Source organism: Candidatus Nitrosocosmicus sp. T, from assembly GCF_054408485.1.
Window position 1 is genome coordinate 1,326,444 of the sequence record NZ_CP166992.1, and the last position, 57,671, is coordinate 1,384,114.

General features: G+C 33.0%; 59 protein-coding genes (2 of these 59 cut by a window edge). 23 read left to right on the forward strand and 36 right to left on the reverse strand.

What is annotated here, in order from left to right; genetic code table 11:
• Positions 1 to 836 carry the 5' portion of an alcohol dehydrogenase gene (locus AB0A59_RS06930; RefSeq protein ID WP_458747345.1) on the reverse strand. 220 nt of this gene lie to the left of the window's left edge, so only the first 836 of its 1,056 coding nucleotides appear in the window; it begins with the start codon at positions 834 to 836; the stop codon falls past the left edge of the window.
• A 196-nt stretch (positions 837 to 1,032) separates the two neighbouring features.
• Here AB0A59_RS06930 and AB0A59_RS06935 point away from each other — a divergent pair, with 196 nt between their 5' ends.
• Positions 1,033 to 1,497: a hypothetical protein gene (locus AB0A59_RS06935; protein WP_458747346.1), complete on the forward strand. Its 465-nt coding sequence runs from the start codon at positions 1,033 to 1,035 to the stop codon at positions 1,495 to 1,497.
• 339 nt (positions 1,498 to 1,836) lie between these two features.
• Here the strand turns inward: AB0A59_RS06935 and AB0A59_RS06940 are convergent, their stop codons facing one another.
• Positions 1,837 to 2,235 carry a rhodanese-like domain-containing protein gene (locus AB0A59_RS06940; RefSeq protein ID WP_458747347.1) on the reverse strand — a complete coding sequence of 133 codons (399 nt, stop codon included), beginning with the start codon at positions 2,233 to 2,235 and terminating at the stop codon, positions 1,837 to 1,839.
• A gap of 367 nt (positions 2,236 to 2,602) precedes the next feature.
• On the opposite strand from AB0A59_RS06940, the gene AB0A59_RS06945 reads away from it, so the two are divergent.
• The 4 genes from AB0A59_RS06945 to AB0A59_RS06960 all read left to right on the forward strand — a co-directional run bounded on the left by AB0A59_RS06945 (position 2,603) and on the right by AB0A59_RS06960 (position 4,536).
• The gene (locus tag AB0A59_RS06945; protein WP_458747348.1) at positions 2,603 to 2,956 is read left to right on the forward strand and encodes a hypothetical protein; all 354 of its coding nucleotides are present in this window, start codon (positions 2,603 to 2,605) and stop codon (positions 2,954 to 2,956) included.
• On the forward strand, positions 2,934 to 3,806 hold the full coding sequence (locus tag AB0A59_RS06950) for an NAD(P)-dependent malic enzyme (protein ID WP_458747349.1): 873 nt from the start codon (positions 2,934 to 2,936) through the stop codon (positions 3,804 to 3,806). The genes AB0A59_RS06945 and AB0A59_RS06950 overlap by 23 nt, the downstream gene beginning before the upstream one ends.
• 181 nt (positions 3,807 to 3,987) lie before the next feature.
• Positions 3,988 to 4,206, forward strand: coding sequence for a hypothetical protein (locus AB0A59_RS06955; RefSeq protein WP_458747350.1), 219 nt, complete (start codon positions 3,988 to 3,990; stop codon positions 4,204 to 4,206).
• A 174-nt stretch (positions 4,207 to 4,380) separates the two neighbouring features.
• Positions 4,381 to 4,536: a hypothetical protein gene (locus AB0A59_RS06960; RefSeq protein ID WP_458747351.1), complete on the forward strand. Its 156-nt coding sequence runs from the start codon at positions 4,381 to 4,383 to the stop codon at positions 4,534 to 4,536.
• A 640-nt stretch (positions 4,537 to 5,176) separates the two neighbouring features.
• Here the strand turns inward: AB0A59_RS06960 and AB0A59_RS06965 are convergent.
• The 7 genes from AB0A59_RS06965 to AB0A59_RS06995 form a co-directional block, all read right to left on the reverse strand.
• Positions 5,177 to 5,599, reverse strand: coding sequence for a hypothetical protein (locus AB0A59_RS06965; RefSeq protein ID WP_458747352.1), 423 nt, complete (start codon positions 5,597 to 5,599; stop codon positions 5,177 to 5,179).
• Positions 5,600 to 6,572: 973 nt separating this feature from the next.
• A complete protein-coding gene (locus AB0A59_RS06970; protein ID WP_458747353.1) occupies positions 6,573 to 6,725 on the reverse strand; it encodes a hypothetical protein in 153 nt (50 codons plus the stop codon).
• 193 nt (positions 6,726 to 6,918) lie between these two features.
• The gene (locus tag AB0A59_RS06975; RefSeq protein ID WP_458747354.1) at positions 6,919 to 7,380 is read right to left on the reverse strand and encodes a hemerythrin domain-containing protein; all 462 of its coding nucleotides are present in this window, start codon (positions 7,378 to 7,380) and stop codon (positions 6,919 to 6,921) included.
• Positions 7,381 to 7,535: 155 nt separating this feature from the next.
• Positions 7,536 to 7,709 carry a CDGSH iron-sulfur domain-containing protein gene (locus AB0A59_RS06980; RefSeq protein WP_458747355.1) on the reverse strand — a complete coding sequence of 58 codons (174 nt, stop codon included), beginning with the start codon at positions 7,707 to 7,709 and terminating at the stop codon, positions 7,536 to 7,538.
• 344 nt (positions 7,710 to 8,053) lie between these two features.
• Entirely contained in the window at positions 8,054 to 9,835 is a 1,782-nt protein-coding gene (locus AB0A59_RS06985; protein WP_458747356.1) for a thiamine pyrophosphate-dependent enzyme, read from the reverse strand.
• Between the two features lie 134 nt (positions 9,836 to 9,969).
• The gene (locus AB0A59_RS06990) at positions 9,970 to 11,610 is read right to left on the reverse strand and encodes an FAD-binding protein (RefSeq protein ID WP_458747357.1); all 1,641 of its coding nucleotides are present in this window, start codon (positions 11,608 to 11,610) and stop codon (positions 9,970 to 9,972) included.
• On the reverse strand, positions 11,600 to 11,818 hold the full coding sequence (locus AB0A59_RS06995; protein ID WP_458747358.1) for an FAD-binding protein: 219 nt from the start codon (positions 11,816 to 11,818) through the stop codon (positions 11,600 to 11,602). The genes AB0A59_RS06990 and AB0A59_RS06995 overlap by 11 nt, the downstream gene beginning before the upstream one ends.
• Before the next feature lie 338 nt (positions 11,819 to 12,156).
• Here AB0A59_RS06995 and fumC point away from each other — a divergent pair, with 338 nt between their 5' ends.
• The 8 genes from fumC to AB0A59_RS07035 all read left to right on the forward strand — a co-directional run bounded on the left by fumC (position 12,157) and on the right by AB0A59_RS07035 (position 20,127).
• On the forward strand, positions 12,157 to 13,662 hold the full coding sequence (gene fumC / locus AB0A59_RS07000; protein ID WP_458747577.1) for a class II fumarate hydratase: 1,506 nt from the start codon (positions 12,157 to 12,159) through the stop codon (positions 13,660 to 13,662).
• A 292-nt stretch (positions 13,663 to 13,954) separates the two neighbouring features.
• Positions 13,955 to 14,455 carry a CBS domain-containing protein gene (locus AB0A59_RS07005; protein WP_458747359.1) on the forward strand — a complete coding sequence of 167 codons (501 nt, stop codon included), beginning with the start codon at positions 13,955 to 13,957 and terminating at the stop codon, positions 14,453 to 14,455.
• A gap of 397 nt (positions 14,456 to 14,852) precedes the next feature.
• Positions 14,853 to 15,347: a UbiA family prenyltransferase gene (locus AB0A59_RS07010; protein WP_458747578.1), complete on the forward strand. Its 495-nt coding sequence runs from the start codon at positions 14,853 to 14,855 to the stop codon at positions 15,345 to 15,347.
• A gap of 248 nt (positions 15,348 to 15,595) precedes the next feature.
• A complete protein-coding gene (locus tag AB0A59_RS07015) occupies positions 15,596 to 15,961 on the forward strand; it encodes a DUF488 domain-containing protein (RefSeq protein WP_458747360.1) in 366 nt (121 codons plus the stop codon).
• 216 nt (positions 15,962 to 16,177) lie between these two features.
• On the forward strand, positions 16,178 to 16,696 hold the full coding sequence (locus tag AB0A59_RS07020; protein WP_458747361.1) for a 4Fe-4S dicluster domain-containing protein: 519 nt from the start codon (positions 16,178 to 16,180) through the stop codon (positions 16,694 to 16,696).
• Between the two features lie 70 nt (positions 16,697 to 16,766).
• Positions 16,767 to 17,126, forward strand: a complete 360-nt coding sequence (locus AB0A59_RS07025; protein ID WP_458747362.1) for a hypothetical protein — start codon at positions 16,767 to 16,769, stop codon at positions 17,124 to 17,126.
• Positions 17,127 to 17,376: 250 nt separating this feature from the next.
• Positions 17,377 to 18,210: an adenylate/guanylate cyclase domain-containing protein gene (locus AB0A59_RS07030; protein WP_458747363.1), complete on the forward strand. Its 834-nt coding sequence runs from the start codon at positions 17,377 to 17,379 to the stop codon at positions 18,208 to 18,210.
• A gap of 1,416 nt (positions 18,211 to 19,626) precedes the next feature.
• Positions 19,627 to 20,127, forward strand: coding sequence for a universal stress protein (locus AB0A59_RS07035; RefSeq protein ID WP_458747364.1), 501 nt, complete (start codon positions 19,627 to 19,629; stop codon positions 20,125 to 20,127).
• A 281-nt stretch (positions 20,128 to 20,408) separates the two neighbouring features.
• Here the strand turns inward: AB0A59_RS07035 and AB0A59_RS07040 are convergent, their stop codons facing one another.
• A complete protein-coding gene (locus AB0A59_RS07040) occupies positions 20,409 to 21,371 on the reverse strand; it encodes a bile acid:sodium symporter family protein (RefSeq protein ID WP_458747365.1) in 963 nt (320 codons plus the stop codon).
• A gap of 303 nt (positions 21,372 to 21,674) precedes the next feature.
• Between AB0A59_RS07040 and AB0A59_RS07045 the strand changes: the two genes are divergently transcribed.
• The 3 genes from AB0A59_RS07045 to AB0A59_RS07055 all read left to right on the forward strand — a co-directional run bounded on the left by AB0A59_RS07045 (position 21,675) and on the right by AB0A59_RS07055 (position 23,740).
• A complete protein-coding gene (locus tag AB0A59_RS07045) occupies positions 21,675 to 22,142 on the forward strand; it encodes a universal stress protein (protein WP_458747366.1) in 468 nt (155 codons plus the stop codon).
• A 197-nt stretch (positions 22,143 to 22,339) separates the two neighbouring features.
• Positions 22,340 to 23,071, forward strand: coding sequence for a cysteine hydrolase family protein (locus AB0A59_RS07050; RefSeq protein WP_458747367.1), 732 nt, complete (start codon positions 22,340 to 22,342; stop codon positions 23,069 to 23,071).
• Between the two features lie 78 nt (positions 23,072 to 23,149).
• On the forward strand, positions 23,150 to 23,740 hold the full coding sequence (locus AB0A59_RS07055; RefSeq protein ID WP_458747368.1) for a nitroreductase family protein: 591 nt from the start codon (positions 23,150 to 23,152) through the stop codon (positions 23,738 to 23,740).
• 332 nt (positions 23,741 to 24,072) lie between these two features.
• On the opposite strand, the gene AB0A59_RS07060 is transcribed toward AB0A59_RS07055, so the two are convergent.
• From AB0A59_RS07060 to AB0A59_RS07070, 3 genes are all read right to left on the reverse strand, one after another.
• A complete protein-coding gene (locus AB0A59_RS07060; RefSeq protein WP_458747369.1) occupies positions 24,073 to 24,645 on the reverse strand; it encodes an NADPH-dependent FMN reductase in 573 nt (190 codons plus the stop codon).
• 493 nt (positions 24,646 to 25,138) lie between these two features.
• The gene (locus tag AB0A59_RS07065) at positions 25,139 to 26,278 is read right to left on the reverse strand and encodes an adenylate/guanylate cyclase domain-containing protein (RefSeq protein ID WP_458747370.1); all 1,140 of its coding nucleotides are present in this window, start codon (positions 26,276 to 26,278) and stop codon (positions 25,139 to 25,141) included.
• Positions 26,279 to 26,471: 193 nt separating this feature from the next.
• A complete protein-coding gene (locus AB0A59_RS07070; RefSeq protein ID WP_458747371.1) occupies positions 26,472 to 27,068 on the reverse strand; it encodes a hemerythrin domain-containing protein in 597 nt (198 codons plus the stop codon).
• A gap of 167 nt (positions 27,069 to 27,235) precedes the next feature.
• Between AB0A59_RS07070 and AB0A59_RS07075 the strand changes: the two genes are divergently transcribed.
• A complete protein-coding gene (locus AB0A59_RS07075) occupies positions 27,236 to 27,802 on the forward strand; it encodes a hypothetical protein (protein WP_458747372.1) in 567 nt (188 codons plus the stop codon).
• A 76-nt stretch (positions 27,803 to 27,878) separates the two neighbouring features.
• Here AB0A59_RS07075 and AB0A59_RS07080 read toward each other — a convergent pair whose 3' ends face one another.
• The 5 genes from AB0A59_RS07080 to AB0A59_RS07100 all read right to left on the reverse strand — a co-directional run bounded on the left by AB0A59_RS07080 (position 27,879) and on the right by AB0A59_RS07100 (position 32,167).
• A complete protein-coding gene (locus AB0A59_RS07080) occupies positions 27,879 to 28,013 on the reverse strand; it encodes a hypothetical protein (protein ID WP_458747373.1) in 135 nt (44 codons plus the stop codon).
• 8 nt (positions 28,014 to 28,021) lie between these two features.
• Entirely contained in the window at positions 28,022 to 28,969 is a 948-nt protein-coding gene (locus AB0A59_RS07085; RefSeq protein WP_458747374.1) for a hypothetical protein, read from the reverse strand.
• A gap of 236 nt (positions 28,970 to 29,205) precedes the next feature.
• Positions 29,206 to 29,379: a universal stress protein gene (locus tag AB0A59_RS07090; protein ID WP_458747375.1), complete on the reverse strand. Its 174-nt coding sequence runs from the start codon at positions 29,377 to 29,379 to the stop codon at positions 29,206 to 29,208.
• 1,169 nt (positions 29,380 to 30,548) lie between these two features.
• The gene (locus AB0A59_RS07095) at positions 30,549 to 31,781 is read right to left on the reverse strand and encodes a glucose/sorbosone family PQQ-dependent dehydrogenase (protein WP_458747376.1); all 1,233 of its coding nucleotides are present in this window, start codon (positions 31,779 to 31,781) and stop codon (positions 30,549 to 30,551) included.
• 29 nt (positions 31,782 to 31,810) lie between these two features.
• The gene (locus AB0A59_RS07100) at positions 31,811 to 32,167 is read right to left on the reverse strand and encodes a hypothetical protein (protein WP_458747377.1); all 357 of its coding nucleotides are present in this window, start codon (positions 32,165 to 32,167) and stop codon (positions 31,811 to 31,813) included.
• Between the two features lie 483 nt (positions 32,168 to 32,650).
• On the opposite strand from AB0A59_RS07100, the gene AB0A59_RS07105 reads away from it, so the two are divergent.
• Both AB0A59_RS07105 and hsp20 read left to right on the forward strand, forming a co-directional pair.
• On the forward strand, positions 32,651 to 34,207 hold the full coding sequence (locus tag AB0A59_RS07105; RefSeq protein ID WP_458747378.1) for an SLC13 family permease: 1,557 nt from the start codon (positions 32,651 to 32,653) through the stop codon (positions 34,205 to 34,207).
• A 402-nt stretch (positions 34,208 to 34,609) separates the two neighbouring features.
• Positions 34,610 to 35,269 carry an archaeal heat shock protein Hsp20 gene (gene hsp20, locus AB0A59_RS07110; protein WP_458747379.1) on the forward strand — a complete coding sequence of 220 codons (660 nt, stop codon included), beginning with the start codon at positions 34,610 to 34,612 and terminating at the stop codon, positions 35,267 to 35,269.
• 49 nt (positions 35,270 to 35,318) lie between these two features.
• Here the strand turns inward: hsp20 and AB0A59_RS07115 are convergent, their stop codons facing one another.
• Positions 35,319 to 35,711: a rhodanese-like domain-containing protein gene (locus AB0A59_RS07115; protein WP_458747380.1), complete on the reverse strand. Its 393-nt coding sequence runs from the start codon at positions 35,709 to 35,711 to the stop codon at positions 35,319 to 35,321.
• A 506-nt stretch (positions 35,712 to 36,217) separates the two neighbouring features.
• Between AB0A59_RS07115 and AB0A59_RS07120 the strand changes: the two genes are divergently transcribed.
• On the forward strand, positions 36,218 to 36,625 hold the full coding sequence (locus AB0A59_RS07120) for a response regulator (protein WP_458747381.1): 408 nt from the start codon (positions 36,218 to 36,220) through the stop codon (positions 36,623 to 36,625).
• Positions 36,626 to 36,731: 106 nt separating this feature from the next.
• On the opposite strand, the gene AB0A59_RS07125 is transcribed toward AB0A59_RS07120, so the two are convergent.
• The 9 genes from AB0A59_RS07125 to AB0A59_RS07165 all read right to left on the reverse strand — a co-directional run bounded on the left by AB0A59_RS07125 (position 36,732) and on the right by AB0A59_RS07165 (position 46,780).
• Positions 36,732 to 37,256 (reverse strand): hypothetical protein, encoded by a 525-nt coding sequence (locus AB0A59_RS07125; RefSeq protein ID WP_458747382.1) that lies wholly within the window; start codon positions 37,254 to 37,256, stop codon positions 36,732 to 36,734.
• 525 nt (positions 37,257 to 37,781) lie between these two features.
• The gene (locus tag AB0A59_RS07130) at positions 37,782 to 38,480 is read right to left on the reverse strand and encodes a hypothetical protein (protein WP_458747383.1); all 699 of its coding nucleotides are present in this window, start codon (positions 38,478 to 38,480) and stop codon (positions 37,782 to 37,784) included.
• A 464-nt stretch (positions 38,481 to 38,944) separates the two neighbouring features.
• Positions 38,945 to 39,484: a 4Fe-4S dicluster domain-containing protein gene (locus AB0A59_RS07135; protein WP_458747384.1), complete on the reverse strand. Its 540-nt coding sequence runs from the start codon at positions 39,482 to 39,484 to the stop codon at positions 38,945 to 38,947.
• A 276-nt stretch (positions 39,485 to 39,760) separates the two neighbouring features.
• On the reverse strand, positions 39,761 to 40,162 hold the full coding sequence (locus AB0A59_RS07140; RefSeq protein ID WP_458747385.1) for a hypothetical protein: 402 nt from the start codon (positions 40,160 to 40,162) through the stop codon (positions 39,761 to 39,763).
• Positions 40,163 to 40,471: 309 nt separating this feature from the next.
• Entirely contained in the window at positions 40,472 to 40,657 is a 186-nt protein-coding gene (locus AB0A59_RS07145) for a Rieske (2Fe-2S) protein (RefSeq protein ID WP_458747386.1), read from the reverse strand.
• Between the two features lie 249 nt (positions 40,658 to 40,906).
• Positions 40,907 to 41,404, reverse strand: coding sequence for a 4Fe-4S dicluster domain-containing protein (locus AB0A59_RS07150; RefSeq protein ID WP_458747387.1), 498 nt, complete (start codon positions 41,402 to 41,404; stop codon positions 40,907 to 40,909).
• Between the two features lie 396 nt (positions 41,405 to 41,800).
• A complete protein-coding gene (locus tag AB0A59_RS07155) occupies positions 41,801 to 42,400 on the reverse strand; it encodes a hypothetical protein (RefSeq protein ID WP_458747388.1) in 600 nt (199 codons plus the stop codon).
• Between the two features lie 533 nt (positions 42,401 to 42,933).
• Positions 42,934 to 45,735 carry a multicopper oxidase domain-containing protein gene (locus AB0A59_RS07160; RefSeq protein ID WP_458747389.1) on the reverse strand — a complete coding sequence of 934 codons (2,802 nt, stop codon included), beginning with the start codon at positions 45,733 to 45,735 and terminating at the stop codon, positions 42,934 to 42,936.
• Between the two features lies 1 nt (position 45,736).
• Positions 45,737 to 46,780, reverse strand: coding sequence for a multicopper oxidase domain-containing protein (locus AB0A59_RS07165; protein WP_458747390.1), 1,044 nt, complete (start codon positions 46,778 to 46,780; stop codon positions 45,737 to 45,739).
• 782 nt (positions 46,781 to 47,562) lie between these two features.
• Between AB0A59_RS07165 and AB0A59_RS07170 the strand changes: the two genes are divergently transcribed.
• Both AB0A59_RS07170 and AB0A59_RS07175 read left to right on the forward strand, forming a co-directional pair.
• Positions 47,563 to 47,859, forward strand: a complete 297-nt coding sequence (locus AB0A59_RS07170; RefSeq protein WP_458747391.1) for a hypothetical protein — start codon at positions 47,563 to 47,565, stop codon at positions 47,857 to 47,859.
• Between the two features lie 16 nt (positions 47,860 to 47,875).
• Complete coding sequence (locus AB0A59_RS07175; protein ID WP_458747392.1) at positions 47,876 to 48,169, forward strand: antibiotic biosynthesis monooxygenase family protein; 294 nt, start codon at positions 47,876 to 47,878, stop codon at positions 48,167 to 48,169.
• A gap of 891 nt (positions 48,170 to 49,060) precedes the next feature.
• Here the strand turns inward: AB0A59_RS07175 and AB0A59_RS07180 are convergent.
• The 5 genes from AB0A59_RS07180 to AB0A59_RS07200 form a co-directional block, all read right to left on the reverse strand.
• Positions 49,061 to 49,612, reverse strand: coding sequence for a toxin-antitoxin system HicB family antitoxin (locus AB0A59_RS07180; protein WP_458747393.1), 552 nt, complete (start codon positions 49,610 to 49,612; stop codon positions 49,061 to 49,063).
• A gap of 55 nt (positions 49,613 to 49,667) precedes the next feature.
• A complete protein-coding gene (locus AB0A59_RS07185; RefSeq protein WP_458747394.1) occupies positions 49,668 to 49,787 on the reverse strand; it encodes a hypothetical protein in 120 nt (39 codons plus the stop codon).
• 472 nt (positions 49,788 to 50,259) lie between these two features.
• A complete protein-coding gene (locus AB0A59_RS07190; protein ID WP_458747395.1) occupies positions 50,260 to 50,814 on the reverse strand; it encodes a hypothetical protein in 555 nt (184 codons plus the stop codon).
• A gap of 664 nt (positions 50,815 to 51,478) precedes the next feature.
• Positions 51,479 to 52,687, reverse strand: a complete 1,209-nt coding sequence (locus AB0A59_RS07195; protein WP_458747396.1) for a Rieske 2Fe-2S domain-containing protein — start codon at positions 52,685 to 52,687, stop codon at positions 51,479 to 51,481.
• A 219-nt stretch (positions 52,688 to 52,906) separates the two neighbouring features.
• On the reverse strand, positions 52,907 to 53,503 hold the full coding sequence (locus AB0A59_RS07200; protein WP_458747397.1) for an Hsp20/alpha crystallin family protein: 597 nt from the start codon (positions 53,501 to 53,503) through the stop codon (positions 52,907 to 52,909).
• A 186-nt stretch (positions 53,504 to 53,689) separates the two neighbouring features.
• Here AB0A59_RS07200 and AB0A59_RS07205 point away from each other — a divergent pair, with 186 nt between their 5' ends.
• Positions 53,690 to 53,923 (forward strand): hypothetical protein, encoded by a 234-nt coding sequence (locus tag AB0A59_RS07205; protein ID WP_458747398.1) that lies wholly within the window; start codon positions 53,690 to 53,692, stop codon positions 53,921 to 53,923.
• A 262-nt stretch (positions 53,924 to 54,185) separates the two neighbouring features.
• Here the strand turns inward: AB0A59_RS07205 and AB0A59_RS07210 are convergent, their stop codons facing one another.
• From AB0A59_RS07210 to AB0A59_RS07220, 3 genes are all read right to left on the reverse strand, one after another.
• Entirely contained in the window at positions 54,186 to 54,494 is a 309-nt protein-coding gene (locus tag AB0A59_RS07210) for a hypothetical protein (protein ID WP_458747399.1), read from the reverse strand.
• A 736-nt stretch (positions 54,495 to 55,230) separates the two neighbouring features.
• Positions 55,231 to 56,490 (reverse strand): cation:proton antiporter domain-containing protein, encoded by a 1,260-nt coding sequence (locus tag AB0A59_RS07215; protein WP_458747400.1) that lies wholly within the window; start codon positions 56,488 to 56,490, stop codon positions 55,231 to 55,233.
• A gap of 808 nt (positions 56,491 to 57,298) precedes the next feature.
• Positions 57,299 to 57,671 carry the 3' portion of an NADPH-dependent FMN reductase gene (locus tag AB0A59_RS07220; protein ID WP_458747401.1) on the reverse strand. Its footprint extends 215 nt past the window's final position, so 373 of the gene's 588 nt are visible here — the last part of the coding sequence; its start codon lies beyond the right edge, outside the window — the gene reads right to left on this strand; the stop codon is at positions 57,299 to 57,301.

Genomic DNA, 57,671 nt, shown 5'->3' on the forward strand with positions numbered 1-57,671 from the left:
CCACCAAATAGTCCTACCAAAACTACTCTTGCTCTTCTTCTAAGAAATTGCATATCAATCTCTACTGTTTTTGATGTATTGACAAAATCAATTACCGCATCAGCACCAAGATTGTTGGTTAATTCCATTATTGTCTTTACAGAATCTTGTTTTTTTGAATTGATTATATCATTGGCACCACTATCTTTTGCATTTTTTAATTTGTTGTCGTCTATATCCAATGCAATTATCCTAGAACCAGTAACAGCTCTTGCTAGCTGTATGGCCATCAAGCCTAATCCTCCTGTACCTACAATCACTACATTGTCATTTGGTTTTAGTTTCGCATTCTTTACTGCTCCATATGCAGTAAGCGCAGAACATGACAGCGTTGCAGCTGCATCCATATCCAAATCATCATTTATTTTTACTAGATATTTGTAATTGGGTACCAAAACAAACTGTGAATAGCCTCCATCTAGATAGATTCCTAGCGATCTCGGTTTATCGCAAAGGTTTTCCTCCCCACTTCTACAAGCAGGACATAAGCCTTCACCTATCCATGGATATACAATAACTTTTTCATTTTTAATGAATCCTTCAGCTTGATCTCCTAGACTTTCTATTGTGCCGGCTATTTCATGACCTGGAGTCAACGGATATTTTACTCCCCTTTCTGTGGTTTTTAAGATTTGTCCATCAATGCCTTCATATCCTCCCTCCCACAGATGGATATCGCTATGACAGACTCCGGAAGAATGAACCTTAACAAGAACCTGTGGCCCCATAGGTGCGGGAATATCAAGTTGTTGTACCTCCAGAGGTTCATGTGGTTTAACAATTCTTGCAGATTTCATATTGATGTTAGGAAGTTACTGCATATAAATAATGATAAACAAAAATAATGGAAATTCAAGGATATGGCTGGATTTATTTTTTTGTGAATGTTGACCATTTAATCTTGGTGATAGTTGGTTTATGTTTTCAATATTCAAGTTTATGTTAAAAAATAATATACTTTATTTTATTATCATGATATAAATGGATTCATTTTTGACGTATGTGCCCTTAATTTCTCTTATGATAGTCGCTGGACTTTTTGTTGTGGCGATAGTAAATTTTTCAATTTTAAGAAAAAATATGCAAAAGCAAAGTGAACAGTGGATAAAAAATTTGAAAATGCAAAGTGAACAGCAGATTTATTCTAGAATAATGGAGGCAAGGCTTAAACTTGAAAACACCGAAACATTTACCAAGATGGCTAAGGAAAGTCCTGTTTTTGTAGAACGATTTTCTTTAGTTGATAATCCTGACGAATATTATATCATAGTGGCATTTCTGGACTTATTTGAATTCTTGTTCTCGCTTAACAAAAGAGATGTTATTGACACTGACATTTGGTTTCGATGGAAAGGTCTTGCTGAAACCATAATGACTATACCAAAATTTAATAAAGTATGGGATAAAACGAATCAAATTCATTCTGTTGAATTCAGAGATTTCATGAATTCCCTCTGAGTATTTTGATTTAGGATAATCTACTGGCTAGGATGGCAATGATATTTCCCGAAAGTTGTTGATAAACGTACATGAGGTAGACCAAAACACAATAGTTTCCATATGATTAACGACATTAATTTCCAAATAGTCTTTTAATTATGATTCTGTAAACAGGATTTAAAATATCATGAAGTTAATTAATTTCTTTGGCGAATTACTATTTTTAGTATAATTCATATTTCATTAATCTGTATTTTTAACCCTTGTTGTAAAAGTCTAGATAATTTGTGTTACTTTTTATTATTTATTTTGTGCCTCAACCAATCAATCACGGTGCAAGGATTTTCTTTCCATGACCTATTTTTGTTTAACGTTTTCATCATAGATTTCTTTGAAATCTCTAAGTTTAACAACATTTTGTCTTCCTTCTACTTCCTGTTTCCATGCTACAAATCCTCCTTCAATACTAAAGGCGTTAAATCCTTGTTTGTTAAGCTCATCTGCTGCGATGTCTGCTCTTTTACCCACTGTAGAGTAAATATATACTGGAACTTGTCTGAGTCTATCCAAATCACCATTTTTTGAGTCCCTTATTAGCTTTGTAAACGGGATGTTGACAGCTCCGAATATATTGCTATTTCCGCCATCAGCCTCTTGTTCTTCCAACTCCTCTCCATCTCTTACATCAATTATGATATATTTGCCTGGTTCGTCCCTTTTTTTCTGCAAGTCTTTAGGTGCTATTCTATTTGTCATTAACACACAATACCATACTATAACTATATTTAATTTCCATAAGCCTAGATTACTCGAGTAAAAACACTCAAATTGAAAAAATGCATCATAATTGTACGGAAAGTTATCCACTTTAAAGTATTTGCTAACCATTAAAGTCACTTTTGACTTCACCTTATGAAATTCTTTTTTCTAGGAATTTTAATTAATGAAATAGGCGCGATATATAATTCATCAGCCTGATATTTGCATTCCTGTGTCTCATTTCTAAACAATACAGAACTTTGATTAATTTAGCATATGCAAAAAGACGAGTGATCCTAATCTATTATTCTCCTATATAGGAATGTATATACTATAACTCTGATATATTGATTTGATTGTTTAAATGAGCCTAGAAGAAGATGCAATAAATCTCCATCGAACACTAAAGGGAAAAATCGAAATTCACAATACAATTGCCTTAAATGAATCTTTTAAAGGAAAGAACGATGTGCTTGACCTTATTTATACTCCCGGTGTGGCATTTGTAGCCAGAGACATAAGTAAAGATAAAAATTTAGCATTTGATTATACGTCAAAATGGAATAATGTTGCTATTGTTTGTGATGGGACCAGAGTATTGGGACTAGGGGATGTTGGTCCGGAAGCGGCAATCCCAGTCATGGAAGGAAAATCAGGTACTATTCAAAGTTTTAGGCGGTGTAAATGCTTTTCCTTTGTGTATCGACACCAAAGATAAGGAGGAGATAATTAAATTAGTAAAATCCATTCAACCAATTTTTGGTGCGATAAATATAGAGGATATTGAATCACCTAAAGTACTGGAGATTGTAGAAAGACTACAGAAAGAACTTTCAATACCGGTCTTCCATGATGATCAACATGGTACAGCAATAATCGCTTTGGCAGGATTATTAAATGCGATTAAACTAGTAGAAAAAAAGATAGACAAAATAAGAGTGGTAATTGCAGGAGCCGGATCAGCTGGATATGGAATATTCAGAATACTAACAGAAGCAGGATGCAGAGATATTGTCGTAACTGACAGTATTGGAGCATTATATGAAAATCGGACTGATGGCATGAAAAATCCATATAAAAGAGAGATATCAGAGAAATCGAATCCTATGAAATTAAGTGGAAGTCTTATTGAGGTTATAAAAGGGGCAGACGTATTCATAGGGGTGTCTGGAAAAGGTAAATTGATAAATAGAGATATAATACAAACAATGAATCCGGATCCAATTGTTTTTGGATTAAGTAATCCTGATCCTGAAATTCTACCTCCTGATGCTTTAGAAGCAGGCGCTGGAATTGTTGCTACTGGTAGATCAGACTTTGCAAATCAAATTAATAATGCGGTTGTTTTCCCATCAATACTGCGCGCTCTTTTGGATCTTCGAATCAATACTCTAAGTCAAGGTATGCTGGTAGCCGTTGCTACAGCCATAGCAAATATACTCGATGATAAACAGTTAAAATCAGATTATATAATACCGAAAGTTGATGATCCCCGGATTATTCATATTGTTACTGATACATTAAGAAATGCAATACAAAGTCATATAGAAAATAAAACTGAAATATAATACAATCAGTTTACGATCACACAGGTATCGGCTAAAGAATTCCTATCATCTATCTGATTGTATAGTAAACATGAGACGAAAAAACCATCCATCATCTTTCCAAACTTTCTCATTTGTCGATAAATGACAATTCTAATTAGATGGTAACAAGGTTTAAAAAGGAAGACTCTCTTATTAGTAGATGGCAAATTATGAAAATATAAAAAATTGTTTAGACCAAAACGGAGAGGTAATGATAAGATTGGACAATAATGAAAAAATTGAACTGCACAAACATAATGTAAGATTTGATGACAATTCAAAAGAAATAATAATTGATGCTGGAACTGAAACCTTTTGGATTGGTGCTGATAAGGTTTCATACTATTGGATACACAAAGAAGGTTTTAGTAAAGAATAATATCTTTTCTTGCCCTTTCCATTTGTAGAATTTGTAGTCAAAAAATTAATCTGATGTAATTATTTGTGAGTGGTTAGAATATAAATAATAATAGTCAAACAGATGAGGTCATTATATCAATTACTGAATTTTTGATTTCATTATCCTTAATAGACAATAAGTTGAATATATCATATGGTTCAAGTTGATTTTTCAGCAACTGATATAAAGAATTTAAAAGTACTTTTGCAATTCTCTAAAGATGCATGTCCATTGGAAAGTCTTGAAGGAAATATGGATAATGATTATATAGATACTCTAATAGGAAAATTGGAAAATGCGACCAGTTAAAGGATGATACTAAATGAATTTAATCAAGCGAAGTCATTGTAATCATTTTATCTCTATCATTGTTTATTGATAGTAAACAATTCAAAACAGTAAGTGTAAAATATTAAAAAGACAAATTACAGACACATGTAGACCTAGGCTTTGAGGGCTGTGCAGGGTTCTTTGATTTGACATGATTTAACACATTACCTCCCTTTGTAATATTGACATGAAATTTTATTATAACTAAATGCAAACAAATCCAACCATTATTTTACAGGTTTTAATTCAGTTCTCGTACTATAGTCGATAGTAATCGCCAATCTGATATATCTTATCATCGAGATATTGCACGGTTGGCCCTATCACCCTGTCCTTACATCGAGATTGGATGTAATAATTTAGTTTCATGAATCTACAAGGTGCGGGTGATTCCATATTTTACTATCGATTGATACGGATGATCGTTATTAAACTCGGTATAACCTCAAGCGACTCTTTTATACAGTCACATTTCTCTCTTTGGATACGGTACAGATAGTATGAGACGTGCAATATTACAAATTTATCTAAAAATTTGATTACTTAGATTAAGGCTCCATTTACAATGAATGTAAAACTCAAATTGATTTTTGAAATATTTAGTCAAAAAGATACTTTACTATTTAGTTGAAGATGATTTCACTGAATTTTCATTATGCTGTATATTTTGGCTAATTTTAACAATGAGTTCCTGAATTTCTTGATTTTGTTGATTTATGAACTCAGTTATTTTGGCTAAAACTTCCTCAAGCTCCATACCTTTTCTACCGGTACCACTGCCATCTACTAAACCTCCAAATATTGAATTATGCATATCATGTAATTCCTTATCACCATGACTTTCTCCCAGGATATTAGATAAAATACCTATGGTATTATGTTGTTGTCCCATTACAGTTAACATCTTGCCAACACTTACGGTAACAGGACCCGCTAACTGTTTATTAATAAATTGTTTATTGAATCGAGATGCGTTAGAAATTACATCATGTGGAGTTAAGTCATTTTCACCATGATTGTTATTTTGGGTTTGATTATGCATGTTCTAGAATAGAGAATAAAGTATATAATTATATTCATGTTTTGTATGGTATTAATGAAATCCTCTTCAATAATTTAATTAATTTTACAATCTTGTATATATTTTTTAATATCTTCTAATATAATATTTTATTATTTTGGATCTTTTACACCATATGGGCTAGTTATATTTTTTAAAAGCATTCAAATGCTCAGAATATAAAACCCCAAATTATTTGCAATCATACAAATATTGTTTTCTAGAGCGCTATCTGCAGGAGGTACAGTGGCGAAACACTTTCTAATTCAAAACAACAAAAATGCAATGGACCGGTTAAAGTTTTTTCTTTTCCATAGAAAAAATCTGTCGACCAATCAACATATTCGTGATTACGAATTCTATCGGTTGTATAAATAATATCCGGTATTGGTTACAAAAATCTATTTGTCATTGTAATCAATTGCCTTATCTATAAGAATATCTATTGTCAATCAAAAACATATTAATTCTATCATTGCAAACGGGGCATTTTTTTAAATATGCATCGTTTTCATGTGGTAAAACGGACAAAGTCGAGGCCATCCAAAAGCAATTCTGGCAAATCAAGAAATACTTTAATTTTCTAAAATGCAATCTATTGTTATAGATTCGCTCTTGTCGATTATCCTCTAATTTCCTCTTATGTAAGAAAAGAGATGACATCTGTTTTGAGACGCATCCAATGTATTTATAAGTTGTTGACAGGTTTAAGATTGACGTTACTATCTTCAGTAAATAATTTTTAATAAATGATAATGTGTTCGCTACTATAGAATAAATGCGAGCTCCTTAGAGGATACGATTTACTGGATTTGATGGCAAGGATGCGTGTGGCGTTTGAACTTCTAAATCCTAATTATTCATTTATGAGGTGTAGCTAGAATAATTAGTGAATATCTCCATAGTAAAGTTTTCCTTTGACATGTTTTTCACATACTTCATGGTTTGGTCGATGCTACTTTTCTAATTTTTCAGCCGGCGAAGTAATCATTGTATTATGAATACTAAGTTGAATTGCGATTTGCTCTACATTTGATAAAGATATGTTATTCACTAACAAATAGCCTTTCAACGTAACATATGCCATTACATCATTTCTAATAGCCACTGAATCACTATCTCCAATTTGACCTTTCTAATCCTTATCAGTTACGTTCCAGACTCTATCTAAAAGGATACTAATGATCTTCCCATTCTGTGTGGTTTTCACTTTCGTAAGTTTAGGTTTTCTTTTTGAGCCACTTTGTGATTATTGTTATTGTAGTTGTTGATGGGAAGATTCGATTTCAATTTTATTTATTTCATATCTGCATATCTGCTTTTAACGCAAGAGGAAAAACTATCTTTTCTTCTTCAGAAAAATGATTCCTCAGATTTGTAACAAATTCATTAATTTCATTCTGAACTTTTTGGCGATATTGTTTATCCTGTTTACTTTGTTGGTAAAAATTATTTTCTATATCTGGTATTTTATGTTTTATAAAATCTACAACCCAATTATGTTCCTGCATTATTTTAATAGAATCAGTAGATTCTCCTTTTGCATTGTGCATTATAACACGCATTATCCTCGCTTCTTCTTCAACAGCATGTTTGATTACCGAATCGCTCAGATCGTGTATAGTTTCAATTGCTTTTGTAATGTTATTCTCTTCATTATATCTAGCTATATTGTTTAAAGTGAATCCAAATTCTATATGCTCTTGTTTTAGTCTATCAATCATATCGGGAATAGATTCATTAAAATTGATTTTAAAAGCCATATGTATTTTATTTAATAATATATATTAATAAGACTACTTAATTTAAAACTCGTCTCTACATTTATTATCGGTTTATTTCAAATTCGTTAAATACCATGAAATAGTATAAATCTCAAAATAAAAAGATGTCAGTATGATTAAATGATTACATGAGATTATAAAATCTGAATATCTTTAGATTCTGCCTTAAAACCTATCCTTGTATGTGTACCATCACAATATGGTTTATTCTTAGAACCCCCGCATCTGCATAACACTGTAAAGGTTTTATCATCTACCATTACAATGATGGGTCCGTTTTCGGTACATTTAGCTTCGACTCTAGCCATATTCTATTGTATTATGGTATAAATATATAAAGAATATTGTTTCTGCCTTGTATAACAAATAACAATATCATAATGTGCAATTTACTTTAGTTACCACAGATTATTGTAGGCTGTTTTTGTAGTGGAAATAAATTATTTGTTTGATAATGCCCTGATTCTCATTTATCTACAATGGTTGGCTAAACATACCTAGATGTAGATTCAATATTTTCAACTTCAAAGACAAAAGACGGGTTGCTTAACTAATATCAATAATTGTTATTGCTTGCAGGATAAATTGATCGCACTCAATGATTTGCCCAAAAAGAAGTAAAATGATATCAAATCAAAGTCTCGTCATGGTATTACGAATGAGTATGATAATTTTTTAGTACTTCATGTACCTTGTTTCTGAATAAAGTTAATCCAATTCTTTTAGCATAGGGTTGTCCTTTTGCGAATGATTCAGCTAAATTATTTACATACTCCATACCAACATTTGGAGGCATAGGTGGTTCGAAAGGATCAACATACGCTTCAATTATCGTTGGTTTATTCTCCTTCATAGCATTATGTATAATAGATGCTGCTTCAGAGGCTTTTTTTATTGAATACCCCTTACCACCACATGCTTCAGCAAACAATGCAAAATCAATTGGAGTAAACTCTACACCATATTCGGGATTTCCAAGAAAACCCATCTGTTCCCATCTGATCATTCCTAGAGTATTATTTTTTATAACAATTACTTTTATTGGAAGATTGTATTGTACGGCAGTGGCAAATTCACCCATTAACATAGTCAAGCCACCATCGCCAACAAATGCGATAGATTGTCGGTCTGGAAAAGCAATCTGTGCTGCTATTGCATATGGTAAACCATTTCCCATACTTGATAAAGTCCCTGATAGAGAAAATTTCATACCTTTTCGTATATCTATATAACGTGCGGCCCATGAGGTGTTGGTGCCGCAGTCAACAGAGATAATTGCGTTCTCTTCTAACTCCTCAGAGACCATCATTGCAATAGCTTGTGGCTTTATAGGATTATCTGTTCTACTGCTTCGTTCTCTCAATAATCTATTCCAGTTTTTCATTGCTTGCTGTTTTGATTTTAGAAATTCTAGATTTTTCTTTTGAACTAAAAGGGGAAGTAGCTCGCGCAGAATTATCTTTGAATCACCCACCAAACCAACTTCAACAGGATATCGTAGACCAATCTTTTCAGATTTTATATCTATTTGAATTCCTCTTGCTTGACTAGGTTTTGGTAGATAATCCGTATATGGAAATGAGGTTCCAATCATAAGAAGAGTGTCAGCTTCACTCATAGCATCGCTGGAAGGTTCAGTGCCCAGTAGACCAATACCGCCCAGGCTGTAGGCGTTGTCATCAGCTATTACCGCTTTACCTAATAGAGCTTTGACAACAGGTGCACCTAATCTTTCTGCGACAGCAATGACTTCTTCTCCTGATTGAAGAGCTCCTTGTCCAACTAATATAACAACTTTGTTGCCTGAATTGAGAATTCCAGCTGCTTTTTCTATTAACGAATCACTCGGTGAAGTTTCTGTAACATATACATCTGATGTATGATAAGCAACATTATGTTTGGAAAATTTCCCACTTAGTTTTCTTTCTTGGATATCGATTGGAATTGTTAGATGACTCACGCCTCTCTGTGCTAATGCCGTTCTACATGCAATATCGACAGCCATTTCTGCTTGCTCAGGAACGGTTATCATACTATTGTAGACTGTGACATCTGAAAATAACTGTAACAAATTAACATCTTGTTGATAGCTAGAATTGATCAAATCCGAGTAGGTGGTGCCTGTAATAGCAATAACAGGAGTATTATCCGCCTTGGCGTCATATAACCCGTTTAAAAGATGGATTGCTCCAGGGCCCGAGGTAGCTACGCAGACACCTAACCTTCCGGTATATTTGGCATAAGCGCAAGCCATAAACGCTGCAGATTCTTCATGTCTTACGAGAATGAATTTAATTTTATCCTGTCTTACTCTTAGTGCCTCAATAAATCCATTTATTCCATCACCTGGCAACCCAAAAATGACATCTACATTCCAATCAAGTAATGCTTCAGCGATTATATCCGCTGTACGCATGTTCTCGTGTTCAGTCATATTCCTATAATAACACATTATTATATAAGATCAATTTCTTTCCATGATAATTCTCTATTAATGATTATGCACCTGGGTTTGATTCATAATCTACTCGTTTCTATGTAGTTTATAGGACAAAATGATGCTGACGGTTATTCAAATTCACGATGGTGTTCTGATTTGGAATGAGCAGTAAGCAGATCTTTTAATGGTCCTTCGATTACCTTGACACTACCTTTAAACAATACCATTTCTGACTCGCCCTTCTTTCTACAATATATGTTTTGCACCCATCTTTCATTATCTATATTTGGAAAATCGGATCTAAAATGAGCACCTCTAGATTCTTGTCGCATCAATGCGCTCCTTATTATGGCCTCACAAACAATTAATGAAGATTTTACTTCTAAAGTTAATATGATATTTTCAATATTGTATTTAGCATTATCAATTTGAAATTCTCTTAAAATATTGTCTTCAGAGTAAAATGCCTCATTTAATTCCAATAGAATCTTTAATCCTTTTTGTAATCTTCCATTATCTCTTATTATTCCAACATATTGCTCCATCATATCTTGTATTTTATTGCGAAAAACAAGTGGTTCTCTAACCATAAAGATTTCATCTTTGAATTCCTTTAGTGTTTTTTCATTCATGCTTATAGGTGGTGATAAATAATTACTCTTGACTGAAATGTCATCTGTTATCTCTTTTGCTAATCTAGCTGCTTCACTGCCTGCAATTTTGCCAAAAACCATTGTATCAAGTAAACTATTTCCACCTAGTCGATTAGCACCATGTATTTGACTTATTGTTTCTCCGGCTGCAAGTAGACCTTTGATTTTTGTTCTACATTTTGTATCCACTACGATACCGCCCATCGAATAATGTGCAGTTGGGCCAACTTCCATTTTCTCTTTAGAAATGTCTATTCCATCAATAATTTTGAACTGTTCATACATGGTAGGAAGTCGATCTAAAATTTTCTCCTTTGAAAGATGAGTTACATCCAACCACACTCCACCATGTTCTGTACCTCTACCCTCAAGAATTTCATTATAAATAGCACGGGCTACAACATCTCGTGGTCCCAGTTCCATTCTTTCAGGATAGTAATTTTTCATAAATCTTTCATTTGATGAATTTAACAATATGCCTCCTTCACCACGTATCGCCTCAGTAGCTAGAGTCCCTGATGCTTTCTCGGGCCAAACCATTCCCGTCGGATGAAATTGCACCATTTCCATATCTACTAATTCTACACCTAATCGATAAGCCAAGAAAATGCCCTCACCATAGTTTTCAAAAATTCTAGAACTGCTTGTCGAATAAATCCTAGTGTATCCACCAGTGGCAAGAATAATAGATTTGCATTCAAATAATACGATTCTCTTATTTTTTAGATCTGTTCCTATTGCTCCACTGATTTCTTTTGAGATTGGTTTTTCTTTTTCCTCTTCTTTATCTGACTTTAATAGCAATTGTGTGATGTAAATATCATCCATGATTTTGATTCTCCTTTGATCAACTTGATTCATTAATACACGTACAATTTCATCGCCAGTCCAATCTTCATAAAAAACTGTTCTTCTATATGTATGAGCACCAAAAAATCGTTGTGTTAATCTGCCATCGTCTTTCTCCCTATGAAACCTTGCACCCCAGTTAACTAGCTCGTTAATAACATCTGGCGCGCTCTTACAAAGAATTTCGACTCTTTCATGATCTGCAAGGAATTCGCCTTCTTTTAATGTATCGACAGCATGTATCATCCAATTATCTTCAGGGTCCATAGTGCCTAAAGCAGCATTTATACCCCCCTCTTGCCAATACTGTATGAGGATTTCCCCTCTTACTCTTGCTAATAATAAGAACATTTGCACCAGCATCATGGGCTTCAATAGCGGCCCTAAGCCCCGCAGAACCGCCACCTATAATTAGTACATCTACAGAATAAGTGGGATCAATGTATTCATTTTTGGTCAATCTGAATACTGTCATATACTACTACAATTGAATATTTCGGTAGCAGCAAAAAGATCGAATAATCTTTAGATTTAATAATTATTGAAAAAAAGACCCTTTTTTATTTAAGTTAAAAACGTCGTCAAATAGCTTTTAAATAAACGAGGAGTAACTAATCTATGTATTCTATAAATTTTTCAAAAAAAGATATTGAAGTAATAGACACCATATGCAAAATATTAGAACCGGTTAATTCCAAAGCTATTCAAGATACATTCGATAAATCTGGAGACTCGATTAATACATACAACTCTATCAAAGGTCTACAGATTAGATTACACAAACAAAAATTCCAAATCTCTAAATCAAATGATATGCGGAGCGAGACTGATAGTATGGGCAAAATAAAAGTGACTTCGGATAGGTACTGGGGTGCACAAACCCAACGCTCTGTAGAACACTTTTCCATCGGAAAGGATCATATGCCTATAGAAATAATACATTCTTTAGCTTTAATCAAAAAATGTGCAGCAATTGTTAATTCTTCCTTATTGATGCCTAAAAATAGGAGATTATCAAAGGTTAAAGCCGAACTTATTGTAAAGACAGCTGATGAGATTATCTCAGGAAAACTAGATGATCATTTTCCGCTTTCTGTATGGCAAACAGGTTCAGGGACCCAATCAAATATGAACGTCAATGAAGTCATTTCCAATCGGGCCATTGAATTATCTGGGGGACTGGTCGGGTCAAAGCATCCGATACATCCAAACGACGATGTTAATATGTCTCAATCCTCCAATGATGTCTTTCCTACCGCAATGCACATTGCATCTGTGCTTGAGATTATAGGGAATCATTCAATACAACATTTCCACAATAACAAAAATAAAATATCATTACTACAAAGTATTCTTAATTTACGGAACGCGTTGAATGAAAAGGCCATAGAATATGCAGATGTAGTCAAGGTCGGCAGGACACATTTACAGGATGCATTACCTATAATGTTTGGACAAGAAATTTCTGGTTGGGTTGCTCAACTTGATATGGATTACAAGTACATAGAACTAGCACTTGATGGATTATATGCTCTTGCTATAGGTGGTACTGCAGTAGGTACAGGATTTGATTCATGTAAAGAATTTGGCGAAGAAATGTCTAAACAAATTGCAACAGAGACTCAATTACCATTTCGGTCTGCTTCTAATAAGTTTGCTGCATTAGCCAGCCATGATCCTATTGTTGCATTGAGCGGTGCATTAAAAACTTTATCATGCTCTCTTATGAAGATTGCTAACGACATTAGATGGATGGCTTCTGGTCCTCGTTGTGGAATAGGTGAAATTCGTATACCAGAGAATGAACCCGGTTCGTCTATAATGCCAGGTAAGGTGAATCCTACTCAATGTGAGGCAATGACTATGGTATGTTGTCAGGTTATTGGTAATGATATGACAATAGGAATTGCTGGCTCACAAGGTAACTTTGAACTTAATGTATTCAAGCCTGTTATTATACATAATATATTACAATCAATTAGGCTTTTAGCTGATGCATGTAATACATTTCGTGAATTTTGCATACAAAAAAGTGTTAGAGGAACTGATGAAAAACAAATACAAGATAAAGGAATAGTACCAAATAAAAAATATATGCACGATATGGTATCAAGATCTCTAATGTTAGTAACTACATTAAAATCTATTATCGGTTATGATAAATCAGCAGAAATCGCTAAAAAAGCACATAAAGATTGCATCTCTCTTCGAGAGGCTACACTTGCGTTGGGGTATTTGTCTGGAGAAGAATATGACCGAGTTGTTAAGCCAGAGGATATGACATTTCATGAAAATTGTATTGAGCCAAAAAACAATTAAATGGATATTATAACTTCTTTATCTTTTGTTCTTTTAATCCTACAATATTATATATACAATAATAAGATCATATTTCATTTGATTGTTTAATTGAGTTTAGAAAAAGAGGCACTAAGCCTACACTGGATACTGAAGGGAAAAATTGAGATCCATAATAAAATATCTATTGATGAAGTCATATAAGTGGAAACTGTTGAATCTGTTTGATGATTGTCATAACAGTAATTATATATTAACTGAACAGAGCCTTTTTGTTATATAGTTTAATATGAAAGGAAATAGAAGATGATTAATGGGTTTAGAATCGATTGGTATTTCAGAGATAATTAATAAAAATGTCAAAGTAATTGATCAAGAACAAAACGTTTTTGATGCTTCCAAAGTTATGATAGACAACAATATAGGTTCTGTTGTCGTTATTGATAATAACGACAGCAAGAATCCCGTAGGCATTATCACCGAGAGGGACATAGTTAGAATAGTAAGCACATTTTCATTATCAGACTTGGAAGTTCCTATTAGAAAACTCATGAGCTATCCATTAATTACCCTATCACAAAATGCATCCGTTTTAGATGCAATGAAATTAATGTATGAGAGAAAGATAAGACGAGTAATTATTCTGGAATCAAAAACCCTTGTAGGTATCGTTACCGAGCATAATATATTTAAACTACTGATGAGTAATAGAGAATTAATTACTACCGTTGTATCTGATGATTTTCCAATCCCGCAGAAGGATTTATACGAAGATTTTTCACATTTTTGGTTTAGTAATTCTTTTTACAAGTAAGAATAACGGATGGTATGACTCGACCATCATGATCTTGAGAAATTAATTATTAAAACAGTGTAGAAGAGGAATGATCTTCATTTCTTTTGTCAAAAGGATTTTTCAGATACTACATGTTATCATTTGTTTTACATTTCCTTCATAATTTTGACACAAAGAAATGCATAAGGATAATAGATTAAACGAATGATTCGTCCCGAAATTTGGTCCATTAAGGTTCAGGTTGTTTTGCGGAATGTTATTTCTACCTTATACAGGAATGTGTATTTCCTTTGTAATATGGGGAAACATGATCGTAAACCCTTACGATTACGAAAGGTTAGGGGCAATATCATTGATTTACTTTGTATCATAGGGAATTGCTGCTCATGTAGCTGATAACATTGGATCAAAGAAGATTAAACCTTGGGGCGAGTTACTTAGTAAAAAACAGTCTTGGGTGATTATTATAATCTGTTTGCTATTTTCTTATCTTCTGGGAATTTATTACTCATTGATATACGCGCCTCTTCTAATACTGATAGGAATTGCTGAGGGTTTTTTCTTATTTGCATATAATTTTGAAATATTTAAAGGAATGTTTCACAAGAACTTTTGGTTTTCTGTTTCATGGGGTATGTTGCCATTTCTGGCCGGCTTTGTAATCCAAACAAATTCAATAACTCTGAAGTCAGTATTGTTATCATTAATCCCATTCTTTCTAAGTTATTTTGAAATTATGATTTCTAGAATATATAAGGGGGATAGGAGGATCAATAAAACGACAAACAAAACAAATCTATATGAAATAATATTAAAGACTCTTAGTATTAGTACTATATCTATTACGATTGTATTGCTCTTATATCCTTTTTTTCTACAATTACATGAAACATATAATCACGGTTTATGACTAATTCAGACTAAATGCTAAATCATATTGTTTTCTAATAGCTTTAAAATAATTGTAATGATATTTAAAATAACTAATGTTGAATTGGTCATTTCGGGATTGTATTTTAATGCGTGATTTTAATTATTTTTGAGCAATCAATCGAGTCAATAATTACAAATGCATTTTTAATTTCTTCTTTATTACTAAGATTTGACAACTCTTTTATACATCATAGACGAAATAAATAAAAAGTTGTTATAATATCGTTGATAAAAATCGAAAGAATATATGATAATCCTAATGGAAAGGGTGATGAATTTAACAATGGATCCCGAATTTTAGTAGATAGACTTTGGCCTCGTGGACTCAGTAAAAATGAGGTAAATATTGATTTATGGATAAAAGATGCGGCACCAAGTACACTGTTAAGAAAATGGTTTGATCATGATGAAAAAAAATGGGATGAATTTAAATCAAGATATTTTAAAGAGCTTGAGAAATACACTAAATCCATAAATACCATTTTATGTAAGGTAGAAAAAGGCCCCGTAATTTTGTTATATGGAGCAAAAGATGAAAAATTCAACAATGCGATTGCATTGAAGGAATATCTCGAGAATATTAAAAAGTAGATAAATAGATAGATGGATGTATTTGGAATTTCTCAAACATTTGTCAAAGCATAGCAAAATAGGCAATTTTCAGATCGATGATACAAGCCGTTTTAATAAAATATTTTCAGTTTTTTGGTTCTATTATAAGTGAATATTTTTTCAAATTGACCTTTTGATTACTAACGATTGCAAATAATTCCAAGTTGTTATATAGGTAAATGGGGTTATTACTATATGCCAATAGATCCGGAATTTCCAAAGAATCACCAAATTATAGGAAAACACAAAAACGCAGATGGAAGATATCATTTTGTTTGGGGTCCAGGAAGAACTGACGCAGAATCCTCTGAAAATGCTGATGTTCAAGATGCATATCAACAAAGAAATGAAGGATACGTAGGTCTAGGAGTACATGGAACATTCGTAGCATTAGACTGGGATTCGTGTATCGCTGACGGAGCTTGCATTGAAGCATGTCCTGTTCAAGTATATCAATGGTATAGATCAGAACAAGATGTTCCTGCAATAGAGATAACCAATGCGACAAGTGAAGGAATAGGTGAGGATCGCAATAGAGAGGGAAGAAAAGATTTTACAGATAAATCAGACCCAATAAGAGAACGCGACTGTATTTGGTGTATGGCATGTGTGACCGTATGTCCTACCCAATCAATAAAAGTTGATGAAGCAAATTTACAGGTTCACGATGAAATGTCAAAGTCTTTAGCTGAAACTTTAATGACAAATCAATGATGCTATTTACTATTGTACTAGTCCTAGGGAAGTAATCAATATTTTAAGATATTATGGATCTAAAAATAAGATGGCTTTAGTAAAAAGTACAGTTAGAATTAAGAGAGGTTTAAATGGAAAAGGTAAATATGCAACGTCCACCGAGAATCGCAGGTTAGTCTGGGAATATGTTATTTGGCCCTTAATATTGGAACTTAATAGGAGCTACTTTACGTCAAAGGAGTATCATAAGATGAGAGATAGGGTTTCAATAGAGAAAAACATCCCTATATCAAAGATGACTGGAGGTATGATATCTCTCTTGGTTAAAGAAATTCTCATGCAAGATGAAATGTATTATTCAATCCATTACAAATTAATTCCATATATGAGAAAAAGGGCCCGTCTAGATTATGGAACCGTTCTAAGGGAGGTAAGTTCAAAAAAATAAATTGTTAAAGACTTGTACAATCTTATTTTATCCTCTATTGATCCTCGCGATGTGGACAACCATTTAACTTCTGTCTAAGCAAAGAATAACTTAGATGCCCGGATACATTAAAAACTTGTTAAATTTCACGATGCAAACAAAAAATTGTTTACTTAATACAAAACGCAAGCCATTATGTGCTTGATAATCATTTTGTTAGGTAATTCTTTCATCCGGAAATAATAATCACTTAAATAAATTATTATGTGGTATGTTCATAAATAATAGTACGAAGAAAATTAAAAGTGACATTCAAAACAACAGCTCACTCAGAGTAATAGAAAATAATGGAATTTCCAATGAAATTAACTATGAAAAAAGTATAGAACTTAAAGAAAACAGTATCTTAGACTACGAAACTCTTTGTAATTTGCGGCGAGACCGATTAGGTAATGTATTGAATGAAAAATATCACTATAATACATCTATAAGAAAAGGTCAAAGGTTTTTACTCCAGCATGTGAATTCAAAAGTTGATTTAGTCATACTTTATGCAGATTTAGTGGGATCCACTAAAATGAGTATGACTTTATCTGCCGATAAACTTGTTACCGTCATTAAGGCTTTTTCGCATGAATTGTCTTCAGTAATAGAAAGCTACGGTGGCTTTGTTCTGAAATACGTCGGAGATGCTATTATTTCATTTTTTCCATCAGGATTTAATAAATATCTTGTGTGCGATAAAGCATTTCGATGTGCAAAATCGATGATATCAGTACTTAAAAATGATATTAATCCTATTTTTCGTAAATACGGATATCCCAAGCTGGAAGTTAAAATAGGAATAGCCGAAGGAGAAAACGTTGTTATTCAATATGGCAAAGATAAAAGTTCTCAAATAGATTTGATAGGATATATTATGAATGTTACATCCAAGATAACATCCATTACTCGTCCTAATAAGATTTCTGTAGGAGGAACCGTTTATACGCTATTGCATCCTAAAACACAATTAAAATTTGAAAGAGTTATCTTAGATAATGCGAACTGGAAGTTTATTGACAAGCATAATGATAAACCTTACAAAGTATACACTACTAAATAGATAAGATATTTTGCCATCTAAGACGAAAAATCTTTTAAATAATGATACACTGATAGGAGGTAAAAGAAATCACATTTTTTAAGTGCTTTGAATGTAATCTAGAATAGTAGTCGAACTGAAAAACTTTCGAATAAAATTTAAGTATTTAGTAACATAAAATATATATGAAATACTAATTGCCTACTAAATACCATTTCAATTAGTTACTCATTAGTCAATATCTTTTATCAGTCTATCACTATCACTGGTGATTTAAGGTATCAAACTGAATAATATAATATATACATAAAATAGATAAACAGTATTGAATTGGTCATTTGAAGAATTTTGTATAGAGTGTATGGATGGAATATTCTGCTACCTAAGATATTTCGAAAAATGTAATTTTTGGGTGTTAAAGGATTATGGTTTTTGGTTATATCTATCTTTAAGATATGAAAGTCCTTTATGAGTAGTTATGTATTGTAAATTGGTTTTTATAAATTGTAACATACGATTATCCACAATATAGGCTAATGTTCTGTTAATTTGACTTTCAGAGACATAAGTTATAGATTCAAAAATTTTAGATTTTGCGATGCCTTCTTTAGAGATTTCCAATATCTTTACAATTAGATCTTGTTTAAGAGACATTAATAACTAAATATAATCATGACTAAAGTACATAACTAAATGGAAATGTAAAATAAAGCCATCAAAATCAATAAGAATATTACAAATAGTACCTGGAACAATTACAGTTGTTTCATCCGTTCTAATTATTATTAATCTAGGATGTGGTATTGTAACTCTTGTTTTTTTACTTTCAATTACTCTTCTGTTGTTGGTTTGGAAAGAATTGCAACATACTATCAATCAAATATCTTCTTAGGCATATGAAATTTAAATCGTTTAAAGTTGTCTGCCAATTTCTCTCATATATGTAGATCGCATTTGGCAAATTATATAGAACTTGCGTACGATAATATAATGCTTTTAGAGAGGTAGTAAGTTCTGCCATAATTCTCCAATCTTTTGGACTAAAGTATTAATAAAAATCAAGAGACATAATAACAGTGGGATTAATAGCCCTATTTATTAGTCGATCCTATAATGTCCAAATCACTATGAATCAAGAATTAAATTAGTTTGGGAGTAATCAAGTATACACTTCGAAAATTATGACGATTAAGACACGACTACATCTTATTCAAGATATGATGTCTTATTGGTTTTTGAATTGACTAAAGATCTAAATACTAATAGAATGTAAATGTACTCCGCTTTTTCTGAGATAGCATAAACCATGTGGGATGAAAATTTTCTTAAATCAAATGCTAAGTCAAAATTATTTCACTAGTCAAACCTTTTCATACAAGTGGGAACGTGTAGTTATAGCAAATTTATTAAGATATTATATTTACCTTATATTTGAGAATGGATCTTAGAGTTATTTTAGTACCATACGATGGTTCGCAATTTTCCGAAAATGCATTGGAGTATTCGGTATATATGGCAAAAGCGATCTTTTTAGGTGATCCAAAAAAGCGAATCATTCAAATCATATTGCTACATGTAGTACAGGAAATACCCTTTACAAAAAATCTTTTAGGTAAAATGAAAATAATCCATAAGAATGAGAATCCATCTTTAAATGATCATGCTAATAGTATATATCAAGAAATAAAAAATTTAATGCAAAAAGATATGGATGAAAAAAAGGAGGCCTATAAATCCATAGACGGAGTTAAGCTAGAGTCAAAATTTCTTTATGGCGATCCCGCTAATCATATCATAGATTACTCTAACAACAATAGAGTTGATTTAATAGTTATGGGAAGCAATGGACTGCAAGGTTTAGCTAAAATTAAAGGACTTGGAAGTGTTTCAAGAAAAGTATCGGAATCAGTTTCATGCCCTATGACAATAATAAGGTAATAGCATTAGTAACGATATTTGATACCATATATAGTAGATGATGTATATTTTTCCAATAAGACAATGTTTGATAGATATAGTCCAATAGATTATTAGGGATGAGACTATGTGACAAAAAATAGTTTATTGAAATTCATGCCTTTAATTTAATAAGTATAAGGAGATATACAGTAGCTGGATCCCAAAGTAGTATCAACATTATTTTTTATTATAAATTGCAACAAAATTCATTTTGCTTCAAATCTTATTATTTTAAATTAATATAGAAGATGAAAAGAATCCTATAAAGTTCCAATCAAAAATAATTTTTTCAATGGCACCATTAAACCATAATAAGCCAAATTGTAAAATGCTGCCAAGGCAGCTACTTCCGTTCCGAAAAATTGAGATGCAAATACAACTACAAGTGTATTATTTATATAACTCATAATTACAAAGGCAGCAATTCTAGATGATTTATCCTTTTTTCCTATTATATATGAAGCAAAATAGCCTGTTAATCCATAAATAAAGAATAACGCAAATGCTGCAATAAGCATTGTTACTACAAATAAAGACTCAGAGATGAAATAGTCAGAGAATTTTGCATATATTCCTAGATTCATAAACGATATTAGAATAACTGAAGGTATGAAAGAGCCGACTTCAATTTTTTTTGCTATCTTTGGAGCCTTCCCCTTTACTAACCAACCTGCAAATAAAGGTAGAAATAGAGCTTCGGCTAATAATATTGTCATATCTATAAAAGGAATTTTGAATTTTTCTTCATCGACGAACAGATAGACCAGAGAGGGCAAAACAAACGGAACGACGACAGATGATGAAATAATCATTCCTACAACTAGTGGCAGTTGATTACTTCTCTCAAAAACATTGATTACAAATGGCGCTCCTAAACCTGTAGATATCCCTGAAAGAAGTAAGACAGCAATAGCAAGCGATGGATAAATTATATTTGTAACTGCATATAAAATAAGGGGAATTACCAAAAGTTTGATTGCAGTCAGCAATATAATAGGAACAGGCCTTTTAAACTGTAACCCTAAATGTTGAGGATTCATTTTAATTAAATTTAGAAATAACAACAATCCCAATAGAATCAAAAGATGAGGTTCAAAAATTATTCCAAATGATGGTGCCAATATACCTAGTACCGTTGATACAGCAATTGCAATAAAAAGAACCAAATCTTCTTTCTCTAATCCAGATGTATGGGAAGACGGGTTGGCTCTATTTTTTGGCATTTTTCTGTTCTTTTTTGTTTATTTATGATGTATATTAATAATGTCATTTGTTGAAAATAAGGCATCGCATACTTGGAGTGATACGATTTTGTGTATAAACTTGCAATTCTCTACTAAGTCAGTTTATACAATAGTAATGTCAACAACTAAATGAACCCATCTAAATACCTAATTCATAAACTTAAACAGGTTAATTTTTTTGAAATAACGCCGTGAATTCATACATACCATCAGTCAATGTAGCTATTTTTCTTTCTTATCAACTAGAATTTGCTTATATTGATCGAAAATGATGGTAATTTGATGCCTTTTAATCGTATATTAGTACCTTTTGATACTTCAGAGTTGTCAATGAAGGCCTTGGAAAAAGCTGTAGAATTATCCGTGGTGAATAAATCTCAAATCTTTATACTACATGTAATTAACGAAATACCATTACCAATTCACTATTCAAAAATAGAATTAAAAAACAATGAGGTGACCATATCTCCACTAGTTAATAAGCTCCATAATGAGATAAAAAACGAAATGATTGTGATTATGGAGGATGTGAAAAATACATATGCTAGACAAAATGTTTCTATCACCACAGAAATCAAAATAGGTGATCCCGCTGAAATAATTATTGACTTTACTAATCAGAATAATATCGATCTCATTGTTATGGGTAGTATTGGACATAAAGGAATTTCAGGAATGTTAAAAAAATTAGGAAGTGTTGCAAGAAAGGTTGCCGAAGAAGTACACTGTGCATTGTTAATAGTAAGATAACTATTGAAAGTTTATTGAAATAATGGAATCTAATTTTTATAGTATAAGAAATAGGCAAATCTATTGAAGTTATTTTCAATCTAATTCATGGTCCTAATCAAGAAATATATAAATTCGAATGAAAATATTCCACCTCTTTATACTTTTTGTCGAATAGTCAACAGCATTCTTTTTAATGGCCTGATCTAACTATAATAGTGTATCAGGATTCTGTTGGAGCAACAGCTTTCAACTTTGGACTTGTCGTAGTTGATATGCAAAATGGCTTTGTAAGCAAAGGTGGGTCCTATGACCATTTGGGAATGAACATCCAAGAATATCAAAGAATTATTCCAAAAGTAAAGGATCTTATTATGTTTTGCAGAGACAGGAAGATACCAATTTTTTATACCGAAGCTGTTAGAGAAGCTAGTGGTATTGACCTTTTAACCCGGTTTCATAGACTTTTGCCATTAGCAAGGGAAGAGCGGCTTAAAGTCCCTATCACGGTAAGAGGCACATGGGACGCCCAAACAATAGATGAAATCAAACCCATGGCGAGTGACCTAATAGTTATTAAGAGAAGAGATGGTGCATTTCAGGATACTGAACTGAGGGTTTGGCTTCAAAGTGAGGGAATTAATACATTAGTGTTCTGCGGAATCGATACCTCAATTTGCGTAGAAACGTCATTACGTGAAGCATTTAACATTGGGTATGATGTAATATTGGTGTCCAATTGCACTGCATCAGGAAACAATAGACATTACGAAACAACATTAGAAAGGGTGAAAGACTATTATGGTCTCGTTCTGGATACAGAACGTTTCTATAAATTGATAAATTCGCTTGAAGACTTGAAATCAGGCAAAATGGATAACAATGAACTCGATGAGAAATATGCAAAGTTTCTAAAGGAATTTCGTCTAATAGATATCAGGAAGAAATAACCTTCGATACTAAACAGAAGAAGATGAATCGAATTGGTTAATTATTAGTTTTTTATAATATTTTTTTAATATATATTCATGTCAAATACAAAACCTAAAAATTCTAGAAGAGCCGATCATGATGTCAATGCAATATTTGTTAACCGGTGGTCTCCCCGGTCGATGACAGGCGAAGAAATAACTGATGATGATTTGATGAGTCTTTTTGAGGCAGCAAGATGGGCTCCTTCTTCTTTTAATAATCAACCTTGGAGATTTATTTATTCAAAAAGAACGGCAAGGGAATGGACCAAATTTCTGGATTTATTAAATGAAGGTAATAGGATCTGGGCTAAAGATGCTGGGGTTTTGGTAGTAATAATATCCAGAAAGAACTTTGAATATAATGAAAAACCCTCAATAACTCATCAATTCGATACCGGTGCTGCATGGGAAAATTTGGCTTTAGAGGCTTCAACTAGAGGGATTGTGGCACATGGTATGCAAGGATTTAATTACCAGAAAGCCAGAGAGAGTTTAAGCATTCCCGATAATTTTGATGTTATGGCGATGATTGCCATAGGTAAGAAGGGATCTATTGAAAAACTGCCTCCAAAGTTACAGCAGCTAGAGCACCCTAACAACAGGAAACCACTAAACGAGATCATCATGGAGGGAGGTTTTAGGTAGAGGTGGTCTAAAATACCCACTCAAAAAATACCACAGGAAATTCAGTGGACTGAAAGATAATTTTCATTTAAAGTATTTGAAACTCGAAAAGAGAATAATCTAAATCCCAAGAAAGTTATTTCTTTACGATATCTATATTAGTAAAACAGTAAAACAATCAATAATCTCTTTTTAAATTTATCCTATCAATTAGTGGATAACAAATACTCATTTTAGGTATGAATAGTGGGTGATTTTATGATTCTTCAACTTAATGCGAAATCGCTGTTAAGATATTTTTATCCAAGTTATATGTTATTTTGAATTTACTTTATTGCTTTATCCATCATTATTCAATTTCTTCTAAGTGTTTTCATAGCTGATGCCCAAGCGATTACCTCGTCTAACATATTGTTTGCCGATTTCTCATGAATTATATGAGGTTTGAAAGTTGAAAAGTTTTCAAAATCTGTAAAAAGAGATAACTGTACCTGAGCACGAACTGTTGCAATTTTAACCTCTGCCATAACTAACCGCAGATGTTCAACTGCACGGACACCCCCAGCGCTACCATAACTAACAAATCCCGCAACTTTGTTGTTCCATTCTTTAAAGAGAAAATCAATAGCATTTTTTAGTGCTCCGGAAATCCCATGGTTATATTCTGGAGTCACAAATACGTATGCATCGAAAGAGTCGATTTTTGTAGCCCAAATTTTTGTGTGCTCCTTTGTGTATTGTCCCATAGAAGGCGGAATCGGTTCATCAAGCAAAGGTAGATTATAGTCTTTGATATCTACCAACTCATAGTCGGCGTCGTCTCTCCGCTTGGCTAAGTCGTATACCCATCGACTTACTGCTTCCCCATTGCGTCTTGGTCTGGTACTGCCAATGATAATGGCAACCTTTAGTCTTTGGTCATTCATGTAGCAATTATACTGTCATATCAATTATAGTTTATTATTTTCAAATAAAATTAGAAATTGAGCATATATATTCATCTGGATAATCTAACTAACTATTTTATTAAAATAACGGAATTTAATATACAAAGAAAAAAATCCGAATTAAAGTGGTTCCTATGAAAAAGTAGCACTAGCATCAAAAAGAGACAACAGAATACTATTATAATACCAAAATTATTTCAATCAGAATTCTTGGTACGCTTTGAAATTACCTACGGTTCATTGATAAACAATATAGAGTTTATTTAAAAAGATCTACAAGCCCTATTTATGAATGATTATAACATTTATAGAAAATGTTACTGCGTTAAATCCTTTTACTAAATGGCATTTTCAAATATGAACTTCAAAAATGGAGTCAATAAACGATCAAAATATTATGCCGAGATATGAAGAAAAGAAATACGAAAATCTGTATTGAAATTTTTTGGTGGTTAGACCATTTGTCCCATTGTCAGACCGGATCTGCAAAAATAGATCGGTACTTTGTATAAGGAGTATTAGTATCAGGATTAATGTATTTCCAATTGTTCTCAGGCACTGATAACATGATAAAATCCTTTCCCGTTTTTTCATCCAATAACTTGAAGGCATTTTCTCCTAAAGATATACTATTTGGAGCGGTCAGGGAAGTTATTTTTGATACGATATTCATACAGTATCCTAAGATATCGATTGGAGAATTTTTTTCATAACCGTATTGAATGATTGCATTTTCTCCTTCGTCAATACCTATCTTGACCTTCAATTGCGGATAATTATATTTTTCACTTAAAATTGAATTAATCTCTTTTTCAATAACATCGATGATTGATTTAGCACACTCGATTGCCTTTGTACAGCTTATATATTTAGTATTTTTATCTACATACGGAAAAAATGAAATTACTGCATCTCCTGAGTATTTTAATATATAACCGTGATAGCGTTCAATTACGCTTGATAATTCATGTGTAAAAGCCCTTATTAATAAAACAAGATCTTTTATGGGCAAAGTCATACTCATTTTTGTTGAACCTACAAGATCTGCATACATAATGATAAGACCCATTTTAGAATTTCTATGGTTCATGAGAAAGACTTGACTTCGTTTCATTGCGTTATTTATCATCTTGGGCCATAAATTATCCAGAATAAGCGGAGCATGTACTTGGAACCAATATATCATTAACTCTTCTTCCTGTTTACTATCGTTCAATATTTTCATCACTACATCTTTATTGTCAAATTCAGTTGTTTCTGCTATCTGGATCAAGGTTTGGTAGGCAATTAACTCATCATATTCTATAATGTAATCTTGTTTTATTTTTGCAAATTCTACTTCTTCAGGAATCATAATTTTATCTTCCTCAACTAATTTTTTATTGCTAGTGTCTAATAAGCTCCCTGAAGTTTGAGAACTATTTTTTATTGAATTGTTTGCTTCAGATAGAATTGGTGTGAATGATATATTTAGGTCAATATGTTCGTATCTTTCTTTAAACTCAAAAATTATTTGTTCTAATTTGTTTTTTTGATTTACAGTGTGTTTCAAATGTGGTTTCATTCTTTGCCTCACCTCATCTTTAGAAGTTTCACCGATTCGGACTGGCAACCTTTCTACAGCAGCTTTTCAAGGATTAATGCTTTATCAAGATATTTTACTAGATTCTTTATGTGAAAATCATTAGTTTTTTGAATCATGCCATACCTATACTCATACGAATGTTATTTAACAATAATAAGAAATCTTAACTACGTAACATGAATATAATATATAATGAATATTAAAATGTGAAATGGTCAACTCAGATTTTCATCCAGTCCTGTTCCTCTAAATAGTTTATTAGTCTGAGCATTCCATGTATCCTTATTTCTCCACCCACCTGGTTTTTGCATACTTCATAGTGTTTTAATAGGCTTTTGTCTTCATCTTCAGACAGCAAATTACCCGATTCTATTAAATCAAAGAATTTGTCCTCTTTCCCAGTATGATCATCTATGAAAACCGCATATGATTTTAAGAACCTCGCCACGGGTTCGTTTAGATTACTCTTATCATTATTTAGTAACACTTTGCTGTTATCTTTACCGTAGTTTTCTTTTAACACATTTATTTCTCTTCTCAACATTTTTGCTATCCTTCTTCCTAATTCGTGTTCGATCAAAAACATACGAACTTCCTCTGCAAAACTATCTTTTCCTCTTGTTTCAGGAAAGTATGCTGTTTCTTCTTTACCGTGATGAAAATTATCTACAAACTCTTCTATGATTACTGATATGATTTCAATATGTTCCAAGGGAACTTTTTTATTTGCATACAAATTCTCTGAACATTTTTGCGCAATTTTTCTTACTCTTCTTATTGTTATATGATCGTTTTTCAGATTTTCAGTAGAACTCAAACAACTTTGTTAAGTGAATAATACTTTTATCTTTTATTTTTTAATTTGGATTGACAATTCAATTCTCTATGAAAAAATTATAGGGTAAGCAATTTTGTCTTAATATATTTAATTATTTCAAAAGAGAAATCACTATGGTTAAGTAGGATATTATACTAAATTCGTAAATGCAAAATTTCAAAGCAATATTATTCATAGCTCTATTGTTAACTACGCTTGCATCTATAGGATATATTTCAAATTCTGTAATTGCTACTCAATCTGATTTCACTGGTCTTAAAAGCGCTTTTGGACCCATAATTGGATTGAGTGTAAATGACACAGGAAATGTAGATTGGCTAATGTCCGGGAATTGGAGATCATTATTAACTGGCGATCCAGATAGCAATCTTATCCTATCTAACCAGTCTTCAGGCGCATTTACGGCTGCAATTGAGATGATAAGACCCGACGGTACTGATAGACATACTCATGCTCTAACACATTTTGTTGTAACTGACAGAATGCAAAATGCTGATAACAATTCTACAACAATTAATGGCATTTCTACTATGAGCTTGCTAGAGGGTCCTGCAGTAGATATTCCTACTACAATTGAAAGATCAAATAACTGGAATGTTTTTGTAATAACGATAGATCCTGAAAGCGTTGATTATCATTTTGGTAAATCGCCATTTATATATGGTATCAGTGCCAATCCTGAATTTATGAAAGGTCTACATTCTCCCAGATAGAATTATCCGATTCTAAGTAAAAAATCAGATTTTTACTTTTTTCTAAAATACATTTTGATCTTATTTTCGAGTCATGTTAACTGCGTTTGTCGTAACAAATAGTATTACCACAACCTATTTTCTTATTTATAGGCAAATCCATCATGTGGGCCTTGATTATAGATATTATTAGAATTAATCCTACAGGGTGAGATTGTATTTCTAATATCATCTCTATCATCATCCATGATTCTTTATGGATAGTTTAACGACATATTGAGAAGGTGGACCACAACCTGGGGGACTTGTCGTTCCTGAATAAGTATTTTCTTGATTGTTTTCTCCATTAAAGGCAGTTAAATTTCTCAAAGATTCAGACGATAATTCCAACATGTCTATAAATACAAGGCCATTACATCCTCTTGGAATCAATGCAGGTGATATTGAACTAATAATATGCGTACCTTGAACTAAACTAGTAACATTATAGGACGGTTCCATTAATTCAATTAGTGTATTTCTAAGACTGACTAAAGTAAACGATGGGGAGCCATCTTCCTTGTCTAGTCCCAATATGTATACTTTAAGAGTATCATTTTCATTATTAATTGAAAAAGGCCCAATTCTTAGATCTGTAGTTATGTTCGAGCCGTACCCTCTAGGTCCCAAATATTTAGTTGCAGCTAAAGGTGTATCATTGTTCTTTTGTCCGCTTATGCCTATATATAAAAGATCCGACACAGGGGATCGAGGTATGTCAATCAATACATTTTCCATTGATATATAGATTGTTAGAGGACCATGAACAGCGGGATCATATTTGGTCAACATATTGACAGGATAAACCCTATCTGATTCTGTTACCTGGGAAATCTGATTCATGGTTATATTTTTTTTCGAACTGTCGATCAAAAGTTCGAAATTGACATTTCCGCTCTGCATATTGTTTGACAATGGAGAATCGATCCATTTTCCAGTTATTCTGCTAAAGTTATCATCTAACACTCCACTAAAAATATTTTTTATTATGCCTGATGCATTATCTGGGGTTGTAGTACCTAAAATCCAAACAGTATTGTTTGTTTGAATAATATGATAAAGAGCCTGTTTATCTGAAATGTAAATACCGCTAATATCAATACTGTTGCTTATTGGCGATTGTGCATTTGCGTATTCTACAACAATCATACAAGAAATTGAAACAAAAACAAAGAAGGGACAATAGATAATAACTTTCCGCATAATTTTGCACATATAATTAAATATTATGAGTATGATTTAAATTTAAATCTTAGATCATAATAACAAATGATAATTAAAACTCGAGTCGGGCTGGAACAAGAGCTCCTATTTGACTGATTTTTTTTATATAAAGAGGTAGATTGGATGTTTCTCCATATTTAGATCGCAATTAATTCCTATGCTTATTTAATAATTAATATCGGCTTTTTAGTATGATGAAATACATTATGGACTATACTTCCCATAATGGCTGTTTTGATTTTTCCAGTTCCCCTACTTCCCATAATTATAACATTCACATCGTGCTTATCAACATATTCATTTATGATAGACGCTACATAATGTCCCTTTAGCAATACTGGTTGGTAATTTACATTAAATTTTCGAGATTTTGCATCGAATCTTTCAAAAACTTTTTTATTCTTTTTCTAAAGAATTAATTACAGAGTCAACAACCTTTTGAGATTGAACATAGACAACTGGAGGAATTTCTAGTACATTTAGAACAGTTAACTTTGATCCTAATTTGGAACTTAAATAAACTGTGTTTTAATGCTCTAAAGGAGTTATCAGATCCATCTATCAAAACTAGGATTTTAGAGTACATAATATACCATATGACAACAAATTATAAATTGCTATTCACAATATGTGGTCTATTTTATCTGAATTCAAATCAGATGTTAAATCTCTCAAAATCAATATGGAATGATGTGAATCCTGCACATTACCCATCCTTCATTTACCATGAAACTAAAAAGATAATGGATAGAACAGAAGGCTACTTGATACTACAAAACTCGTGTTGCACTTTAACTATTTAATACTATGCTACATGAAAAGATTAGTTCATTTTCCAAATTCTTATCTCTTTAAGTAACGAATAATATAGACTTGATAAAAGAAAATACAAAATGTGAATTATTTCCTGAGACTTCCTGTACCTGTGGTTACTGTTGTGTAGATGGATAACGGAAAGATCACCACCGATTTACACATTCGTAAATAACTCAAAAAAAGATTCTCTCAGTGATGCAGTGAATTAAGATTCTATAGATATCATATATAGAAAATGAATTAATTTTTTTTTACTAAAAGTAGTTGAATAATGGCTACCTACAAGTGTAATGAACCTCTTATTAGGATCGACAACTAAGTTTAGACAAATCGCAAAATTAATTTTTATAACACAAGAAATAAGAAATTTAAAAATATTTTCTGCTAATTTTAGAACTGATATACAAGAATGTGACAAATAGTGATATACAATATCATAACAATGTATCTATGTTTAGGACCCGAGTAAAATAAAAATACAATATTAATTTTGTTGAAATTGGCGTCGTAAAAATCTGAAAATATGGCTAATCGCCTTTGTTAATGAAGCTAATTGACACATCTAATTCTGTTATTGCGTCAAATTTTCTGACTGCAATAAAATAACGTTAAATGATATATGTTTGCCAAAAAATGAAATACGTTCAAAAGAAAAAAAGGTAGATAGGCCTAAGGTAATCAGATGTCGCTATCGTAAAGTCGAGTTACTACCTCCGCCACTGCCTCCTCCTCCTTCTTCTCCAACATACTTGAATGCTATAAGCGCACCGGGGCTCCACAGGGTCAGGGTCGGAGTGATTGGACCATCTTTCATGGCTTGCACTGGTCCTCTCGGGTCAGTAATTACATAGATTGTACTTCCATCTGGACTAAAAACAATATCTCGGTAACGATTCTCTGAGCGGAAAAGTTCTTCCGGTTCACCCGAGACTGACGTACCGTTTTCGTCTAATGTTATTTTAAATATCTTACCTGCCTTTAATGTTGTCATTAGTAAGTTATTCTCCCAACCTGGAAGAGCATCTGACTCATAAAGACGCAAGCTCGAGGGTGCAACGGTTGGATAGCATGTTGAGGTCATCTCTCCACATGACTTGGCTGCCTCTGTAAAGTTAAAACCTTTATCTACCGTGTAAAAAGTTTTAATTGGAGGAACAAAATTTGTGGCGTTGAATTCGCTTTCATTTTTTACAATCACACCAGCAGGTGCAGGTGCGACATCATTAAATGTCAACTCACTACAGTTCTCTGCAGCAGACCAGTTATAATACTGGTATGCTTTGTCGTCAATAAAGCCAGATACATAGGGCCATCCATAGTTTCCACCTGCTACAAGACGGTTAACTTCGTCATCAGAATTATCACCATGTTCTGCAACGTAGATGTCACCAGTAGAACCAACTGCTATACCTTGTGCATTACGGTGACCGTAGGTGTAGACGTGACTTTGGACTCCGTTTATGACGGGATTATCTTCAGGGATTGAGCCATCGGAATTCATTCGAAGCACTTTGCCTTCATAAGTACTCCAATTCTTTGCTGCCACGTCCTCAGCGGTTGGAAGATGCTGTGCCATATTATTCAAACATGCTAAAGCCAGTTGGTTTTTGCCCTGATCACCAATTGTGTAGTAGAGCTTGCCATCGGGTCCAAATGTCATACGACCAGAGTTATGATCACCACTTCCTGAAAGACCACTAATTAGGTCTTGTGGTTCGCTAATATTGTTAATAGATGGATCGTATGTAAACCGAGTTATTTTGGTATTTAGCTCAGGTACTCCTCCTTCAGCTCCACTACCCGACTTCCCCTCATAAGTGTAGGCAACGTAAATATGATGTGTATTGTTGAAGTCGGGGTCAAATGCCATTCCCAGAACACCATCCTGGCCTTTAGATTGGTTGGCGTTAGGGATGGACATAGTACTCAGCTTTGTACCATTACTTGGATCTATTCTTGTACAATATTCTTTCCTATCCGTTCTGTGATCCAGAGTGTATCGTCAGGACCATATAGAAGATTTAGGGGCGCGCTAAGATTTCTAGCTAACACATTTACCGAGAAACCCTCATTATTCAAAAGTTGCTCACGGGCTTGCTGTTGTGCTGGAGTTAATGTTTCATTATTTGTTAAAGGAAATGGATCTTCTCCTTGTGCCAATACCGTCTGAACAATATTACTGGCTGTAACGGTAGAGGAAAAACCACTAAACATGGCCGGTACTACTGACAAAAGTATTAGTCCAAACAATGCTAAAGTCTTGATATTGCGATTAAAATAAAATTTTGCATTTATATGGGATATCAATGCAGAAACTAATGATTAACAAACTATTTAAGAAAGTATTTACTGATTCGGTATATTAAATTACAATTATTGTACGATCTTAGGTGAGGTGTATGTTTATAGTTATGGTTAAAAAGAAGATCATCCCAAATCCCGTCTCTCATTCTCTTAATCTAACAAATTAAACCCAAAAAATGATGACCAATTTCATTGTTGACTGTAACCATCCCCTTATCAGGTTGGTCTATTTATTTGACGATAATTTGTGACTGATCTAGATTTAAGTATTGAGAACAAGTGATACTATTTATTAGTAATATAATATGTCCTTGTTCAAATATTTGTCTTAATTTTCTATTAGAACCTTGTTATGGGGATATGTAAATTATACTACTTTATATTGATCGATTATTTGCCAAACAATAGCAAAATAGACATTCAAATAAGATAGTTATCTCAATTGCCCTAAAAGCCTTATTACTATTAATCTTTTTACAATACTATATGATCTCACGAAATGCCATCGCCAAAGTGGGATTATTTTTGGGTCCGATTCTATTCTTGATAATAGTTATCTCGCCCTTATTACCAGTAGACGAATTAACCTTAGATGAAAAAATTGTATTAGCGACTACCGTTTGGATGGCAGTCTGGTGGATAACAGAACCAGTTCCTATATATGTAACAGCTTTGATGCCACTTGTTTTGTTTCCTGCTCTTAGTGTTATGGAATTTGATCAGACGTCGTCTAATTATACCAATAAGATTATCTTCTTATTTTTGGGCGGGTTTTTGCTAGCTAAAGCAGTCGAAAAGGTAAATCTACATAAACGCTTAGCCTATAAAATTATCAAGATATTTGGAACAACTCCTAGAATGCTTGTGGCAGGATTTATGGTTGTAACGTGGCTACTGGGAGCTTGGATGAGCAATACCGCTACAGCTATTCTGATGCTCCCGATAGCGTTGGCAATAATTTCGATGTTAAGAGATGTTGAAAAGCATCAAAGATTTGTAGTATGCTTATTACTATCCATTGCTTATGCCGCAAGTATTGGTGGTGTTACCACATTAATAGGAACCCCTCCAAATGCAATTTTTGCATCTCTAGCATCCAGTATTGCTGGGGTAGATGTTACGTTTAGTCAATGGTTATTAATTGGATTACCCATTGGCGCTATTTCATTATTCATAACTTGGCAATATATGATCCGATTCGGTTCCAAAATAACCGATATGGGGCAAGATATTTTTGGAGAAAAACATGCTTTGCATAAGAGATTATCCAATCTTGGCAACATGAGTAGAGATGAGAAATTGGTCGCTATAGTGTTTATAATCACAGCAATAGCCTGGATTACAAGAGGAATCATATGGAAAGATATTCTACCGATGGTAGATGATTCCATGATTGCTATAGCAGCCGCCATAGTATTATTTATACTACCTTCAAAAGAAGAAGCCAATGTTAATAATCATACATCAGATGATAGAACTGATGAGTGGGCCAGAATGCCTCAAAAAAAAATTGACGTTCAAGAGAACGAAACTAACAAACTAAATAATAATAATGTAAACACATCGTCTAAATTGCTGGATTGGAAGACCGCAGTTACTATCCCCTGGGGTGTCCTTATCCTTATTGGAGGGGGCCTGGCCCTCGCAGATGGATATACATCAACCGGTTTGGGAGATTGGATTGCTCATCAAATTAGTTTTATGAGTGGTACCAATTATCTTGTCATGATCCTAATTTTCGTGACACTTGCAATTATACCTACAGAGATGATAAGTAACACTGCTACAGCTGCATTGTTACTTCCTATCTCGGCTTCACTTGCAATTTCGATGAACATAGATCCAATCCTATTTATGGCACCTGTAGCTATAGCCACTAGCTATGGTTTTATTATGCCAGTGGGAACTCCTCCAAACGCAATTGTTTATTCAACCGGTCATATCACTATGGGAAAGATGGCAAGAGCTGGGATTCCTCTGGATCTTATTTCAATTGCTTTAGTAACCATACTAACCAGTATCCTTGTTCCTTTGGTATTTTGACGAAACTGGTCGATAAAGAGGAACTGAAATTAATAGATACGAATCTTTTTTTCTTTATCTATTTATAAAAACAAATTAATAAGCAGTATTAGTCTGCCAAAAATAAATAAGATTTAAGGTTATTACAATCTTTACTGATGTACTGTACGTTTGGTCATACGGAAATCGAAAATCCATTATCCAATAATGACCTTAAGGTGTAAGAGTAGCAACTAAATTGCTAATAGATGAGATGTTTTAAATCATCATTACTATGGGAATAATACTTTGAATATTGTTTTTTAATTTCTATCTTAAATTATGATAACTATAAAATTATAACTTCACTGATAGAAATTAATGTAACCAACTAAGAAATCCATATCTGTTAGCTATTTAAACTTTAAAACCCAATTAATTCCTATGAACAGCGGGGATATCGAACCAAATGACTGGTTTAGACGATTTTTCAACAATAGTAATAGATTAGGATATGGTGGATATGGTGATAGTGATTTTTTTGAGATGAATCCATTCAGGGATTTTGATGAAATACGCTCACAGATGCAAAAAATGTTTGATGAGCTTAATGATTCTAATCATGATACAACTTCAAAAGAATTGGTAAAAGAGTATCAGACACCCGATGGATCTAAAATCCGACAGATTGGTCCAATAGTTTATGGTTATTCTATGACCATAGGGCCTGACGGTAAACCAAAAATACAAGAATTTGGAAACGTGAGACCTTCAGAAAGAGGATTTGAGATGGGTGGTAGAAGCAGACCGCGTTTGTCTGATGAGAGAGAACCACTGGTAGATATCAACACTACCACTGACCAAGTTACAATCGTTTTAGAAATGCCAGGAGTAAAAAAAGAGGATATAAAAATAAACGTAACTGAAGATTCGGTTGAAGTAAAGTCAACTGATGCTAAAAGGAAATACCACAAGAATATAGATTTGCCCAAAAACATCGATATTGAAAATGTCAAATCTCAATTCAACAACGGGATTCTCGAAATAACGTTTAAGAAAATAAAAGAAACAAAACCAAAGGGAAAAGAGATAAAGATAGATTAGCAGATAACCATATACGATCTTTTCATGTATATCACCGAAGTTAACTGGATTACAGTGGTAGAAAAATTTGTTCGAGATTATTTACTAAACGAGTTTTGACATTGTGATAAAATAGACCCAATCTAATCAGTATAGGTGCATAGTTTTTCTTCCACTTCTTTTTTGATTTTTGAATTTTATCTATTACTTCTTTAAATTTTCCAAGTTTAACAACGTTTTGCCTTCCTTGTACTTCATGTTTCCATGCAATAAACCCACCTTTAATAGTAAAGGCGTTGAATCCTTGTTTGTTAAGCTCGTCTGCTGCAATGTCTGCTCTATTACCAACAGTAGAGTAAAGATATATTGGAACTTGTCTAAGGCAAGTACTTACGGAAGACGAATTTATTAAATCAAGAATGTAAAGTATGGTAACCACGGGTTCGGTGGGCTTCGAATCCATGAGGTATATGGGATCTGTTAATTAAATAAATATTTGTATAAATGAGAGGGGTTTAGTAATAGATATATTGAGTCTAAATGCGGCGAGAAAATAATCAAAATACACTATTAATAATTTACAAACAATACATAACGGTTTTTTATTGGAAATGAAAAAATAGAACAAACATTCCCACCGACAGTAAGATAAGACATTGTCTTATCTTTAGACTATCAGACACAAACCTATTGTTGAGTAGTTGATTAACTATAATGCTCATTATAGATACTCTAATTCTGATAAGATAAGAGTTAAAATAATTTAGCATTTTTTAAATTCCAAAAACATGTTCCTGAGTTTGGATTGCTATAACATTTTAATTTAATCATACAAACGGTCTTCTAAATATTGTTATATTATATTTAAACAACATAAACTAGTAATGTCTACATGACTATGTAAATAATGTTTGTTATTGGAAATTGAAAGCAATAGTTAAATATTTCAATCATATAAACATTTTACTAATGCAATCATCATCCTTATCCTTTCTTGTGGTAGATGATGAGCAGGAACTTGCTAGTCTTTATGAAGAATTTATTAAAGAAATGGGCTATAATGTGACTTCTTTCACCAATCCTTTGTATGCTTTAGAACACTACAAGCAATGCATAGACAAGTATTCTTTGATTTTGACAGATTTAAGAATGCCGGGCATGTCTGGAATAGAACTTGCAAATAGGATACGAGAATTAAATTTTAAAGTTAAAATATTCTTGACTACTGCATTTGACATAGATGATATAAAAAATTATAAAAATTATCAAAAAGCAAAAATAGATAAAGTATTACAAAAACCCATAAAACTTTCAACACTAAAAAAATTCATAGAACAAGACTTGGTAGTCCATAATGTTAGTAAAGATAACAACTAATAATTAACCATTCAATAGATAGGTCAGTAATTCAAAAGAGAAGCGAAATAGATTCAACTAATCTAACAATAATGTTGTTGGTATGTATTTAATCCTATAAGTTTGATTAATGAGCTTCTATTTTTATGACCATGCCATGATGTTTCACTAGTTCTTGTTTTTGTTCTTCTGTTAGTCTGTCAAAGTCTTTTTGGTTGTATATACAAAACGCTTTCATGTTTAGATCAAATTGTTTAGGTAAAGAACATTCATAATCTAAAAGCTCTATTGTCTTTCCCATAAAGTAGAACGCACCGGCATCAGCTAAAATAGATAATCCCATATTCCCCATTTTTTCCGCATGTTTAACCATTTGTTCGTTATCGGCCCACCAGTTGGATTTACCATTCACCATGTTTGTTGTCTTTTTGTTTGATTCATTCTCTTTACTTTCGTTTAATTGTTCTACCTCTAAATTTACATCTGCAATTCCTCCTGCTTTTTCTTTTTGACCTAGATATTTCTTTAAAGAATCGCCAATAACTAGTCTTTTTTCTTTTTTTTCGTATTTTTCTACATCTATTGCCTTGTATCCAGTTGCTAAAGTCTCTCTTACTAAATCTGTGGTTTCGTAGAAAGGATTGATAATCACAATCTCTTTTTTTTCTTCTATTTGTAATTGTGTATAATATGAATAAAACTCACGTAGAGTTATCAAATCATCATAAATAATCGCATAATGTAAACCTGGATTTGAATTAGTTGCATGATTAACTACATCCTCGATCTTTATATTTTGAATTACCTTATTATGATCGGTGGTAATTATAAGTCACCTCTTTTTCAAACAACCTCGTTTAGACCATCAATGTATTTATGATTAAGTAATATATAGTATATGTATTTCAACGTCAATGTAATTTTCATTATTATAATGATGATAGGAATCTAAGGTATATGTTTCCGGTGTCTCTGAATCCGGGTCCGAAAGAACCTGCTATTATATTATATGATGAAAATGGCGTTGTTGAAAATATACTAAAACTGTCTAATTTCTATAATATAGTTGAGGGTTTGAAAACGTTGATTAAATACTTGTTTCAATTTTGCCGTTTTTTAATTGAAGATTATAAATTAATATCTGTAGTTAAATTAAAAAAATAGTAATAGATGTCATCTATTTATTTAGCAACTCTCTACCGTTTTCATCAACTATCGATTGAACAGTTCCGAATACAGGAAGCCCCTTAAAGTGGTCTTCAGTCTTTGAGGCATCCATACCAAGATTTAGTATGTTTCCGTTAAAGAGGGTAACATGTATTGGAACACCTTGCCATTCAACATTTTCGTTTGTTGTCAAGTCGGCTGTACCTCTAAACATGGTAGTATTACCGTTTACCAATGCAATCTTTGAAGCAGGTTCGTCAGTCATCAGGTCCACTTGTTGTGGTTGTTGAGGACTAACGGGCATTCCGCTAGCATTATTTAATTTCTCGATGGTGTGCTTATGTGCAGCTGTTCCATCAACTTGGGTCATTGCTATATCAACAACAAAGTTTGTTAGATTGCCATCTGCAACATTAAATTCCCAATCACCACCCAAAATCCACATTACATTTTCTGAAGAATTATCGGTCCTTCCTGCCAAAGTATCTGAAGCTATGCTTGATATCTGACCTTGAGCACGAAAAGTATCTATTGCATTGGTTGAATTATTTGAGGGTGCAATAGTATTAGTGGCATTGGTAGTATTAGTTGAGTTGGTAGTAGTATTTTGAGCCAATACGTTTTGACTCAAATAGATACTTCCAACTGTCAATGAAAGTAGCGAGACGAGAGAAAATACTGCATAAACTATTCTTTTAGATTCATTCATTATCCCCTATTAGCTAAAAAACTATAAAAGCTTGATAAAGTTTGTCCATTCTGAGTAAAAGTCACCAATGGAAGATACTTCTAAGGAATATGATTCATGCTCTTCAATACGTCATAGCAGGTTTTAGCAATGGAATAAATTAAATATCTTCAAAAAGATATGGACTAAACTATTGAGTCTATAATAGAATAACTGGTATTAACCGGGATTGGCAATCAATTGATTCTATATCCGTGAAATTACCTTTTTGGCGGCGATGACAGAAAATAATCTCATTATCTAAAGGGGCAAACTGGGCACAAAAAACCCATTTTAACAAACAAAGAGGAAATTCCACTATCTATTGTCATATCGTTTACTAGTCTCCACTATATTAATCGATTAACAAATGTACTTGATAATATAAAATAGTAAGATCAGATAGATCAAGATTCTTTGTTTTTACAGTATCATCGTTACTTTTTTTAGTGTGCATGGGGTGGTGGTGCGCTACCTTTTGAGAGTGATTCATTATACGTACCTTCGGTTTTTTCGTGATATTCCAGATTAGATTGATCTACCTTGATTGCCTGAGGAGGACATACAGATACACAGGCCATACACCAAATACAATCATGTTCTCTGATTGGATCTGACTTGTCGGTATAATCTTTTCTTTCTTCCTTTTCTGTGCTACCGGTTCCTTCACTTGTCGCATTTATCATTTCTATTGCAGGAACATCTTGTTCTGTTCTATACCATTGAAATACTTGTACAGGACAGGCTTCTATACAAGCTCCATCAGCATAACAAGAATCCCAATCTACTGCGACCATAGTTCCGTGAACTCCTAATCCTACGTATTCTTCCCCTCTTGCTTTATATGCATCCTGAACTTCATCGCTGGTGGAGGTTTCTGCATCTGTTCTTCCTGGACCCCAAACATAGTGAAAGTGTTCATTATCAGAATGGTTATGTTTTCCAATTACTTTATGATTTTTTGGAAAATCTGGATCTATTGGCATATCGAAATACGTTTAACAATACTTATAACCGCTTACAGTCGTATCAGAGTATAGAGTCATCAACACACTTTAGCTAATTTTCTCTAGTTCATATTTGTAAAAGACAATTATTAATATTGTTATATAATTTATTTTATTTGAAGAATCATTTATTAATTTAAGATCATCATCTACTTTAAATGTAAAACTTTATGTTTTGCAAAATGATATTTTACACTTGCAGTTATTTCATATTCTTCATTTATTTAAGATTATGTCACCTAGTTGTTTTCGTTATTAATGTGCCTGCACTTTGTTTCTGATTTTATCAGATAGCTCTTTTATCTGTTGATTTTGTTGATGTATACATGTAGTTAGTTTGTCTATAATACCTTTAAAGTCTATACCTTTAACATCTTTCTCACTTATGTTACTCTCTAGACCTCCAAATATTGTATTGTGCATATCATGTAACTGTTTGTCACTATAATTTTGTCCCATAATATTGTATAAAATCCTAATAGTGTTTTCTTGCTGTCCCATAACTGTTAACATCTTGGCAATATTTATGATAACAGGATTGTCTTCATTATAGACTTTATTGTAGAATTGCATATTAAAATTAGCTATATTAGCAATTACATTTGACGGAATCAAATCATTATTACGTTCTTTATTACTTTGATTTTTATCATTCATGCCGTAAAATAGGAAACAAAGTATATAATTATAATATTAAGTTCAGAAAATTATAATCATCACTTGTTTATCAGGTATTAATTAATTTTAGAATTTCCGAATCATTCTAATTTCTTCTTTTATTATCATCGGATTATTTAAAGTACTTTGATATTTAATCCATCTACAATTTTGAAATCCTTTAATCGATAAAAACGTAAACACAATTGTCTTCCAGCTTGTTATCATATGTTTTTAGGGGAAGATTTGCTGAAGGATTTTGCGATATACCGGTTTCTAATTCAAATCTAGAAAAATGCAGTGGACATGTTATGGTTTTTCGTCTTCATTTAAGAAACCTGTCGATAGGTCAGTGTACTCATGTGTACATATTCTATCAGTTGCATAAATTTTGTCTTGTATTTTAGTTACAAGAATCTTTTTATCTTTGTAATCAAATGCCACAAGTTTATCATTATCTAAGACGTCTACTTTGCATACATTTATCCATGCCATTATCTATATAAATAAAGAATCGTCAATAATTGTTATTCCTTTTTCAAATGCGGTGTTTAGATAAAGAAATATACTATAAACTATCATTGCTAAACATCAATTACTAAAAAATACTCTTAGATAGTTTTTACTCTCCTAACATACAATCTGTTTACTACAATGACCATCAATCAATGTTTGGTTATCCAAATCGTCTATTGAAATATTCATAAAAAAAAGTTGAATGTTAAGATCAATGCCCATAATATTTCAACTAAACTTCTTTGACATTTCTTCATGAACTATTAAATTCGCTTCATCTACTTTGATAGAATTAGTTGGACACACTGTCACACATGCCATACACCAAATGCAGTCGCGTTCTCTTATCGGGTCGGATTTATCTGTATAATCCTTTCTACCTTCTTTATTTCTATCATCTCCCGTACCTTCGCTTGTAGCATTAGTCATCTCTATTGCAGGAACGTCTTGTTCTGATCTATACCATTGATACACTTGTACGGGACATACCTCGATACAAGAGCCATCGGCAATACAAGAGTCCCAATCTAGGGCAACGAATGTTCCATGTACTCCTAAACCTACATATTCTTCTTTTCTTTGTTTATAAGCCTCTTGTACATCTGCATTTTCAGATGACTCGGCATCCGTTCTTACCGGACCCCAAACGAAATGGAATCTTCCATCTGCATTCTTATGTTTCCCAATTATTTGATGATTTTTTGGAAACTCTGGGTCTATTGTCATGCTATTTATCCTATTCATTCAAGTATTTAACTGAGTGAGATTCAGTTGCAAACATATGTGTTTATCTAATCTTGTCTCTAGTCTGGATGTGATAGAATCCCAAAAACAAAATAATATATTATAATTGAATTGTATGCTTGTAACCAGTGGGCTAATAGGAGATAGATAACATCTTTAAATTCAACAATCTTTGTAATTTAATTCTACTTTGTCTAAATACAAAATAGTATCTGTAAATCAAAATATTGCGGAGTAAAGCGGCATGACTTTAGCACTCCAGACATCTTCGCAACTAAAAGTATTAGTCAATTCGATAGCGATTTTCATGTAAAGACAAGGAATTTGAATTTCAATATTGCTAAAATAAATAGAAAATAAAGTAAGTGATTTACTTTATTATCGTGTTAGAGATGTTACTATACCGTACAATGGAACTGTAAATATACCTTCTGTTTCTTCATGACTTAGAGTCAAGCTAGCGATATTTCCATTTAGAATGTATAACACTACTGGAACATCAGAAAATATAGTCTCTCCGTTAATTTCGATGTCTGTTGTACCTGTAAATGTGGTACTATTTCCGTCCAATGTGATTGAATCACCTGAAGAAGTATCTAAAGGACCAGCGTCATTTATTCCATTGATTGCAAAAGTGCCCTCTACATCTCCGCCGAGTGTATATGAGGTTGCATTCCATCTAAAGTCCTGCAGTTGACCATCAGTAACAATAAAACTCCAGTTTCCACCAATTACTGATCCGATGGACGGCCCAATGGCTGATTCATTTTGTGTCGCTTCAACTTGGGTTATAGTAGGAGGTAGTGTGAGTAGTTGTCCTGTATATCCAGTAGCAGAGAAGCTATCAACAGCTTCTTCTGTTGTTTGAGCCATTACAGATAGAAATAAGTTGTTATTTCCTATTATTAGATTTGCTGTAAAAAACACTGCCACCATAAAGGTTAAAGTGAATTTTGAATTTATTGAGAGTTTATTCATAGATAAAAATAATCCAAGCATTAGGATATAAATACGAGGTACCGATTGCAACCAATTGCAATTAGAGTCTATATTTTACAATTAAATGAACTCCTTTAGTAACTATTTTAAAATTCTGTTTATTGTGATAATCATAAATACTTATCTATATAAGACAAATCACAAACAAGGGTTACACTCTAACAATTGGACTCAAATTGCCTTTTTGTACCTTATCTTACAATATATCTAATTACCTGTAGACTATTAACATCATTTCTTTAATTCGAGACAAATCCAAAAGCATTAGAGAAAGAAAGACGATATAGATTGTGTATCGAAATTAATTTCGGTGGCCTTCATTTATCCATATCAGACCAATTAAGATTCAACAGGCGACGATGATGAATGCGGTCTTGTAAGAGAATGTAATAATGATTCCTTAGTTATAATGAATATGCCTAAACTATAATATATTATAAGTAGATAATGAACTGGACAAATACTGATACAATAAAAAAAGAAGATAAATTTTGTCTGCTCTAATCTGGATCTCATTTTAGAGGATTCTGTTGCTTCTCAGTTAACAGACCTTTCCAATGACTTGGTAGATTCTGTACCCAACCATCATATACATTTGGAATTGCAAGTACTCCTTGACCTCCTGTTCCTTCTAGTTCTGTTACCTCGTCATCGGTCATTGTGTCAGGGGAAGAAACCAGTGAGACTTTTCCCACAATCTGGGCATCTCTGGAATCTCCATCGTTATTTGGATCCCCATCTACTACTATAACCTCATTTGAGAAAGTACTTGAAACATATGCGTAATATCCTCCACCTTTCTTTGCACCGAAATTAACTCCATGGCATCCTGGGTCACATGGTAATTCTTTGACTATTTCATCAGTATCTGTATCCAGTATAGTTATCGTGCCTCCAGTGTTTGCAGTTACCATGTATTGACCATCCGGACTGACGGGTGTCTGTATTGGAAGAAAACCAACCGGTCCAGTTGTATTACCTGTTATTGGATCATAATTGGCAAGTAGGTTAATTTTCTTTATTAGCGTCGCGTTGGTTGTATTTATGACACTTATAGTACTATCAAAAAAGTCAGCAACGTATGATTTGCTCCCATCTGGCATCATTCCAACTGCAACAGGAGAGACACCTGTCTTCACTTTTCCTATTATTTTACCTTGCATCATATCATATACTGTTGTAGTTCCAGTAAGTGCATCTGGAGTTACCATGTATTTGTCATCTGAACTCATCCAATGACCGTGTGGATGAGTTGAGGGTGCTGCTGGAGATTGTAACAAGATGAACTTTTCAAGGTTAAAGTCAGGATTTGGTGACACTACAGTTACACCATCTTCACCGTTTAGCGCTATATACAGTTCGTCAGTTTTAGTTCCAGTCATAACATGAGATGGGTCATCCCCAACCTGTATGTCCCTCACTAGTTCACCAGTTGTGCGGTCAAATATGGTTGTCCTGTTATCAAACCACTGAGTTTGGTAAATGAGTTGTTGATTTTTGTCAGTCCACATGTTATGAGGATTATTCATATTGATTTCAGGTAGTGAAACCTTCTTACTTACGCTCCATGTAGTACCGTTGATGGCAGTTGCGGTTCCCGGTTTGGTTTTTCCAGCAGTTTTTTCAAACTGTGTATCAATCCATATTTCTCCTACTGCAGGAATCGTTGGGTTTGATAAAGGAGTCAAAGTAATGTTTTGACCATAAGTCTTTTCTAATACATCTTTGACATTAACGACAGTCCCGTTTGTTACTCTGGCATCTACATCAGGATATGAAACATGCCATGGTTGGGAGATATTTGTATAATCCTGCCAGTTTGATGGAGAAGTTGCAATAAAAAATGTTCTTAACAACTTTAAGGCCAATTCACTATTTGTGGGAATCGTAGCCCCATTTATCAAAGTAAGTTCTTCGCCCAGGTCCAGTCCCTCCGTTTCCGGATCATCAACAATAATAGCAGCTAGCATAAAGGGATGAAGGCCGCATGCAAATACGTAAAGACCAGGTTCTTCTAGCGCGACAATGGCTCCTCCCTTATACGCCATCATTTGGCTAAATGGCATATGGCTAGCATTCTTAGGATTTATTATACTAGTTACGGTGTGAACACCATTAGTACTGTCCATCATGAAGTTAACTGTTCCTGATTTGTTGATTATTGCCAAGGATTCACTACCAGTATTTGATATATCCCCATTTAGATTCCTAAACCATTTTGCTGGCTCATCGCTAACAGAAAAGGATGCGAAATTGTGATATGGAGAAGCGCCAGGGATACTATCTTGCACTCTTGTATCGTTACTTGACGTTGTACTTGCGGGAAGTACTCTAAAGGTAGACATCATACCTGCTTCCATATGAGAAAACACATGACAATGGTATTGCCAGTCGCCAGGACCCACACCATCACCTACATCTATGACAAATACATGGGTTTTACCCGGATGTATCTCTTTTACATCAATGATATTACTAGTACCCGGATCAACCCATCTGTGAGCGTGAAGATGGAACGTATGAGAGTGACCATTGGGGTTTGATGACGGACCTATTCCAACAATGTGGAAGCGAATCTTTTGATTCTCTTCTGCCACTGGTACTGGGTTTGTCCACAGAGGAGTTTGAGTACCATTCTTAGCAATTTCCATTCCCCAAAAGGTGGACCCTACCATGAATAATAGGACTTCTTTATCCAATTCATCGGTAGATATGGAAGTAATATTTCCGTTTATTAGGGCCTCTATCATTTTGTCTTGTGGATTTACGATTACTACACCGTAAAGTCCTCTATCGCCTAATTTGTCATCTTGATATAGGTATGTTCCAGGATTAGATGCAACAAAATCTTCTTGGGTGGTATTCCCGTCCAGATGGTTGATTGTTACATGAGCATTATCACCCTCGCTTATCACGATAGCAGGTCCAGGAATAGTGGCTGTATCACTATAGTTATTTGTGATATTTAATGTGGTACCATTAGATTGATTAACTACATGTTGAATCATTTTATATGCTGGCTCACCATCTGGCAGTATTTGTTCTTCTATCACTATATCATGAACATCAGAACTTGAATTTAGGACCATATCTCCATCAGTTGTATTTGACGAAACTTGAGATGATAAAGTATCAAATACCTTACTATCATCGTTATTTGTCTGAGCTATGGGAATAAATGGTTCAGTTCCTCTTGCTATTCCAGGAGATATCATTGTTGAAGTCAAAATTAGCGATGCGATAACTGCTATATAGAGAACATTTGTTATTTTTATCCATCTTGTATGACTATTATCGTTGTTATTATATGACATTTTAAATCTCCTCTTTATTTATTGAATTTTCAGAAACTTGTTTACCTACAGAATCGGATATAACAAAATCTCCATTCATACCTCCGAGAAGATTAATCGTCGAATCATCATAATAGCTTGAATTATTATTGGCTTCAATAGTAAAAACATGGTTTGCGAGAGGACCTATTATGTGGGAGTTGATAATCTTATTTGTTCCCGGACTGAGCCATTTGATATCATCCATTGTAAAATTGTGAAACTCGTTTCCTGTTGATTGAATATTGAATCTAACGGTACTATTATTGGCTGCAGTTAATGTTGGATTAGTTCCCAATTGTTTATGCTTTCCACCCTTTGAATAATCTATTTCAGTTCCCCAAAACACATCATCATTGACAAATAAAATATAGTCTTTATCGATATCGCTGACATTTACCTGTTTTGGGACACCATTAATCAAAGCATTTACTTTTCCGTCAGAGGGATTTATTATTATACTTGAAAAAAGCCCAACTGTCTCAAGACCGTCCATGCTTTTACCTAAAACATTTCTCCCTATGGTATGATCATGAAAAGGCCATGAGCCAGCCGTACCATTCGCAGCATTCCATTTAACAGTAAATGGTTTTGTAGGAGAAGCAGCCTGATCAGAAACTTTGTTTAATTCCTTTAATGTACCGTCAGAAGTTATTTTATAATGTGCACCATGGGTATGAACACCTGGATAACCCCATCCCATTTCATTAACGAGAGTGATGATTACCTCATCGCCTTCATTTACTACGATGGTAGGTCCAGGAATAGTAGTCTCATTAGTATAATTAGAAGTAATGTCCTTAGTTTCATTACTATCAACATCTCGCACCAAATAACTGTTGAGATTGTAAGCAATTCGATCTTCACTTAGTTCATCCACGCCCATCTCGATTTCATGGGATTTTATATGACGGTTTTCTTGTTCTAACTTTGTGTTTGACTGAGCAAATACATTTCCAGCGCCGTTAGATGGTAAAAGATTTGCAATTATCAAACCAACTGCAAGAGCTGTTATTATATACTTCAATTTGGCTAATTTGTATATGTACATTAACTTGATCGTATAGATAATAAAACGGCGTTATATAATAGATCGGTATTAGATGCAAATCTTAGTAATCTGTAGCAATCATTTGTGTACATGAACAACAAGTCTATATGGTACTGCAAACTTGATGAGTATCAGATATAATTGTTAGACAGAAGAGTCACCAATATAGGGATCGATAAACGATGTTTAAATGAAACAAGTCTAAATAGATAATGAAATGAAAAACTAATAATTATTAAGGAATTTGTCATATACATTTATACTCTTTCATACAAACCAATTGGCACAACTGATTACAATTGCTTAAAATGCAATCCTTAGTTTAGAAACTTTATTATATGTTCGATGCTAAACTATTATACCTGTCTGTATCTCAGCTTGAGCAAAACTGATTACCTATGCCAAAACTACAACAACTCAGATAAATTGGCTTATTGAATTAAGCCAATACTTCCTCCCTGCACCAATATTCATGCATGGTTGATGGGATATGACTCGACGTGTGCTAGTGCTCTTCACCAACAAATCAAGACATTCTAGTGTATCCCATCACCACCCATCTATTCTGACAATTTGTGATATGGTATACAATTCAAACAAAAATAATACCGAAGTGAAAACAGTATTACTGTAATTATAGATGAGAACGCAAATCGTGTTTCTAGTCACACAGTTCACTCACCATAGCTTCTTTTAATGAATGCATATGTTTGCAACATAAACGTCATGTTTATTTTTTTCAAACATTTATAGTTCACATGCCAATCGATCAAGACTTTTCAAAAAATCACCAGCCTGTGAGCAGAAATCAACATGTGGATAAAGAACACTATCGTTTCGTTTGGGGTCCAGGAAGAATAGATGCAGAATCATCAATAAATAAGAAAGTACAAGATGCTTACAAATCTAGGGAAGAAAATTACGTCGCACTGGGTATACATGGGACCATGGTAGCAGTCGCACGGGACTCATGTATAGCAAACAGGGATTCTATCGAGTTCCGCCAGTACAGGTGTTTCAATGGCATAGAAAAAACAATATTATACGTACCATAAACAGGTTCTATAAGAAATGATTATAGTAATATCAAAATTTCCAACAGTATATCAAGGTCAAGAAGAGGAGTTTAGAAAATGGTTCGACTGGTCAAATAATCTCCTAAAAGAAACCCCAGGGTTAATTTCAAGAAGACTTGCAAAAGACAGAAATGGAAACTACATTGCAATAGTCGAGTTTGATTCATTTGACACCTTTAAGGCTATGCATTCTAGCGACAAACATAAACAGATTCATGAGAGAACGTCTTCGTTATTTAGTGGTATGCCCAAACCAGAGTTCTTTGACTTAGTAAATGCAATAACATGATTGTATTTTTTTACTAATCAAGCAAAATATAAAATAGGTTCCTTTCAATATATTGCTGAGATAGAACATCATATGCGATATAAAGATCCGTAATTACATAAGAAAAGGCTATTAGAGATTTATGAGAGATGAAAATATAGCGTATATCCAGTAACATCTACTCTAAATTAATCACATAATTATCTATTTGCAAAGATAATCTTTTGTTGGTAGTATTTACTGAGGACTAATCAAATTGGTTAGAGTTATTGACAAATAACTAGACAGTAAACTAATAGCTATACAATAGCGAGAAAAATTAGAATTTTACAATTATTTATGATATTTATAATTTAGTAATGTTTCCATCCCTAATGCGATAATTCATTAGATACTAAAACTAAAAAGAATTCATATGTTAATATTATTTGTATTTCTGTACTTCTAGGTAGTAAGGCCGTATTGACTATTGACTCATACACTTACCTACAGAATCACTAGTAATCTGAGGAATTCGGAAATTCAGATTACCCATAAACCATTCCTGAGAGAAAATTACTTATAGTTTAACATTCCTGCATTACCTGCATTTAGTAAACTATTATATATTATTGATGTATTAGATAATAGAGATTCAAATAGGGGTAACATTACTAATTTCAAACAGATATTAATAGACTGGGACAATTGTAATGCTCTCAAGGAATTACCAATGACCTGAGACTGAATTTAATAAGCTAAATGACCATTACATTTGTTCTCCAAAACCCAATACAAGATAACAATCAAAAGATTGTTTTGAGTAAGGTGTAATAATTATAAAACCTGACTGATCAACTAAATTTTGATGAAATAAATATGTAGTTTATTAAAGTAACAATTGAGTCAGAGGTGTACAACACTCCACCACTGTTAATCTTCAAATTTAAATCTTATAGTAGTATTACTTATTTCTATGTTTACGCTTTTTCCAAATATTTCATGGAACATCAATTCCAATATAATTTTATGGTACAAAGACCAATTTCTGCCCAAATCATGTTTTAGAGTATAGATATGAGTACCATTCTGATCAGAATGATTCATTTCAATAAGAGAACTCTTCATTCTTGCTTCAAACCAGGAGATAAATGATTCTATATCCATTCTGTTTTTCATAAACAATGAAATATCATAAACTACGTTCTTTCCTACATCTTGAGCCATTTTAAATATTTCATCTTCGTTCATTCTATTGAATAATTCAACAACTATAGGCTTTGCAATGGGAATCATCCCGACCTTGGGTTCGTACATACCCCATTCTACATATCGTTTTAGAATCTGGTTGACAAAAGTGTTCAAAGAAATCTGATGTTTTTTAGATTCTGTTTTCAAAGTATTTAATATCTCATCTTCAAGTCTAAATGTCATGGTAGATGTTTTTCTAGATTCATGGTCTTTGATATCTTCGTATTTGGACATTTGTAGATCTAAAGAGACGATAGTTTTAACTTCTTCTTTTTATCCTTAATAGAAATTAGAGAAAGGAAACCGTATTCCATCCAAACACCTTCTCATAGAATGTTTGAGCTCTATCTGAGTCATCAACAGGATTATCAAAATGTGTTACATTCGGCTTTTTATTGAATCTCCTCATTTCTATTTTAATAGGTTTATTTCGTTTTATTCTGAAGGAGAATTATTCATAAAAGTATACTAAAAGTCAAATTATATAAAATTCTTTATGGCGATTTCAATTACACTATGCTAATCATGAGGAAAATAATGAAGCATTTCTTAATAAAAACAAGAATATCTAATTGACTAAGTACTGTTTAATAGTAACTATTCTCATCCGTTAGGATTAAGTTCCCTGTGATAGCAGGGTCCTAATACAAAGGTTAAGGTACTCTATATAGTAATACTACAAATATGCTAGAATAAGAAACAAGGCATTTATTGAAACCTCATTGCTCTTCTAACAGATTACCTGTAAATGGCAGCAGGTAGATTCTATATGTAGAAGAATATAGAAAATCTAATTCCTAAAATAGGAATCTATTTGTGAAACGGATATTACAAGATTCTTAAAATTAATAATTGCCATCTATTTTTTATATGTTAAACTTTTATGCGGTTAAAGATGCAACAGAGCCTCCAATTAAGGCTCCTAATATTGCTCCATTTATACCACCAGCATTGAGACCTAAAGTAGCACCTATTAACGCCCCTGAAACATTTACTCCAAGAACAGGCTCGCTTTTAATGGTTGATGGAATTAATGGTCTATTATATTTATTTTTAGCAGAATCTGCAGCAATACAACTTATCACACGTGCAATTGGACCAGTATTGTCTTCAAGTATCTGCTTATAGATATCGATAACACTGGTTTCTATATCTGCATAATCCTTGTCGCTAGTTATTACATCAATAATGCGAATTATCTCTTTTGCTTCGTTTTCAGATACGATTTTATTCTGCTGTAATTTAGATAAGCTATTTTTCATATATTTGTTAAAGTCATTTAATTCATTATGTGATCTTAACATTTCATTTACGAATTCACCATATACTTTTCCTGGGCTATCTTTAATGGTGTCAATATAATTTTGGATATCATTATTTGACATATGGTAAATAGAGATTCCAACTCCTTTAAATGTATTGGATAGTAATTTCAATAATTCTCCTTCGAATGCATTAGTGAAATCACAACAAAACAGTATCTAAAAAGTCATTTTACGAGATTAAATTCTTACTGATTCTAACTTATCACTTCGTTTGTTACTAGAACAATCTTCATCGTTTATTCTGATATCTATGATATTGAATATTTACTAAAAGTAAATCTACTTGTCAAAATAGGGAAACCCTAGATAAATCGTATAAGAAAATATCAGAAGTTGTATTTATATACCGTTACGATATATTATTATATCAAAAAATGAGAAGTAATGGAATCAAAATTACTCGTATGGGACGATTTAAGTTAGGCATTTTTTGAATGATGAGTTCATAACTGGATCCTAAATTAGTCGGAATTAGATCAATAAAAAGGATTAAAAAAATAAAAATTTCTAATGTAAGGTTAGAGTTGTAACAATACTCCGAATATTTTTAAATAGGGTGTTGGTGATATATTATTGCAAATGATGGCCCGGGTTTCTGTTCCGTTCACCGAGCCATTATTGTGGTAGAGGGGAAAGGCCAAACACGGAACTGGCTGATAATAGCCTCTCTATCAGCTTTAAAAATGCAATTTGTTTTTATTAATCTCTAACAAATGAATAATACTATACTATATAGAAATACAGTCTCAAAAAATCAATATAATTTATATTATAATTATTTGTTATTAGACTTGTATAAAACAGTTTGATCATATCTATTTCTTTTTACAAGTAATGCCATTTCAAATGCACCATAAATTGTTTTTACTAAATCTTTGTACATTTTGGAGTTTTTACTTTCTTCTTTTAAATTATCAATATTCCCATTTAAACTCGAGGTCATCTCTTCATAATTATTTTCTGTGTCTTCAGCATACCAGCCTCTTGTCCAACCAACAAAAGGAAATTTGCCAAATACAAAACCTAGCTGTGACCAAAATGACATCAGTTCTCCTGCAACATGCTGAATATTATCCTGACCTCCAGTAATTATAAATGCAGCAACTTTATCTCTGATTAGGTATCGGTCATGTGTAATAACTTGATTTTGAACGCAGTTCATTCTTTGAATCATTTTGTAGTATAGCGAACTCGCATTACCCCATCTTATTGGAGTAGCAATTAATACCACATCTGCCCACAGAATTACTTTTTCATAAATCTGAATCATCTGATCTTCACTATCTCTTTCTGAAATGGAACATGGAAAAATGCATGCATTAGCATTTTTTGAATAGTATCCTTCGCAATGATTAAATTCTAAATCCCGAAGTTTGATCATGATAGTTTCCGCCCCTAGTTCCTTTTTTGCAAATTCTAGGGCAAAATGTAATGCGTCCTCAGACGTGCTTTTACGAGATGCTATTTTATCATTTGCGTTTGTGGTTGATATCCCAAGAATTCTTATTTTTTTATCATCTACTAAAAGTATATTATCATTTGATTTGTGATCCAAAAAGCTTTCTACCGATTTTTCTAGTTTCAAATAGGATTCATGAGGTTGGAAAATTCTTTTCCCAACTGTTGAAGGGATAGAATTTACATATAACTTATTTCCCGCGATTTTAATATCATAAGAATTAACACTATCTCCTCCTTCGTGCAGAGATTTACCAGTTTTCACAGAGTATTTCCATCCATGCCATGGACAAGTAACTATATCTCCATTTAGAAATCCATTACTAAGCGGTCCTCCTTTATGTATGCATGAATTAGAAATGGCATAAAATGATCCATTAAGATTAAAAACTGCTATTTCTATATTTTTTTCTTCTTCGGTTTTAATGGAAAAACTTTTAGATTCACCACTCTTTATCTCTGTAGATAAACCTATGTAACGATATGAAGAATGACTATAATTTTCTCCTCCTCCTCCTCCATTCATGAATTCTTATTAGAATGCGATATTTCTATATAAATATCTGCTAATTTTTGCATTATCATATCAAAATTAAACTATAAGATAAATCAATGAAAGAAAGAAAAAGAATAACACTAAACCTTTGTAATACGAGCGAATATATTAAAAAAAAATTAGATGGGTATATGATTATTTGAATGATTTAACTAAAGTATTAGGAAAAAATAATTTATTTTATTTCTCTTAGCTTACATTAACCTTGAATTCTTCATTGCCTTCTGGCTTGGTTGCATTTATCTTTGGTACATTGATTTCTAATACGCCATCGTTGACTTTTGCCTCAATTTGCGAAGGAACTATTTCTTGGGTAAACGGTATTTGTCTATGAAAAGACTTGTAAGACCTCTCACTATAGACATATTTTTTACCTTTTTCCTTGGTTTTTTCAGTTTGTGACCCTGAAACGGTAACAGAATGCTTCGTTGCTTTTACTTCTATTTTTTCCTTATTTATGCCCGGTACTTCTAAATTAATTTCATATCTGTCTCCCTTATCGATAACATCACATACTGGCAGTCTAGTATCCGTAATTCTATCAAAGAATTCAAAGGGTGTTATTCCTCTCATTGGAGCCATTGAAGATGACCATGCTTGTTCCATAACATTTTGCATGTTTTGCATATTTTGTCTAAAAGTTTCAAAAAAATCATCGAAATAATTTGGATATGAAATGCTTGATTTGCCTTTTTTACTGTTAACTTGATTTTTGACCTCAATGCTTTCTTTATTGGATGTACTCTTTGAATCATTATTGGATGACTCAGATGTCGATGATGACATAATAAATTTTAGCAGAAGATGTTTATATAAATTTCATATGGCATCAATATCTATAAAATTATCGTGTATAGATATAAATAATATCAGCGAAAACTATCGCTCCTCTAAACCTTCTTTATGGTCCTGACGAAACCCTTTGGATCACAGAACGAGTAGGAAAAGATATTATATGTATAGATCCAACTAATGGTACAAAGCTCAGCAGCATATCTATTCCTAACGCTAACCAATCCGCAGGTCAGGATGGTGTTCTGGGAATGGCATTTGACTGCGACTTTAATAATACACATCATACTTACGTTGCCTATATCCTATGAGCAAGATTCTGGTAGTGGAGGAGAAGACGAAGATGGTTACATCGATGCAGAGACATTAGGTCCTGGAGATAGTAGTGCATTCCAAGTTAGTTCGTTTCACTAGAGCCTTCCTGATACGGCAAGTACATACGACCTGATAGTCAACGACGATAGAGTGGTTGTAGGTACACCATTGGAAGGAGATGGCAACAGCGGCGGCTGCGGCAACGATGACGAGGGAGATGATGACAATTAAGTAGAGTACAAAAAGCAATAAATGATGAATATTTCGTTTTTATCAGTAATTTTGTGGTAAACATGAAAATATAGTCGATCTTTTTGAGTAATTATAGATATTACAAACTCGAGAATTTTTCCTATTTTACCTAAAAAACTACTTGGTCATTTCTATCATAATTTTGTTTTAGACAGATTGCAAATCCTACATGACCGCAGTCATCAGTATCACAAGTAATGCACCATGGCATACCGTCTCTGTAACCAACAATTACATTATTTTGAATACTTTTATCAAACAAAATTACATATTTATTATCAAAATAGTCTTTGACTACTATCAAAGTATCTCCAGAATTTGTATCTTTTGATATTAACCATTTCATAAATTCCATAGTGCCTAAATCAAGGGCAGACAATGCAGAATTCTTCTCAGATATTTGGGATTTTCCAGACAAGTCTTTTTTTATCTTTCCTTTCCAATTTGGTACAGGTAAAAAAGGTATTAAAGATATCTATACCAAATCACTTAATCTCTGGTTTTAGATTGTATAAAGTTTTAATTTTGAAAGGAACTGATATTCTTGTGTCCAAACAAAATTCGGTCGTTTTTGACGGTTCAGGTACTAGTTAATATGAAGATAAACTGCAGCTTCCGAACTAATGGAACCATTGAAGGAGGTTTATGTTACTCTTAAGGAATCCACAACAAGGTATATGTCTGTAATTAACTAGGGAGTTATCTACAATAAATCTAAAAAACAGGTTGTAAACTTCATCCAAAAGATTGTCATTTTCATCATAATGATATTATGGGTTGTGGTTTATACAATATCCGCTTATCTAGACCCTATTTTTAAAGTAAGAACAGATGTTTCGGAGAAATAAATTTGAGGTATTTAAAATAAGGATTGGACTTATTTGGGAAATAAATTATATTATTTTGGGTAAATCGATGTACTACTAACTTTATAGAATTTGATATAATTCTGTTTCTTCATTATACAATCCGATTCTATATCCATTATCTTGTTCTCGTGACAAAAGAATTAAACAAAAATTAATAATATCGCAGAATCTGTAGTCAAGGATTTAGCTAAATTAATAAGTTACAATTCCCATAAATTACTGATTTATAGTCTACAATTACAATTTTTAAAATATGTAGTGATACTCATAGTTAGAAAGTTGTTATTAAACCGGATTGTTTGAACCATCATCTGAATTGGATGGCTGCTGTGTTTGCCTTGGTTGTGATCCCTTGTCCTTGTCTTGTCGTTTCGCAAGTCTCTCTGTAAATTTCCAGCCATATTTGATAACATAAGGGGCAATAAACGTCGTTATAATTGTCATAGTTCCTATCATTGGTAAAATAATCGGTGTCGCTGCTCCAACATCAATTCCCCCCTTTGCTACAACTAATGCTATTTCACCACCAGAAGAGGAACACCCTAATGCAGTTCTTGTCGAAGTTAGATTGTTTAGTTTCTGAAGTCTGGATGCAATATACACTGTCACAAATTTTGCGCCTATTGAAACTCCTATCAATATTAATGCAGGGACTATAAACTGGGGGATTAGGGAAAAATCCATTAGCGCACCTACAGATACAAAGAACAATGCTGCAAAAATATCTTTCACAGGATTTGCCAAAACACTTGTTACTGCGTGAGATCGAGACTCTGCAATTAGGACGCCTGCAAAAAATGCACCCGCAGCTACTGATATTCCTAATTGAAATGATACAAAAGCTAGTGCAAAAGCCACACCTACCGCAGCGACTATTAGTACATCATGTTGGTTGGTTCTTGCAACAATATCCATTAATCTGGGAATTATTTTTGATCCCACTACTAATACTCCTGCGATAAACCCGATGGTTATTCCTATCGACATTATAATTTCATTAATAGAAATTTCTCCGCTCGCTCCAGCGGATTGGAATATTGCCAATAGAGAAATTATAATAATATCTTCAATGATGGTTGTACCTAAAATTAAAGTAGCAGACTCGTCTTTCATCATATTGAGCTCTCCAAGAACCCTCATTATGATAACGGTGCTTGTTACTGATATAGCAAGTGCAATAAACAAACTATTATAAAATCCCAATCCCAATGATTGTGCAACAATAAAACCTATGGCTAAAGTTCCAAAGGCTTCGGTGGAGGCGATAACAATTGCTTTTCTTCCAACATCCTTTAGTTTTTGAATAGGAAATTCCATTCCCACGGTAAAAAGCAATAATATTACACCCAACTCAGCAAATAGATTGAGAACATCTAGGTTATGGATAAGGCTAAATGGTGGACTATAAGGACCAATTATAATTCCTGCTACAATGAAACCTATAACTACAGGTTGTTTTAGCCTGTAAAAAACCAAAGTCGTTATAGATGCAATAATCATTATAACTGCAAAATCCTGTAAAGTCTGTCCGATTTGTGCTTCCACACAGAAAAATAATATATAACGCTATTTAGAGTTTCAAATCATTAAATCCAAAATAATTTTTTTAAGGCAATGATTACTTAGCTTAATCAAACTAATTCTAGATTCGTCTTAAAGACCTATATAATAATCTGTTATCCTAGTTATCAAGAGCAAACTCGCCTAGTCTTGATTAACTAGCTCAAATCGCTAAAAATTTTTCCATGCCTTAATTATAGTCAGAGATAGCATTTTCATGTTTCCATTAACAATCAACTAATACCTTAAAATATTAAAGGAACCAAAATAGTTTTTAGTAATGTTACCTTCTTGATTGACATAATATCCAGTGAAATCTCAGCTATTCCCATTTTTGCAATTGATACTCATTTAGATGAATAGACATTTGTATTAATGAGAATTATATATCTTAGTAACATTAACTGATGGAATAAGCATCAAGGGCCATAAAGCGGTAAAGTAAAGAGAATTTGTCTCTGTAATCCACCTTATGGCTAAATAGAGAGTGACTGCCAGAACTACCTTGGATCTAATTGACAATTTGTTTATTTATGGTAATGGTAGGACGATCACTTCATCAATTAATACCTTAAAACTAGAACTAATATCACCACACTCTTTTAGGTAGATATATCATCATCTGTATTTGATAGTTAACCCTAAATCGTAAATCTTTCTATTTGGATTTTTTCTAACTCAGATCAACATTTATTGCTTGTTAGGCCTTATTTTCCACTCGTTTTACCCAAGCGATATCCCTGTCTACCCTTGATGGTTTCCCCTCTTCGGGTACGGATTATCTTTTGCTACCTTAATTGGCTCCCTTCAATCTTGTTCGAAGTGTCTTCATAGCAGAAGCCCAAGCAATTACCTCATCGAGCATATTGTTAGTCGATTTCACATGAATTTCATGCGGTTTAAATGTTGAAAAGTTTTCAAAATCTGTAAAAAGAGAAAACTGTACCTGAGCACGAACTGTTGCAATTTTAACCTCTGCCATAACCAAACGCAAGTGCTCAACTGCACGTACACCTCCGGCGCTACCATAACTAACAAATCCAGCGACTTTATTGTTCCATTCTTTGAAAAGATAATCAATAGCGTTTTTTAATGCTCCGGATGTTCCATGGTTATATTCTGGCGTCACAAATACATATGCATCAAAAGAGTCGATTTTTTTAGAC

Excerpts from the sequence above, each read along its gene's own strand:
- AB0A59_RS07170 (WP_458747391.1), top strand. The coding sequence starts at position 47,563 with ATGCCAATCGATCAAGACTTTTCAAAAAATCACCAGCCTGTGAGCAGA.
- AB0A59_RS06940 (WP_458747347.1), bottom strand. The coding sequence starts at position 2,235 with ATGACAAATAGAATAGCACCTAAAGACTTGCAGAAAAAAAGGGACGAA.
- AB0A59_RS06990 (WP_458747357.1), bottom strand. The coding sequence starts at position 11,610 with ATGGACCCTGAAGATAATTGGATGATACATGCTGTCGATACATTAAAA.
- AB0A59_RS07115 (WP_458747380.1), bottom strand. The coding sequence starts at position 35,711 with ATGGATTCGAAGCCCACCGAACCCGTGGTTACCATACTTTACATTCTT.
- AB0A59_RS07040 (WP_458747365.1), bottom strand. The coding sequence starts at position 21,371 with ATGCCAAAAAATAGAGCCAACCCGTCTTCCCATACATCTGGATTAGAG.
- AB0A59_RS07035 (WP_458747364.1), top strand. The coding sequence starts at position 19,627 with ATGGATCTTAGAGTTATTTTAGTACCATACGATGGTTCGCAATTTTCC.
- AB0A59_RS07055 (WP_458747368.1), top strand. The coding sequence starts at position 23,150 with ATGTCAAATACAAAACCTAAAAATTCTAGAAGAGCCGATCATGATGTC.
- AB0A59_RS07085 (WP_458747374.1), bottom strand. The coding sequence starts at position 28,969 with ATGATTGTTGTAGAATACGCAAATGCACAATCGCCAATAAGCAACAGT.
- AB0A59_RS07105 (WP_458747378.1), top strand. The coding sequence starts at position 32,651 with ATGATCTCACGAAATGCCATCGCCAAAGTGGGATTATTTTTGGGTCCG.
- AB0A59_RS07030 (WP_458747363.1), top strand. The coding sequence starts at position 17,377 with ATGTTCATAAATAATAGTACGAAGAAAATTAAAAGTGACATTCAAAAC.
- AB0A59_RS07200 (WP_458747397.1), bottom strand. The coding sequence starts at position 53,503 with ATGTCATCATCGACATCTGAGTCATCCAATAATGATTCAAAGAGTACA.
- AB0A59_RS07180 (WP_458747393.1), bottom strand. The coding sequence starts at position 49,612 with ATGTCCAAATACGAAGATATCAAAGACCATGAATCTAGAAAAACATCT.
- AB0A59_RS07120 (WP_458747381.1), top strand. The coding sequence starts at position 36,218 with ATGCAATCATCATCCTTATCCTTTCTTGTGGTAGATGATGAGCAGGAA.
- AB0A59_RS06955 (WP_458747350.1), top strand. The coding sequence starts at position 3,988 with ATGGCAAATTATGAAAATATAAAAAATTGTTTAGACCAAAACGGAGAG.
- AB0A59_RS07075 (WP_458747372.1), top strand. The coding sequence starts at position 27,236 with ATGCAAAATTTCAAAGCAATATTATTCATAGCTCTATTGTTAACTACG.
- AB0A59_RS07195 (WP_458747396.1), bottom strand. The coding sequence starts at position 52,687 with ATGAATGGAGGAGGAGGAGGAGAAAATTATAGTCATTCTTCATATCGT.
- AB0A59_RS07145 (WP_458747386.1), bottom strand. The coding sequence starts at position 40,657 with ATGGCATGGATAAATGTATGCAAAGTAGACGTCTTAGATAATGATAAA.
- AB0A59_RS07095 (WP_458747376.1), bottom strand. The coding sequence starts at position 31,781 with ATGTCCATCCCTAACGCCAACCAATCTAAAGGCCAGGATGGTGTTCTG.
- AB0A59_RS06995 (WP_458747358.1), bottom strand. The coding sequence starts at position 11,818 with ATGACAGTATTCAGATTGACCAAAAATGAATACATTGATCCCACTTAT.
- AB0A59_RS06960 (WP_458747351.1), top strand. The coding sequence starts at position 4,381 with ATGGTTCAAGTTGATTTTTCAGCAACTGATATAAAGAATTTAAAAGTA.
- AB0A59_RS07025 (WP_458747362.1), top strand. The coding sequence starts at position 16,767 with ATGGCTTTAGTAAAAAGTACAGTTAGAATTAAGAGAGGTTTAAATGGA.
- hsp20 (WP_458747379.1), top strand. The coding sequence starts at position 34,610 with ATGAACAGCGGGGATATCGAACCAAATGACTGGTTTAGACGATTTTTC.
- AB0A59_RS07045 (WP_458747366.1), top strand. The coding sequence starts at position 21,675 with ATGCCTTTTAATCGTATATTAGTACCTTTTGATACTTCAGAGTTGTCA.
- AB0A59_RS07080 (WP_458747373.1), bottom strand. The coding sequence starts at position 28,013 with ATGATATTAGAAATACAATCTCACCCTGTAGGATTAATTCTAATAATA.
- AB0A59_RS06945 (WP_458747348.1), top strand. The coding sequence starts at position 2,603 with ATGAGCCTAGAAGAAGATGCAATAAATCTCCATCGAACACTAAAGGGA.
- AB0A59_RS07205 (WP_458747398.1), top strand. The coding sequence starts at position 53,690 with ATGGTACAAAGCTCAGCAGCATATCTATTCCTAACGCTAACCAATCCG.
- AB0A59_RS07150 (WP_458747387.1), bottom strand. The coding sequence starts at position 41,404 with ATGACAATAGACCCAGAGTTTCCAAAAAATCATCAAATAATTGGGAAA.
- AB0A59_RS06985 (WP_458747356.1), bottom strand. The coding sequence starts at position 9,835 with ATGACTGAACACGAGAACATGCGTACAGCGGATATAATCGCTGAAGCA.
- AB0A59_RS07005 (WP_458747359.1), top strand. The coding sequence starts at position 13,955 with ATGGGTTTAGAATCGATTGGTATTTCAGAGATAATTAATAAAAATGTC.
- AB0A59_RS07135 (WP_458747384.1), bottom strand. The coding sequence starts at position 39,484 with ATGCCAATAGATCCAGATTTTCCAAAAAATCATAAAGTAATTGGAAAA.
- fumC (WP_458747577.1), top strand. The coding sequence starts at position 12,157 with ATGCGGAGCGAGACTGATAGTATGGGCAAAATAAAAGTGACTTCGGAT.
- AB0A59_RS07020 (WP_458747361.1), top strand. The coding sequence starts at position 16,178 with ATGCCAATAGATCCGGAATTTCCAAAGAATCACCAAATTATAGGAAAA.
- AB0A59_RS07160 (WP_458747389.1), bottom strand. The coding sequence starts at position 45,735 with ATGTCATATAATAACAACGATAATAGTCATACAAGATGGATAAAAATA.
- AB0A59_RS07060 (WP_458747369.1), bottom strand. The coding sequence starts at position 24,645 with ATGAATGACCAAAGACTAAAGGTTGCCATTATCATTGGCAGTACCAGA.
- AB0A59_RS07175 (WP_458747392.1), top strand. The coding sequence starts at position 47,876 with ATGATTATAGTAATATCAAAATTTCCAACAGTATATCAAGGTCAAGAA.
- AB0A59_RS06975 (WP_458747354.1), bottom strand. The coding sequence starts at position 7,380 with ATGGCTTTTAAAATCAATTTTAATGAATCTATTCCCGATATGATTGAT.
- AB0A59_RS07185 (WP_458747394.1), bottom strand. The coding sequence starts at position 49,787 with ATGAGGAGATTCAATAAAAAGCCGAATGTAACACATTTTGATAATCCT.
- AB0A59_RS07130 (WP_458747383.1), bottom strand. The coding sequence starts at position 38,480 with ATGAATGAATCTAAAAGAATAGTTTATGCAGTATTTTCTCTCGTCTCG.
- AB0A59_RS06965 (WP_458747352.1), bottom strand. The coding sequence starts at position 5,599 with ATGCATAATCAAACCCAAAATAACAATCATGGTGAAAATGACTTAACT.
- AB0A59_RS07155 (WP_458747388.1), bottom strand. The coding sequence starts at position 42,400 with ATGAATAAACTCTCAATAAATTCAAAATTCACTTTAACCTTTATGGTG.
- AB0A59_RS07140 (WP_458747385.1), bottom strand. The coding sequence starts at position 40,162 with ATGAATGATAAAAATCAAAGTAATAAAGAACGTAATAATGATTTGATT.
- AB0A59_RS06980 (WP_458747355.1), bottom strand. The coding sequence starts at position 7,709 with ATGGCTAGAGTCGAAGCTAAATGTACCGAAAACGGACCCATCATTGTA.